Annotated in this window: 43 protein-coding genes (1 of these 43 running past the window's edge); 24 read left to right on the top strand and 19 right to left on the bottom strand. The window is 42.3% G+C overall.

Annotated features, from left to right (window positions below; genetic code table 11):
* The 4 genes from sprA to Q7J63_RS00440 all read left to right on the top strand — a co-directional run.
* Positions 1–6,662, top strand: a 6,662-nt coding sequence (gene sprA, locus Q7J63_RS00425) for a cell surface protein SprA (protein ID WP_304883516.1), incomplete at its 5' end; no start/stop codon positions are given.
* 54 nt (positions 6,663–6,716) lie between these two features.
* The gene (gcvH, locus tag Q7J63_RS00430) at positions 6,717–7,094 is read left to right on the top strand and encodes a glycine cleavage system protein GcvH (RefSeq protein WP_304883517.1); all 378 of its coding nucleotides are present in this window, start codon (positions 6,717–6,719) and stop codon (positions 7,092–7,094) included.
* Positions 7,095–7,145: 51 nt separating this feature from the next.
* Positions 7,146–7,481: a VanZ family protein gene (locus tag Q7J63_RS00435; RefSeq protein WP_304883559.1), complete on the top strand. Its 336-nt coding sequence runs from the start codon at positions 7,146–7,148 to the stop codon at positions 7,479–7,481.
* A gap of 71 nt (positions 7,482–7,552) precedes the next feature.
* Positions 7,553–8,227, top strand: a complete 675-nt coding sequence (locus Q7J63_RS00440) for an energy transducer TonB (RefSeq protein ID WP_304883518.1) — start codon at positions 7,553–7,555, stop codon at positions 8,225–8,227.
* Positions 8,228–8,464: 237 nt separating this feature from the next.
* On the opposite strand, the gene Q7J63_RS00445 is transcribed toward Q7J63_RS00440, so the two are convergent.
* Genes Q7J63_RS00445 through Q7J63_RS00455 form a run of 3 tightly spaced genes read right to left on the bottom strand, consistent with a single transcriptional unit; the run spans position 8,465 to position 13,808 of the window.
* Positions 8,465–9,343 carry a YicC/YloC family endoribonuclease gene (locus Q7J63_RS00445; protein WP_019597915.1) on the bottom strand — a complete coding sequence of 293 codons (879 nt, stop codon included), beginning with the start codon at positions 9,341–9,343 and terminating at the stop codon, positions 8,465–8,467.
* Positions 9,344–9,362: 19 nt separating this feature from the next.
* Complete coding sequence (locus Q7J63_RS00450; RefSeq protein ID WP_304883519.1) at positions 9,363–12,734, bottom strand: biopolymer transporter Tol; 3,372 nt, start codon at positions 12,732–12,734, stop codon at positions 9,363–9,365.
* Positions 12,735–12,755: 21 nt separating this feature from the next.
* The gene (locus Q7J63_RS00455; RefSeq protein WP_304883520.1) at positions 12,756–13,808 is read right to left on the bottom strand and encodes an FAD-binding oxidoreductase; all 1,053 of its coding nucleotides are present in this window, start codon (positions 13,806–13,808) and stop codon (positions 12,756–12,758) included.
* A 57-nt stretch (positions 13,809–13,865) separates the two neighbouring features.
* Here Q7J63_RS00455 and Q7J63_RS00460 point away from each other — a divergent pair, with 57 nt between their 5' ends.
* Genes Q7J63_RS00460 through Q7J63_RS00480 form a run of 5 tightly spaced genes read left to right on the top strand, consistent with a single transcriptional unit; the run spans position 13,866 to position 20,961 of the window.
* On the top strand, positions 13,866–14,519 hold the full coding sequence (locus Q7J63_RS00460) for an MBL fold metallo-hydrolase (RefSeq protein ID WP_304883521.1): 654 nt from the start codon (positions 13,866–13,868) through the stop codon (positions 14,517–14,519).
* Positions 14,516–15,211, top strand: a complete 696-nt coding sequence (gene pssA, locus Q7J63_RS00465) for a CDP-diacylglycerol--serine O-phosphatidyltransferase (protein ID WP_304883522.1) — start codon at positions 14,516–14,518, stop codon at positions 15,209–15,211. The genes Q7J63_RS00460 and pssA overlap by 4 nt, the downstream gene beginning before the upstream one ends.
* Complete coding sequence (gene porU, locus Q7J63_RS00470) at positions 15,204–18,473, top strand: type IX secretion system sortase PorU (protein ID WP_304883523.1); 3,270 nt, start codon at positions 15,204–15,206, stop codon at positions 18,471–18,473. Before pssA ends, porU begins: the two co-directional genes overlap by 8 nt.
* The gene (gene porV, locus Q7J63_RS00475; protein ID WP_304883524.1) at positions 18,470–19,693 is read left to right on the top strand and encodes a type IX secretion system outer membrane channel protein PorV; all 1,224 of its coding nucleotides are present in this window, start codon (positions 18,470–18,472) and stop codon (positions 19,691–19,693) included. Before porU ends, porV begins: the two co-directional genes overlap by 4 nt.
* On the top strand, positions 19,690–20,961 hold the full coding sequence (locus Q7J63_RS00480) for a pitrilysin family protein (RefSeq protein WP_304883525.1): 1,272 nt from the start codon (positions 19,690–19,692) through the stop codon (positions 20,959–20,961). Before porV ends, Q7J63_RS00480 begins: the two co-directional genes overlap by 4 nt.
* Here the strand turns inward: Q7J63_RS00480 and Q7J63_RS00485 are convergent.
* Genes Q7J63_RS00485 through Q7J63_RS00495 form a run of 3 tightly spaced genes read right to left on the bottom strand, consistent with a single transcriptional unit; the run spans position 20,958 to position 23,231 of the window.
* Positions 20,958–21,914, bottom strand: coding sequence for a glycosyltransferase family A protein (locus tag Q7J63_RS00485; protein WP_304883526.1), 957 nt, complete (start codon positions 21,912–21,914; stop codon positions 20,958–20,960). The genes Q7J63_RS00480 and Q7J63_RS00485 overlap by 4 nt on opposite strands.
* A gap of 2 nt (positions 21,915–21,916) precedes the next feature.
* Positions 21,917–22,846 carry a hypothetical protein gene (locus Q7J63_RS00490; RefSeq protein WP_304883527.1) on the bottom strand — a complete coding sequence of 310 codons (930 nt, stop codon included), beginning with the start codon at positions 22,844–22,846 and terminating at the stop codon, positions 21,917–21,919.
* Positions 22,809–23,231, bottom strand: coding sequence for an FdtA/QdtA family cupin domain-containing protein (locus Q7J63_RS00495; protein ID WP_304883528.1), 423 nt, complete (start codon positions 23,229–23,231; stop codon positions 22,809–22,811). Before Q7J63_RS00495 ends, Q7J63_RS00490 begins: the two co-directional genes overlap by 38 nt.
* Before the next feature lie 159 nt (positions 23,232–23,390).
* Between Q7J63_RS00495 and Q7J63_RS00500 the strand changes: the two genes are divergently transcribed.
* Entirely contained in the window at positions 23,391–23,990 is a 600-nt protein-coding gene (locus Q7J63_RS00500; RefSeq protein WP_304883530.1) for a YigZ family protein, read from the top strand.
* Here Q7J63_RS00500 and Q7J63_RS00505 read toward each other — a convergent pair.
* Genes Q7J63_RS00505 through Q7J63_RS00515 form a run of 3 tightly spaced genes read right to left on the bottom strand, consistent with a single transcriptional unit; the run spans position 23,980 to position 27,238 of the window.
* A complete protein-coding gene (locus tag Q7J63_RS00505) occupies positions 23,980–24,582 on the bottom strand; it encodes a 3'-5' exonuclease (RefSeq protein WP_019597927.1) in 603 nt (200 codons plus the stop codon). The two genes, Q7J63_RS00500 and Q7J63_RS00505, sit on opposite strands and share 11 nt — an antisense overlap.
* Positions 24,579–26,057 carry a Na+/H+ antiporter NhaC gene (nhaC, locus tag Q7J63_RS00510; RefSeq protein WP_019597928.1) on the bottom strand — a complete coding sequence of 493 codons (1,479 nt, stop codon included), beginning with the start codon at positions 26,055–26,057 and terminating at the stop codon, positions 24,579–24,581. The genes Q7J63_RS00505 and nhaC overlap by 4 nt, the downstream gene beginning before the upstream one ends.
* 53 nt (positions 26,058–26,110) lie before the next feature.
* Positions 26,111–27,238 carry an FAD-binding oxidoreductase gene (locus tag Q7J63_RS00515; RefSeq protein WP_304883533.1) on the bottom strand — a complete coding sequence of 376 codons (1,128 nt, stop codon included), beginning with the start codon at positions 27,236–27,238 and terminating at the stop codon, positions 26,111–26,113.
* 78 nt (positions 27,239–27,316) lie between these two features.
* Here Q7J63_RS00515 and Q7J63_RS00520 point away from each other — a divergent pair, with 78 nt between their 5' ends.
* Together Q7J63_RS00520 and Q7J63_RS00525 are read left to right on the top strand one after the other, a co-directional pair.
* Positions 27,317–27,796 carry a DUF962 domain-containing protein gene (locus Q7J63_RS00520; RefSeq protein ID WP_019597930.1) on the top strand — a complete coding sequence of 160 codons (480 nt, stop codon included), beginning with the start codon at positions 27,317–27,319 and terminating at the stop codon, positions 27,794–27,796.
* A gap of 181 nt (positions 27,797–27,977) precedes the next feature.
* Positions 27,978–29,993 carry a cation:proton antiporter gene (locus Q7J63_RS00525; RefSeq protein ID WP_019597931.1) on the top strand — a complete coding sequence of 672 codons (2,016 nt, stop codon included), beginning with the start codon at positions 27,978–27,980 and terminating at the stop codon, positions 29,991–29,993.
* 7 nt (positions 29,994–30,000) lie between these two features.
* Here Q7J63_RS00525 and Q7J63_RS00530 read toward each other — a convergent pair whose 3' ends face one another.
* Positions 30,001–32,292, bottom strand: coding sequence for a patatin-like phospholipase family protein (locus Q7J63_RS00530; protein WP_304883535.1), 2,292 nt, complete (start codon positions 32,290–32,292; stop codon positions 30,001–30,003).
* A gap of 181 nt (positions 32,293–32,473) precedes the next feature.
* Between Q7J63_RS00530 and Q7J63_RS00535 the strand changes: the two genes are divergently transcribed.
* Positions 32,474–33,094, top strand: a complete 621-nt coding sequence (locus Q7J63_RS00535) for a DUF4494 domain-containing protein (RefSeq protein WP_304883537.1) — start codon at positions 32,474–32,476, stop codon at positions 33,092–33,094.
* A gap of 82 nt (positions 33,095–33,176) precedes the next feature.
* Here Q7J63_RS00535 and Q7J63_RS00540 read toward each other — a convergent pair whose 3' ends face one another.
* Positions 33,177–33,776 (bottom strand): hydrolase, encoded by a 600-nt coding sequence (locus Q7J63_RS00540; RefSeq protein ID WP_304883538.1) that lies wholly within the window; start codon positions 33,774–33,776, stop codon positions 33,177–33,179.
* Between the two features lie 101 nt (positions 33,777–33,877).
* Between Q7J63_RS00540 and Q7J63_RS00545 the strand changes: the two genes are divergently transcribed.
* Positions 33,878–34,915: a PAS domain-containing protein gene (locus tag Q7J63_RS00545; RefSeq protein ID WP_304883539.1), complete on the top strand. Its 1,038-nt coding sequence runs from the start codon at positions 33,878–33,880 to the stop codon at positions 34,913–34,915.
* Here the strand turns inward: Q7J63_RS00545 and Q7J63_RS00550 are convergent.
* The 5 genes from Q7J63_RS00550 to Q7J63_RS00570 all read right to left on the bottom strand — a co-directional run bounded on the left by Q7J63_RS00550 (position 34,912) and on the right by Q7J63_RS00570 (position 43,899).
* Positions 34,912–36,654 (bottom strand): efflux RND transporter periplasmic adaptor subunit, encoded by a 1,743-nt coding sequence (locus tag Q7J63_RS00550; protein WP_304883541.1) that lies wholly within the window; start codon positions 36,652–36,654, stop codon positions 34,912–34,914. The genes Q7J63_RS00545 and Q7J63_RS00550 overlap by 4 nt on opposite strands.
* A gap of 29 nt (positions 36,655–36,683) precedes the next feature.
* Positions 36,684–38,156 (bottom strand): TolC family protein, encoded by a 1,473-nt coding sequence (locus tag Q7J63_RS00555; protein WP_304883542.1) that lies wholly within the window; start codon positions 38,154–38,156, stop codon positions 36,684–36,686.
* Positions 38,153–42,028, bottom strand: coding sequence for an efflux RND transporter permease subunit (locus tag Q7J63_RS00560; protein ID WP_304883543.1), 3,876 nt, complete (start codon positions 42,026–42,028; stop codon positions 38,153–38,155). Before Q7J63_RS00560 ends, Q7J63_RS00555 begins: the two co-directional genes overlap by 4 nt.
* Before the next feature lie 271 nt (positions 42,029–42,299).
* Complete coding sequence (locus Q7J63_RS00565) at positions 42,300–42,677, bottom strand: hypothetical protein (RefSeq protein ID WP_304883544.1); 378 nt, start codon at positions 42,675–42,677, stop codon at positions 42,300–42,302.
* 349 nt (positions 42,678–43,026) lie between these two features.
* The gene (locus Q7J63_RS00570; RefSeq protein ID WP_026333644.1) at positions 43,027–43,899 is read right to left on the bottom strand and encodes an SDR family oxidoreductase; all 873 of its coding nucleotides are present in this window, start codon (positions 43,897–43,899) and stop codon (positions 43,027–43,029) included.
* 142 nt (positions 43,900–44,041) lie between these two features.
* Here Q7J63_RS00570 and Q7J63_RS00575 point away from each other — a divergent pair, with 142 nt between their 5' ends.
* Positions 44,042–44,908, top strand: coding sequence for a hypothetical protein (locus Q7J63_RS00575; protein ID WP_304883547.1), 867 nt, complete (start codon positions 44,042–44,044; stop codon positions 44,906–44,908).
* A 231-nt stretch (positions 44,909–45,139) separates the two neighbouring features.
* Here Q7J63_RS00575 and ahcY read toward each other — a convergent pair whose 3' ends face one another.
* Positions 45,140–46,459, bottom strand: a complete 1,320-nt coding sequence (gene ahcY / locus Q7J63_RS00580; protein WP_304883549.1) for an adenosylhomocysteinase — start codon at positions 46,457–46,459, stop codon at positions 45,140–45,142.
* A 79-nt stretch (positions 46,460–46,538) separates the two neighbouring features.
* On the bottom strand, positions 46,539–47,294 hold the full coding sequence (locus Q7J63_RS00585; protein WP_019597945.1) for a biotin--[acetyl-CoA-carboxylase] ligase: 756 nt from the start codon (positions 47,292–47,294) through the stop codon (positions 46,539–46,541).
* An 83-nt stretch (positions 47,295–47,377) separates the two neighbouring features.
* Here Q7J63_RS00585 and rsfS point away from each other — a divergent pair, with 83 nt between their 5' ends.
* The 4 genes from rsfS (at position 47,378) to Q7J63_RS00605 (ending at position 51,528) form a co-directional block, all read left to right on the top strand.
* Positions 47,378–47,725 carry a ribosome silencing factor gene (gene rsfS, locus Q7J63_RS00590; RefSeq protein WP_022582133.1) on the top strand — a complete coding sequence of 116 codons (348 nt, stop codon included), beginning with the start codon at positions 47,378–47,380 and terminating at the stop codon, positions 47,723–47,725.
* 66 nt (positions 47,726–47,791) lie between these two features.
* Positions 47,792–49,846 (top strand): ATP-dependent zinc metalloprotease FtsH, encoded by a 2,055-nt coding sequence (ftsH, locus tag Q7J63_RS00595; protein WP_019597947.1) that lies wholly within the window; start codon positions 47,792–47,794, stop codon positions 49,844–49,846.
* 96 nt (positions 49,847–49,942) lie between these two features.
* Positions 49,943–50,701, top strand: a complete 759-nt coding sequence (locus Q7J63_RS00600; RefSeq protein WP_019597948.1) for a UDP-2,3-diacylglucosamine diphosphatase — start codon at positions 49,943–49,945, stop codon at positions 50,699–50,701.
* Positions 50,698–51,528: a hypothetical protein gene (locus tag Q7J63_RS00605; protein ID WP_304883551.1), complete on the top strand. Its 831-nt coding sequence runs from the start codon at positions 50,698–50,700 to the stop codon at positions 51,526–51,528. Before Q7J63_RS00600 ends, Q7J63_RS00605 begins: the two co-directional genes overlap by 4 nt.
* Positions 51,529–51,590: 62 nt before the next feature.
* On the opposite strand, the gene Q7J63_RS00610 is transcribed toward Q7J63_RS00605, so the two are convergent.
* Positions 51,591–52,019, bottom strand: coding sequence for a peptidylprolyl isomerase (locus Q7J63_RS00610; RefSeq protein WP_019597950.1), 429 nt, complete (start codon positions 52,017–52,019; stop codon positions 51,591–51,593).
* Between the two features lie 208 nt (positions 52,020–52,227).
* Between Q7J63_RS00610 and Q7J63_RS00615 the strand changes: the two genes are divergently transcribed.
* The 5 genes from Q7J63_RS00615 to Q7J63_RS00635 all read left to right on the top strand — a co-directional run.
* Complete coding sequence (locus Q7J63_RS00615; protein ID WP_019597951.1) at positions 52,228–53,610, top strand: sigma-54 dependent transcriptional regulator; 1,383 nt, start codon at positions 52,228–52,230, stop codon at positions 53,608–53,610.
* A complete protein-coding gene (locus Q7J63_RS00620; protein WP_019597952.1) occupies positions 53,600–54,943 on the top strand; it encodes a PAS domain-containing sensor histidine kinase in 1,344 nt (447 codons plus the stop codon). The genes Q7J63_RS00615 and Q7J63_RS00620 overlap by 11 nt, the downstream gene beginning before the upstream one ends.
* A gap of 214 nt (positions 54,944–55,157) precedes the next feature.
* Positions 55,158–56,009: a UDP-2,3-diacylglucosamine diphosphatase gene (locus Q7J63_RS00625; protein WP_019597953.1), complete on the top strand. Its 852-nt coding sequence runs from the start codon at positions 55,158–55,160 to the stop codon at positions 56,007–56,009.
* Position 56,010: 1 nt separating this feature from the next.
* Positions 56,011–57,150, top strand: coding sequence for a glycosyltransferase family protein (locus Q7J63_RS00630; RefSeq protein ID WP_304883552.1), 1,140 nt, complete (start codon positions 56,011–56,013; stop codon positions 57,148–57,150).
* Positions 57,151–57,371: 221 nt separating this feature from the next.
* Positions 57,372–57,671 carry the 5' portion of a glucosidase gene (locus Q7J63_RS00635; RefSeq protein WP_304883553.1) on the top strand. 2,385 nt of this gene lie beyond the right edge of the window, so the window shows 300 of its 2,685 coding nt (coding positions 1–300); it begins with the start codon at positions 57,372–57,374; its stop codon lies off the right edge, out of view.

Genomic DNA, 57,671 nt, shown 5'->3' on the forward strand with positions numbered 1-57,671 from the left:
TTATCCCCCCTATTACGGTAAGCCCTACTTTTGACCGGATTTTTGGGGGAAGTGAGATCAACATTACCCCCACCGGCTATGTCAACTTGGATCTAGGTGCAATCTTTCGAAGAATAGACAATCCCTCGATACCCATCCGACAACAACAGAATGGCGGGTTCAATTTCGACCAACAGATCCAAATGAGTGTGAATGGAACTTTGGGTCAAAAGATGAAGCTGGGCGCCAATTTTGACTCAAACAATTCTTTTGATTTTCAAAATCAACTCAAGGTAGAATACACAGGGTTTCAGGAAGACATCATCAAAAGCATCGAAATCGGAAATGTCAGCATGCCGATCCAAAACAGCTTGATTCAAGGTGCACAAAATCTTTTCGGTGTCAAAACACAGCTCCAATTCGGGAAATTGATGGTTACAGGCGTTGCTTCTACCCAAAGGGGAAGAAGGGATGAACTGGTCATCGAAGGAGGAGGTCAGGGGAGAAATTTTGAGATCCAAGGCTCCGATTATGATGAAAATCGGCATTTCTTTCTGGGACATTTTTTCAGGGAAAATTACGAAAGATGGTTGAGAGGTTTGCCTCAGATTCTTTCAGGGGTAAATGTCACCAGAGTGGAAGTTTACATCATGAACCGGGCAAACAACACCGAAACCCTCCGGAACTTTGCCGCATTTATAGATCTTGGAGAAGGCCAACGGGTTTTCAAGCCAGGAAACCCCAATGTTGGACCGGGATCTCCCGGAGCCCCTGCAGGAAACGCGGCCAACCTTCTCTATGCCAACCTCAACGGTAATCCCTCCTTCAGACCCTTTGATACTGGATCAAATGCAATAGAAAACGCTCTTGGACTAGTGAAAGGAGTTGATTTTGAGCAGATCAATGGTTCGAGAAAGTTGGCTCCCACCGAATTTATTTTCAATCGGGAACTTGGATATATTTCATTGTCTAGGAAGCTCCAAAATGATGAAGTACTTGCCGTTTCCTATGAATACACCTTCAATGGCAATGTTTTCAAGGTTGGTGAATTATCGGAAGACTATCAAAACAGGCCCGAAAATGAGATCATTTTCATGAAACTCCTAAGGCCCGCAAGGATCAATACCAGGATTCCAACTTGGGACCTGATGATGAAAAATATATACAACCTGAATGCAGCCCAAATAAAGCAAGACGGTTTCCAACTCCAGATCATCTATCGGGATGACCGGACGGGATTGGACAATCCCAGCTTGTTGGAAGGTGCGAATTTAAAAAATCAGCCCTTAATCCGATTGACAGGTTTGGATAACCTGAATCCCCAGAATGACCCTTCCCCTGACGGAAATTTCGATTTCATTCCGGGGGTCACTATTTTCCCAGACAGGGGTTATTTGGTTTTCCCTGTTTTGGAACCCTTCGGGAAAACCTTGGAAAAACTCTTTCTCCCCAATGAAGCGGTGCTGCAAGACAAATATGTCTATGATACCCTTTACCGAACCACCCAAGCGGATGCGGAATTGGTCACCAGACTCAACAAATTTTTCTTAAAAGGAAGGCTCAACGCCGGTTCCTCCTCTGAGATACTCCTCCCAGGTCTGAATATTTCTCCCGGATCCGTCATCGTCATGGCAGGAAACATCCCCCTTACCGAAGGGGTTGATTTCACCATCGATTACAACATCGGAAGGGTCAATATCATCAATGAAGGGATTTTACAATCTGGAAAAAGAATTTCCATCAGTTTTGAAAAGGCCGATTTGGTTTCTTTTCAGACCAGGAGTCTTTTGGGCACCAGAATCGATTATTTGCACAGTGACAAATTCAACGTGGGAGGCACTTTCCTTTTCCTCAACGAAAGACCCAATATCACCAGAATAGCGACAGGAAGCGAGACTTTGAGAAACAGTATGTGGGGCTTGGATGCCAATTTCAGCGACGAGTCAAGGTTTTTGACGAAATTTGCTGATGCATTGCCTTTCACCAACACCAAGGAAGAATCCCTGGTGCAAATCAGCGGTGAATTCGCACAACTCCTTCCGGGAACATCAAACAAGGTTAATGGAGAGGCTGCATCCTATATCGATGACTTTGAATCTGCCATTATCCCATCCAACTTGGGTGGTGCTGCTGCCCAGACTTGGAAGTTGGCGGCTACGCCCAAAACCGAGAATGATGCTTTTGATTTGAGCCTGATGACCGAAGACAAACTCGGAAACGCCTACAAAAGGGCTCGGGTCGCTTGGTACAATATCGACAACATCTTCTATAGGGAACAAGGCCAAGGTGTCCCTTCCAACATCAGCAGGGTAGACCGAAGCAATCATTATGTGAGGAGAGTTATCCCCCAAGAAATTTTCCCCAGAAGGGATCGTGATGTAATCGTGGTACCAGAGCCACTTTTCGAATTGGCCTATTTCCCTGCTGAAAGAGGAATGTACAATTACAATCCAGCACTTACGCCCGATGGACTTCTCCCAGATCCAAAAAGCAATTATGGTGGTGTCACCCGAGCCATTACAACGGAAGTGGATTTTGACAGGACAAATATTGAATACTTGGAATTTTGGTTGCTGGATCCATTCATCCAAGGAGAAAATGGCCGGGTGCTGGATGGGGTTTTTAATCAGAACAACACCACTGGAGGAAAGCTAAGATTCAACTTGGGGGATATTTCTGAAGACATTATCAAGGATGGAAGACACGGTTTTGAAAACGGTCTTCCCGTAGATGGAGATCCGAACCAGACGACAATGACCGAATGGGGTAGGATTACGAGACAACAATTTCTCATTCCTGCTTTCGACAACTCTCCTACGGCAAGGGCAAACCAGGATGTAGGTCTTGATGGTCTCAAAAGTGAAGATGAAGTTGCTTTTTTCAGGGACCGATTCCTCAATCGACTGAATGTCAACCCTCCTGCACTTGCCCGGATTTTAGAAGACGTATCTTCCGATAATTTTCAATATTATCTGGATGAAACATTTGACCGAAGTGACACCAAAATCTTGGAAAGATACAAGAAATTCAACGGGATGGAGGGAAACACCCCTATCACCTCCAATGTCAATTTGCCCTATATCCCTTCTGGCTCCAATCTTCCCGATAATGAAGATTTGAACAATGACAATACCATCAACGAACTTGAAAATTATTATGAGTATGAAATTGACCTAAAACCCAATGAATTGGAAGTAGGGAGCAATTACATTGTAGATAAGGTTACGAGCAATCAAAGCGGTGATGAAGTTTCTTGGTATTTGTTTAGAATCCCTGTAAGGACTCCGGATAGAACAGAAGGAGATATCAGCGGCTTTAAATCCATTCGGTTTATGAGAACTTATTTGACCGGATTTGAACAACCTGTTGTGCTCAGGATGGCGAATTTTCGACTGGTAGGTTCCCAATGGAGGGTATTCCAAGAATCGCTTTTTGAACGTGGCTTTTTTGAAGTTCCGGAACCTGACAATTCAAATTTGACTGTGGGTGTGGTGAACATTGAAGAAAACAGCCAGGGAAGCCCCACCCAGAGCCCCTACGTGCTGCCTCCGGGAATCACCCGAGACAGAGACAACCTGTCCACAGTGGAAAGACAGCTCAATGAGCAATCCCTCAAACTTTGTGTGGAAGATTTGCAGGCCCGAGATGCCCGAGCAGTGTTCAAAAACATGAATGGTCTGGACATGGTCCAATTCAAAAGATTGAAGATGTTTTTTCATGCAGACAGTGAGGATGCACGCGATGGCGAGCTTACAGCATTTTTGAGAATCGGCACAGATTACACGGACAATTACTACGAAATAGAAGTTCCATTATTGATCACTCCGAAAGGAACGAGGGATCCAAGTCAGATTTGGCCTCTTGAAAATGAAATCGATGTGGCGATCAGCGAAATCGTGGGGGTAAAAGTAGCAAGAGACAATCAACGGGTTCCTTTGAACCTCGCCTTTAGCCAAGACATTCGTCAATACAAGGTTACAGTCGTCGGTAGGCCAGAATTGAGTATGATTCAGGGCATGATGATTGGAATCAGAAATCCTGGGAACAGCGGAACCGCGGCAAGATCTGTTTGTCTTTGGGCAAATGAATTGCGCGTCACTGGATTCAACGAGTCCTCAGGCTGGGCAGCCAATGCCATATTGAATGCAAAAATTGCAGATGTAGCTGTCATTTCGACTTCCATCAGACACAACGCAATAGGTTTTGGAGGATTGGAAACCCGCTTGTCACAAAGGGCAAGACAGGCGAGCACCCAATATGATATTTCAGCCAACATCAATGTGGACAAATTGCTACCGGAAGCCCTGAACGTGAATATCCCCATGTATGTCAGCTTTGAAAATGCTTCCATCAGGCCAGAATTTGACCCCTTGAATCCAGATGTGCCTTTTGAAGTGGCCTTAGGGAAATTCAGCACCGACTCAGAAAGGGAATTTTATAGAAAACAGGTCGTAGATCAGGTAAAAAGAAAAAATATCGGTTTTACCAATGTCAGGAAAAACAAGAACCCTGAAAAGGAAAAAACACATGTTTATGATTTGAGCAATTTCTCCTTTTCGTATGCTTATGGCTCGGTAAAACAAAGCAACATCAATACCGAGAGCTACAATTATGAGACATACGTGGGAAATGTCAGCTATAATTACCAGCCCAAACCATTGGTTTTTGAGCCATTCAAGAATTCCGAAAAACTCAGTGGAAAACATCTAAAACTAATCAAAGATATAAATTTCAATTTCTCCCCCACCCTGTTCACTGCCCGACTGGACTTGGACCGGCGTTTTATGCGTACCCAGTACAGAAATGACCAATTGGGAATTGAGGGTGTGGATCCATTCTTCCAAAAAAGCTTCTTCCTGAATCGATCCTACAACCTGAATTGGGATCTTACCAAAAACCTCCGTGTGGATTTCATGAGCAGAGTCCTATCAGTGATCGATGAGCCTGAAGGAGACCTCGATTCGGAGGTGAAAAGGGATTCCCTAAGGACCAACATCAGAAACTTGGGAAGAACCACCAATTATACCCATCAATTGATGATGAACTACACCCTGCCTTTGGACAAGGTCCCAAGTCTGGATTGGATTAGGGCAGACATGCGATATTCGGCAAATTATTCATGGCTGACTGGTGCCATTGGACAAAAAGACACTTTGGGGAATGTGATCCAAAACACCAGGGACCGAGCCTTCAACGGCAAACTGGATTTTGTCAGGTTGTATAACAAAAGCGCCAAGCTAAAGGCCTTGAGTGCACCAAGGCGGCCAAGCATCCCCGGAAGAACCACTATCAATGCACAAGACACCATAGGCACTCCATTCACGAATAAACTTTTGAAATTGCTGACGATGGTCAAGGATATAAATTTTAGGTATTCCATCATTGAGGGCACATTCCTGCCCGGATATATGGAAAACACAAATTTGCTTGGATTGGACAGGAGCTTTATGAATCCAGGTCTAGGATTTATTACCGGAAGCCAAAATCCAAATATTCGGTTTGACTTGGCCAATCAAGGCCTAATGGCACCAAGTGCCGAAATGACCCAATTGTTCCGACAGAACCAATCCAAAAACCTTCAAATCAATGCTTTGGCAAGTCCTATTCGTGATTTCAACATTACCCTAGAGGCTAGAAAAAGGGAAAACGGGGAATACAGCGAAATTTTCAGAAATTCTGAACAAATTCCGGGAGAGTTCGGATCGCTCAGTCCAAATAGAATGGGCTCCTACAGCATTACCTATTCGATGATGCGCACTACATTTGCCAGAGATGACCAGAACAACAACTCTCCTTTATTCACGAATTTTGAAGGGTACAGATCTATCATCCAATCCAGACTCAATACCCAAAACCCTGGGGGAGAATATTCGATAAATGGTCAGGATGTGTTGGCCCTTTCCTTTCTTGCCGCTTATGGTGGCCGAGATCCCGAGTCATTGGAGCTAAACCCTTTCCCCAAAATCCCCTTGCCAAATTGGAGGCTGGATTATAAGGGACTTTCCCAAATCCCTGCCCTGCGTGAGTATTTTTCAAGTATCAATATTACACATGGGTATGCCTCAACGTTTGAAGTAAGTAATTTTTCAAACTCACTTCTATATCAGAAAGGTTTGGAATTGTACAACAATATCCAGAGCATCCCAGGGGCTTCCCTCACCAATGAATTCGGTCAATATATCCCCATTTTCATCCTCAATCAAGTGATCCTTACCGAGCGATTTGCACCACTGGTAGGTGTCAATTTCTTGACGAAAACGAGATTGAACATTTCGATGGAATACAATTCTGAAAGAAATATTGGATTGAATTTCTCCAATGCTCAGGTGACGGAACAAAAAAGCCGGGACTTTGGGTTTGATCTCGGATACACCAAAGCTGGGGTGAAGATCCCTTTCAAAATCCAAGGAAGACAAGAGGTCCTCAACAACGACCTTCAAATCAGAATCAACACCCGGGTAGTCGATACCCAACAAGTCCAAAGAAAAATAGGTGAAGAAAGTACCGTCACCAATGGCAACATCAACATTCAAATTCGTCCCACTATCGGTTATGTCATCAATCAAAATCTCAATATCCAATTGTATTTTGACAGAACCATCAACGATCCAAGGGTTACCACCGCCTTTAGGAGAAGTTCTACCGCTTTTGGTGGGCAATTAAGATTTAATTTATCGCAATAGGTTTTATCATTTGGTTAAACCTCGTATTTTTGAACTCCTTAATTAAAAACAAATATGGATTTTCCTGAAGAATTAAAGTACACAAAAGACCACGAGTGGGTAAGATTTGAAAATGGAATTGCTACGATTGGCATAACCGAATTTGCCCAGAAAGAATTGGGAGATATCGTTTATGTTGAGGTGGAAACTGTCGGCGAAAACATTGCTTCCGGTGAAGTGTTTGGAACAGTAGAAGCGGTTAAAACAGTCTCCGATCTTTTCATGCCCCTCTCTGGAGAAATCATTGAATTCAATGAAGAATTAGAATCATCCCCTGAATTGGTCAATGAATCCCCTTACTCCTCCGGCTGGATGATCAAAGTGAAGTTTGAAGGAGAAATCCCATCTGATCTTTTGTCTGTAGAAGAATACACCGAATTGATCGGCGCCTAATTGGTTTTGTTAAAATTCAGATTCATTCCTGCGGTATTGTGGCTGCTACTTATGTGCGTGGCTTTGTTTACCCCTGGTGACAACCTCCCCTCAACACCCTTGTTTCCACAAAAAGACAAAGTCGTCCACTTTCTGATATTTGGGATGTTGACATTTCTTTGGAGTAGGGTGGGGACTTTGGATGCAAGGAAAAAGTTAAAAAAACTGAATTTTTTTACTAATTACTTAGTCTTTGGAATAATTCTTGCTATCTTACTAGAGTATTTGCAAAAGTATGTACCCAACAGATCTTTTGATCTTTGGGACATTGCCGCCAACATCATTGGAGGAACCATTGGCGTAATTTGTTTTTATATTTTATACAAGAGGGATTCCAAACTTGTATAAATAAAAATAAATGGCTAAAATTGTTAACTTTAAATTGTAATCAGATAATAACCATTATAAAGCGTAAATCAATGGAAGCTAAAAAAACACCAGCGGCTGATTTGACCAAAAGAACAGGAATGTTCATGAATTTTGGTCTGGCCATAAGTGTCGGATTGGTTCTATTTGCTTTCGAATACAAATCCTATGACAGGGGTGATTTGAAAGACTTAGGACAAGTAGCCGATACTTTTGAAGAACTATTGGATATTCCTATTACAGAACAGCCACCACCACCTCCGCCACCAATTGAGCAGCCAATCATTCAAGAAATCCCCGATGAGGTAGAAATCGAAGAGAAAATTGAGGTTAATTTTGATTTGGATGTAAAAGAGGATATGGTTATCAAAGAGGTAATCATCGCAGATGCTCCAGTTGTGGAAAAAGCAGATGAGATCTTTGATGTTGTGGAAAACGCCCCAATGCCTCCAGGAGGTATGGAAGGTTGGAATCAATACCTTAGCAAAAACTTAAAATACCCAACCCAAGCGAGACGTATGGGGATTGAAGGCACCGTATATGTGGTATTCGTAGTCAATACGGATGGATCTATTCAAGATGCCGCAATACTTAGAGGTATCGGTGGGGGTTGTGATGAAGAAGCTCTTAGAGTAGTTGCCAACGCACCCAAATGGGAGCCTGGAAAGCAAAGAGGACGCCCGGTTAGAGTAAGGATGAGACTTCCTATTCGATTCAAACTAGGTTAATCATACCAACAGCACATAAAAAAAGGACCATAAGGGTCCTTTTTTTATGTGCTGTTTTTTTCGCTGTTTCTTCCCGAAATAGGCATTGGGTTTCCTGTTGGAGTTGAACTGGTAAATAATCAGACTATTGACAAAACAAAACGTCTTACCGATATGGTGAAGTCAATAACAGGAAACAACTGAATGATTATTAATCAATTTCATCCTCAAAAAGAATTGGCAATGCGTCACACGGTTTCAAAGGATATTCAAAGCTTGTTCCTTGATTTTTTCCAATTCATCTTTCATGACAATGACATGTTTTTGGATGCTTGCATCATTGGCTTTTGACCCGATGGTGTTGATTTCCCGCCCGATTTCCTGACTGATGAAACCAAGCTTTTTACCTTGATTGAATTCATCTTCCAGATTTTTCTCAAAGTAATCAAGATGTGTTCCGAGTCTGACAATTTCCTCGGTAATATCAACTTTTTCAAAATAGTAGATCAATTCCTGCTCGAACCTATTGGCGTCAAAACTATTTTCCTCCAACCATTCCTTAAAATTGTTTTTGATCCTGTCTCTGATTCTTGATTTTCGAATGGGGTCTTCAATAATGATCCGATCCAATCCCTGTCTTATCACACCTAGATTCTCCTTGAACTTGCGACCCAACACTTCACCCTCATCCTCTCTAAAGGCATTGCAATGCTCAAGTGCTTCGATCAATACGTTTTTCACTGCCTCCCATTCTTCTACTCCGGATGTCTTTTCCACTACATTGGAGATGACACTGGGAGATTGCAGGGCTAGTTTGAAAAGATCTGGCGAATCAGCGCCTACATGCAAGGCAAGCGACTGATATTTCTGATAAAATGAATGGAAAAGGTCTTCGTTGATACTTACGGGCAGTTCCGCTCCTTTCTTATTGGCAAAATCAATGGATATATTCACTTTTCCCCTTTCCAAGACCCCGCTTACAAGGTTACGGATATCAAATTCCTTTTCGGAAAATTGTCTTGGACTGCGAATGGAAAGGTCAAGGAATTTAGAGTTTAAGGTTTTTACCTCCACACTAACGATGAAATTATCATCTTCAAAACCTGCCAGACCATAGCCTGTCATGGATTTTATCATATTTAAAGAAAATTTGGGATTAGAAATTATACCCTAAGGTAACATAAAATTTAAGATCTTTATTTTGGTAGTTTCTTACGGGTCGGGCCAGATCAAATTTCACATAATAATTCAACAATACCGTCCTTAATCCAGCTCCATAACTTTGAAGCCAAGGATTGTTGAAATTGTTGAGTGTGATCACAAATGGGGAACCATTGGTATTGATGACTTCGGTGTTTTGGTCATTCACCTTTTCCCAAGGTGCGGCATCATCCCAGGATGATCCTGCATCATAAAAAGCCACCATTTGGAAATTTTTAATGAAGTTGGAGGTAATATTCCCCCGTGACAAATAGGAGAATAATGGGAATCTTAGCTCCGCTGTGAAGGTAACCATGTTCCTGCCCCGTATTTCATCATAATCATACCCTCTCAAATCAACGAATTCCGCAAAAAGTATATTGGAATTCTCAAACCCTCCTTCATTTCTAACTGGGGATTGTTCCGGTCGATTCGTGGGTGGTCTATAAAATTGATTGAACAACCAATTATTCATACCTCCCAAAAGATAGGATTGTGGGTTTTTGCCAAAAAAGGATCCTGCATAAAGCCGGGTGGCAAAGGTGATGTTTTTATGTATTTTTTGATAATTCCTGAAATCAAGATAAATATTGGAAAAGGACCTTTCCCCATTGTTCAATCCCTGGTAGTGGACAGCTCCAATCTTTCCTTTCATACCCTGCTGCATGTATAAACCCAATTGCTGTGTTTTGTCTATGACAAATTCAGCTTTTCCTCCAGCATAATTGACATTAAAATTGTTTTGATCGGGCTGGACGCCTCTCAGGATAGAGTCTGTATTAAGATTGAAATATTGTGTTTTGGCAACAAATGGCGATAGGCTAAACCTACTGTGAACAGTCAAGGGGTAAGAAACGACTATTTCTGTTTTGGTGAGCGCATATTTTTGGAAAGTAAGGTCTCCTTCCGAAATCTGAATGGTCTTCCTATCAAACCTTCCTCTAAAATCAATTCTATGTTTGAGGTATTCGTATTCAAAATAAATATCAGCTCCGGATCTAAAATCCAAGGTAGTCATCAAGCCACCCTGAAAAGAATGATTGTCTAGTAAATCCGTCATCTTTCCATTCAAACTGATGCCAAAACCCCGAAGGGGATCCACAACAAAAAACGTTTTGAGGCTACTGGTGATGAATTGTGGGGTCATATTTCTAGGTCCAACCACTTGTTTTTGCATTCCTTGTTTCCGGAAATTGTCAAGAAGGCTGCTGCGGGATGCTGAAATCATCGATTGCCGCTGCTGGTTCATCGTCAGGTCTGGGATCGTATCGAAAACATAATTTTCGGTATCTATTCCGCCCTTCCTTTGAAATTGCAACCTGTCAGTATTGATCCTTCCGGTAAGCTTTTCGGTAGTCGGAATTGTATCCGAAAGCACTGGCACAATATTGCTTCGAGAAAAACCCTCCACCCTTAAATCCTCAATATTTTGGTTAACAAGGGTATCCCGGATAAAGGCATCGCGAGTTCGGTCATTTTCCCCTCTAAAAGGGGCCGTTTTAATGGAATCAGGTTGTTCTGCCCTTCTCGCCGCGATTCTCTCATTCAGGCTTTTGGCTTGCGACAGTTGGATTCTTGGGGTACTGGGAGTGAATTGATCTGTATTGGAAAAGGCCTCCACCACCAATTTGCTCTGGTTTCCATCCCTGTAGGAATAGGCTACCCTATTAAGCTTGGAAGAATAGTCAAAACTTTCCAGACTTTTGTTGAAAGCAGATACTTGACTGGAAATCCCATTGGAAATACTCAAGCGCATCAGGTTCGTGATCCCACTTTGGTCACTTAAATGCAAAATATTGTTCCCATTCATCACCCTAGGGCGGGTATTCTGGTTGTTGACATTTGTCAACTTAGTGGTGACCAAGGTATCCCCAAGATCGATTTTGAAAATGTTGAAATAATCAGGCAATATTTTCACATCCGGCGATTTGGTCAAAACCGAATCTGGCAAATCAGTGAAATTGGACACATATATAATCGTAGAATCATTCAAAAAAATCGGTGAAAGATTGTCAAAAAAATCGTTGGTAATCCTTCTGCCCTGCCCTCTTACATTCAGTGAAAATATATCTGTTTTTCCATTGGAGATGGCGGAAAGAACCATATTTCTCCCTGTGGAATTGAAGTCCAAGCTCAGAATCTGGGTGATATTCCTAAGAAATATTTTGTCTTGGGAAGATCCATCAATGGCCCTTGACCTCAAGGTGGTTGTTCCTCTTTTGAAAGTTGCAATGGCTAAATTTAAGGTGTCCTTCCAGGCAATGACCGGAGTGGTAAGGTTTACAGGTTGATCGATGGACACCGACCCACCGGAGTAAATCGTCCTTTCCCTGCCTGTTGAAATTTCTCTTACCTGAACTTTGAATTTCCCACCACTATTGACCACATATGCTAGGTTTTTGGCGTCTGGGCTAAATTTAATATCATTGATTCCTCCAAGAACTGATGAGGAAGTGGATGCGATTTGGTTCGCCGTGGGAATGTCCTTAAAATTGGTCAAAACCTGTTGGTTACTCCCAACATAAAACTGACGCCACTGATCCATAAAGGCATTATAATTGACCCCTATGGTATTTGCAATACTGTTTTCTTCGTTTCTGTTTATCCTACTCAGATTAAGAACGCTCGAAATATATCTTCTGCCGTATTTCTCCACAATGAAATTCCAGACCGATTGACCGACTAAAACCGCCTCTTTTTCTTGAAGTCTATGGAGCCTCGCCTTCTTATCTTCTCTAAAATAATGACGTACATAATCATCCATCTCCCTGCTCCAACCGTGTGCAAGGTACATGGCAGCACCTTCGATATACCATTCAGGGAAACTGTTGATTAAATTGGACTGAAATGCATCGGCAATGGTAGAACCATAAAGCATTTCCTCAATGATCACTTTGGAAGTGCCATAGATCAAGTCTTTTTTGAAGGCTTCCCAATTACCTGGAAAAGCCACTTCTGCCAGCAATCTGCTAAAAAATGTCTGTCCATCTATAGTGTACTCGTCTTTGTTCAAATTCAGATTACTCTGGAGCAATTCCTCAGGGGAATTGTAGATGAAAATTTTGGGCTTGGTATATGCCACATAGCCGATCAATTGGGTGAGCCGGTCAAACTCTCCCTCCAGATAATCGATGGCCATCTTGGCATTGGCCATACCCCCTCCATAATAATAAACTTCAAAGTTATTTGAGCTGTACAGGTACCAATCCATTTCCTTGTGCTGGATCCTGTTCTTCCCAAACCTTTCCTTATCAAATTGCGCATGGAGCACATTTGACCCCAGGAGCATTCCCAGCGTAAAGACAATGAATAAAATGTTTTTCTTCATTCGATGACGTCAACTTAGATCTTAAATATAATTAAAAAAACGACTAATATCCACCTCTTTTTCAGGTCGATTGCCATGAATCAGCAATTCCACCATCATTTTACTGTAGTATGGTACCAAAGAAACACCCTTGGGCCCAAAACCGTTGAAAATATAAACGCTTTCATATTCAGGATGTTTACCCAAAATTGGTTTTCTATCTCGGGTAGTGGGCCGAATGCCAGTTTTATGATGAATTACCCTTTTTCCTTCCACCAAAATCAATTTGTCGGATTTTTCGAAAAGCTCGATTTTGGCGCCTTCAGTAGGCCCATAATCGGTATCGCTCCAGCTGTATGTCGACCCCAGCCTAATCGATCCATCAGGCAAAACCACCCGAAATACGCCCCTATTGATGATTTCCTGTGGCTTAAAATCCTGTTGAATATCCAAAATCTCCCCCTTTACCGGCACAAAGGGAAGAGTTTCGAAAAACTTGCTTTCCATTGCCCCTAAACCATTACAATAGACAATGGCTTTTGCTTTGATATTGCCATAGCGAATACATTCGGGATCGAGTTGCAATTGCTTCTCTTCAAAAACACCTTCAATCAGAGCCGCTTTGTTTTTCAGGTAGGTAGAATAGTGGTCCAACAAGGTATTGATGTCCAAGTAACCGGTCATCTTCAGCAAAATCCCTCCGTAGGGGTCATTCACTTCGGAATATAGCCCTTGGATTTGAATCCTTTCCAGATAGGGCTCGAATTCGACATCTCCGCTTTTGCCCATCCACTCGTTTTGTTCCTCGACACTTAAGAAAGGAATGTAAATTGGCTTTTCGTGTAACAAAACTGTACCCAATTCCTCTTCGAGGGAAGAATATAACGGCTCAATTTCAGGGAACAAAAGATCGGCATTCCAAGTTTTCACCAGTCTCCTTCCAGTTATTGGATTATAAAGTCCCGCTGCTACCCGACTACTTTTATTGCCTTCCGGCAGATCAATGACAAGGACGGATTTACCCTCTTTCAACAGCCGATACGACAAAACCGTACCCGCCAATCCCTGACCAATGAGTAAAAAATCTACTTCCATGTCCAAAAATAAATTCTTTATTCGTTATTTTGATGGAATAAAGAAAATGTTTCCAATATGATGCAACTAAGACACTTCACATTTAACCCTTTCCAAGAAAACACCTATGTACTCTATGACGAGACCAAGGAAGCAATCATCATCGATCCAGGTTGTTATGAAAAAGAAGAACAGGGATTGTTGAATGGCTTTATTGAGAAGGAGGGATTGAAGGTAAAGTATTTGATCAACACCCATTGCCACATTGATCATGTCTTGGGAAATGCTTTTGTGAAAAGAAAATATCAGGTCCCCCTTTGGATGCACAAAAACGAAGTCCAAGTTCTAAAAGCGGTTTCAGCCTACGCCTCCAATTATGGCTTCCCGGGGTATGAGGAAACTGAGGGGGATAAATTTATTGACGAAAAAGACAGCATCACTTTCGGAAACACAACATTGGAAATCTTTTTTGTCCCGGGACATGCGCCTGGCCATCTGATTTTTTACCATCCCGAGACATCCACCTGCATCGCCGGGGACACCCTTTTTCAAGGAAGTATCGGGAGAACCGACCTTCCGGGTGGGGATCATGCTACTTTATTGCGTGCGATCAAGGATCAAATGTTTGTTTTGCCCGATGAGGTAAAGGTTTACCCAGGCCATGGTCCGGCCACTACCATTGGTGATGAAAAAATCCACAATCCTTTTGTTGGTAAAAACGCAAGATTTTGAACATAAAAAAACACATTCCCAATGCCTTAACCTCCCTGAACCTTTTCAGTGGAATGGTTGGGATTTATTTTGTACTGGAGGGAAACATCACATACGGTGCTTATTTTATTTTGATCGCGGCGGTTTTTGACTTTCTGGATGGCTTTGTGGCCAGACTGCTTCATGTCCACAGTGAAATCGGCAAACAACTGGATTCTTTGGCGGACTTGGTGACCTTCGGTGTACTGCCTGCTTTTATCCTTTTTGAATGGATCAGGCAGATTTCCGACCTGCCATATTTGCCTTATATCGCATTGATTGTCGGAATATTTTCCGCTCTTCGTTTGGCAAAATTCAACGTTGATGAAAGGCAGTCGGATCGGTTTATCGGCGTCCCTACACCCGCAAATGCACTTTTCATCAGCGGACTGCCATTTTTGATCCAGAAATTCCCAGCATTGGAATCCTTTATTGTCACCCCCATCACTTTGGTTTTGATCAGCTTGGCAATGTCTTTCCTTTTGGTTGCGGAACTCCCTTTGATTGCCCTCAAATTCAAAAACTACCAGATCAAACCAAACATTTTCCGCTACATCACGCTTTTGATTGGATTGGTATGCATTGTTTTACTGGGTATCGCTGGAATTCCCTTAGTGATTATTTCCTATATTGTGCTTTCTGTTTTGGAAAATGTTTGGGTGAAAAATGAATGATTTGGAGTTGAAGTTCAGGTTATGGAAAATAGGAATATTGCTTTTGTTTCCATTGGCTTTCCCTCTAATTTCAAAATCCCAAACTGCTTACCTTAAATTCCCCATTACCAAAGAAGGAGTTTACAAAATATCCCTGAGCCAAGTATCCTCTCTGGGAGTCGGTGATTTGGAGGAAATTTCGTTATTTGGAAATCCCGGTATGATCCCCCAAAAGCTGGACAGCTTGTCACTTACGCTCAGGGAAATTCCCACCCAAAAAATTGGAGAATCGCTTTATTTTTTCACCGCAGGACCCCATCAAATTGGGATAGTGGAAGATGAAATCCAATACCAACATCATCACTATGCAGATACCCTGTATTATTTGATCGGGAAAAAAGTAAGCAGCAACAAGATCGCACTCCAATCCAATCCAATCCAAAATCCAAACAGCACCCGCCTTTATCAAATAAACTCCCGAAAATGGGAGGAAAACAATATTATATCTTCAGGAAGGAATTGGTATTCCAAACCCATTTTCAGGGGACAGTCAAAAGTCATTTCATTTCAAAAACCCATTGGGTCTGATTCAGATTTATTCCTAAAGATAAACTTGATGGGTCAATCCCTCAGTGAAAATGAATTCAAATTGACGGCAAATGGACAAGTGACCGAGACCATCACCCTGCCCTCCATTCCAAATTCAACGTATGGAATCAAGGGAAGGGAAGCCGTATTGAAAAGCGGGTTTTCTGTTGGTAATGCGAATAATATTTCCCTAAATATAGCTTATCAAACCACTGATTTGAATGGAAATGGATATTTGGATTATGCCCTTCTGGTTTCAGCGTTCAACACGGCAAATCTTTCTGCGGGGATTTATTACCATTTGGACGAGAACCCTGCCATCTTTTCCACCTCTGGGGACTTCAAGGTTTGGAATGTTTCAAATCCCTATCAAATCTGGGAAAGCCAAAAAAACCATGTCCTGAACAAGGGAGGGAAAATACTTATTTTTGACCCAACCCAAATCGTCGATATTTCCCGACCGGAACCCGTAAATATGACAATTAGGGAGAACGCGATCAGGGAACCCTTCATTATAATCACTTCAGACCATTTGATTTCACAGGCCAACAGACTGGCTTCCCATAAAAATGGATTGGGAATTCAGACCAAGGTGGTTCGCCTGAAGGAAATTTATGATGGCTTTGGGTACGGGACCAAAGATGTCTCTGCCATCAGGAATTTTCTGGCATTTCATTTCCACAAAGAAAAACAATTAAAAAATGTCCTGTTTTTCGGGAAAGGAACTTTTGATTACAAAACCCTTGTCGGAGGAAGGCCCAATTTGGTCCCTACATACAGTTCCAGGAATAGCCTCAATCCTTTGACCACTTACAGTTCGGATGATTTTTTCGGTTTTCTGGATTGGGGACAGGGCGAATGGGAGGAATCAACCTCGGGTGACGAAAGATTACAGATTGGGGTAGGACGGATTCCCGCCACCAACTTTGCTGAAGCGACCGTAATGGTGGACAAGCTTATTGCCTATGAAAACAGGGTAAATACCGCTGGGGATTGGAAGCGGAAAATAGCCTTCTTTGCCGACGATGCCGACAACAATATCCATCTCAATGATGCCGAAAGCCATGCTGCCTACCTGTCTGAAAACCACCCTGAATTCCAAATAGAAAAACTCTATTTGGACAAATTCGAACAATTAAGGACCTCTACGCGTCAATTTTCACCTGTCGCCAAGGCTGCATTGTCCAAAACAATTGAAGAGGGCGTTCTTTTTTTGAATTATATCGGTCATGGCAACGAAACAACTTTGACAGCCGAACAGGTATTTACAGTGAGTGACCTTGCCAATTGGCCCGACAATCCATTGCTTCCCTTGTTCGTCACCGCTACATGTGAATTTGGACGACATGACAGTCCATTCGTAAGATCCGGAGCCGAGGAATTGTTATTTGCGAGAAAAAAGGGCGCAATTGGTTTGCTCACCACGGGAAGACCAGTATTCAGCAGTCTCAATTTTGCACTAAACAAAGCTTTTATCGAGGCGGTTTTCAATCAGGAAAACGGGGAATACCTGGATTTGGGAGCTATTTACAGACTGACCAAAAACAACAGCCTGAACGGTGCTTTTAACAGAAATTTCTCCTTACTTGGCGATCCCTCCATGAAACTGGCCCTCCCGGAATTAAAAACCAAAATCGAAAACGTGTTCGACATCCTGTTGGACGTTCCTGCCGACACCCTAAAGGCAAGTCAAATCCTTAAAATCGAAGGGGAAATCATAGATCCACTATCCGGTGGTTTTTTGGCCAATGCAAACGGGATTTTCGAATTGCTCATCACGGACAAACCATCAAAAAGCCGAACACTCGGTGATGAAAGTAGCCCCGCTGATTTTTTTGAGGACACCAGTATCCTTTTCAAAGGTTCGGGGAACATCACAGGAGGAACTTTTGCGGCAGAGATTTTTATCCCAAAAAACATTGATTATAGTTTTGGAAAAGGGAAAATAAGGGTATTCGCAAAGTTGGACCGTGGCACCCAAGAAGCTATGGGAGCAGAAACAATCGTCATCGGCGGAACTTCAGGCAACAGTACTGAAGATAAGGAAGGCCCAAAAATTCAACTTTTTTTCGGAGACAGCACAACAAATGCCAATACCTTCAACACCACTACCCTACCCCTTTTGGTGCATTTGGAAGACATCAGCGGCATTAATATTTCACCCAACAATATCGGGCAGGATCTCAGCCTGATCGTCAATGGAGGCACACCAATAGTATTGAACTACCATTACCTTGCCCTTAATGGTGGATATAAAAACGGCAAGGTAGAAACGCTTTTGGAGGGCTTGAGAGAAGGTGGAAACATAATCACCATTGAGGCATGGGACAATGTCGGGAATGGCTCGACCCTAACCCGAGAGATAACCATAAAAGGAAGTTTGGAGATCAAGATTATCAAACACCTAACCTATCCCAATCCCGCGACGGAAAAAAGCCGCTTTTCGATTGAGCACAATCGGCCCAATGAAAACATCTTGCTCAACTTGAATGTTTTCACCACTGGCGGTCAGAAAATATATACCGCACAAAAACGTTATGTGAAAGCTGCGTCAATTTTGGAAGATTTGGAATGGATTTTTTTGCGCGACAAAACAAAATATCCGGCAAAAGGAACTTATATTTACGAGATACAGCTCTTGTCAGAATTGGATGGCAGTTCGGACAGCATGGGTGGAAAAATAATTATTCAATGAAGAAATCATTCAATCATTCGTCAAGAAAATCATTTTTTTTGATTTTGGTAAGTTTATTATCCTTTAATGCTGTTGCCCAAAACTCCACCATTATCTCGGGACAAGACCCCAACAGGAGGGTCATCACTACCGCACTCCCTTTTTTGAATTTCGCCCCAGACAGCAGGCATTCCGGTATGGGAGATGTGGGAGTTGCCACTTCTCCGGACGGAAATTCAGCGCATTGGAATGCTGGAAAATTGGTTTTTGTGGAGAACGAAATGGGATTTTCACTATCCTATTCTCCTTGGCTGGGGAAATTGGTAAACGACATGTCCCTCAGTTACCTGACTTTCTACAAAAAAATAGATGACGTTTCTGCTTTTGGCGTCGATTTGCGGTATTTCAATATGGGAGACATCCAACTTACGGATGGACGGGGAAACGAATTGGGAGAATTCACTCCACGTGACATTGCGATTGGAGGTACTTATTCAAGAAAACTCTCTGAGAATTTAGGGCTTGGTATTTCTGCAAGATTCATACACTCCAACCTTTCAGGAAGTATCTCTTCGGTCAGTGGGAGTGAAAGTAGGCCTGGTATGACTGTCGGAACCGATGTTGGCCTATACTATAAAAAAGAGGTTTTTCCAGGGAACAGGCAAGGCTTGTGGTCTTGGGGAGTTTCGATTACCAACATTGGACCCAAGATCACCTACAACAGTGCCGATGATCTTGATTACATCCCAACCAATTTCAGAATCGGTACAGCCTATTCCGTCAATTTGGACGAATTCAATAAAATTACCTTTGCTTTGGATCTAAACAAATTGATGGTGCCCACCCCGCCCATTTACCAAACCAATGAAGATGGTAGTTTGGCTAGAGATGACAATGGAAACCTGATCATTGCTCCAAATGGAGGAAAAGACCCGAACAGACCCTTGATATCTGGAATGTTTGGTTCATTTGCTGATGCACCTGGAGGTTTCAGTGAAGAGATCAAGGAACTCATGATTTCAGCTGGAATCGAATATACGTACAACAATGCCTTTTCCTTAAGAACAGGGTACTTCTATGAAAACCCCAACAAGGGCGGAAGAAGATATTTCACCATGGGCGTTGGATTCAATTACAAACAATTGGGTTTTGACTTTTCCTATCTCGTCCCGCAGACTCAAAATCATCCTTTAGCAGAAACCTTGCGTTTTTCATTGGCCTATAATATCTCCAGTAAATGACATTGAACAGATCTCTCGCCCCTGAATTTAAAATTCCAGAGGACATTTCTTTACCAAAACCAACAAAAAGGACTCTCAAAAATGGAGTCCCTTTGTTTTTCATTCCCACCACAGCGGTCGATGCAGTAAAACTGGAAATCAATACCGATACCCAATCCATGGTCGGGGATTTGGAAAAAAAATTGGTTGCCTATTTCACCCTGCACCTTACATTGGAAGGAACCAAAACGAAAAATTCAGAGGTATTGGATGACTTTTTTGACACCTATGCCAGTGAGGTGGATGTGATCTCCAATTTTGAGCACAATGGTCTTTCCCTTTTGACAACCACGAAACATTTCGCCAAGGTGCTGCCGGTTTTTAGATCGCTTTTCACCGAAGCAATATTTCCGGAGAAGGAATTGGTCAAAAGAAAATCCCAAAAATCCCTAAGCATCACCATACAAAGAGAAAAAAACAGCGTCCAAGCCAGCCAACTCTTTCGCAACCAATTGTTTGATCAAGGTCATTCCTATGGACAGATTGTCACAGAAGAAGATGTTGATGCGATTGTAAGGGAAGACCTCCTTGCTTTTTATAAGGACTCACTTTGGATCAATCCGGAAATATTCGTGACTGGGAATCTGAATGAAACAGCTTTGGATTTGATTGCCCAAACCTTTGAATCCTTGCCCGTGACCTTCAAAGAAATTGAGTCCCCAGTATTCAGCAACAAGGCAAAAGCAAGAATTTATGAAAACAGGGAGAAATCCCTTCAGTCCAGTTTGAGGATCGGTTGTCATCTGATACCCAAAAACCATCCCGACTATTTTGCGCTTTACGTTTTCAATACATTCCTCGGTGGTTATTTCGGATCCCGATTGATCAAAAACATCCGAGAAGAAAAAGGACATACTTATGGCATCTACAGCAGCATTGGCAGCCTAAAAGATGCGGATTATTGGGTGGTCATGGCCGATGTTCAAAAACAATTTTTGGAGGAGGTCATTGGAGAAATCTACAAAGAGCTGGACTTGCTTCAAACCGAGTTGATTTCCGATCAGGAATTGGAAGTGGTGAGAAACTATATGATCGGAAATTTCCTTTCCAATTTTAGTTCCGCCTTTGACTTGATAGACCGATTCAAATCCATCCATCAGGCGGGGCTTGATTTTGGGTTTTTTCAGCGTCAACTTGACTTTATCCGCAGCTTCAATCCTGAAGAGATCCGGTCTGTCGGAAAGAAATATTTGAAAAAGGAAAATATGGTCGAGGTGATCGTTGGTTAGTCTTTCGTCATTCTGAGATAAAACCACGAGAAATCCAATCTCCACTTGGCCCAAAGCCGGAAAATTTGATGGAGAGGTCCCTTTTCACCGAGTTCTCTGGCCAAATTCAAAAATCCTTTGGCCACCTCAAAATTTGAAGAGGCCAAAGCATGCTTTGATTCAAAATTCACCCTGTTCAACAAGGCTTGGTTTTCTGCTTTGGTTTGGTTCATGGCTTGTATTTTCCGACAAACAATCAAAGTCGAATTCAGCATACTTGTGCTTTTTGGAAAATATTGCTTGGCCGAAAAGGAGTCCGGTAAGATTTTTTTCTTGACCCCGATATGATTGGAAAAGACAACTGGGAATTTTCTGGACAACCTCACCATTATGTCAAAATCCTCGTAAGACAAGCTTTCATCATACCCCCCCTCGTCTCTGAATTTTTGCGCATCGATTACCAAAGAAACAGACATCAAGCAATGTCTCGATACCAAATCGCAGTACCGATCACCTTCTCTTACACTTTCAAGCAATCGCCCTGTATCATCCCTTTTGAAAAATGTTTTGCTCGGGCTTCCCTCCTTTTCCAACCAAACATCCGAAAAACAAAAACCCGCATTTCCGGAATGGGAAAGTCTTTGCACACTTTGCGAAACATGTTCGGGAAGCAAAGCATCATCTCCGGAAAGGTCAATCAAATATTTTCCCTGACTTTGCAAAAAGGCAACATTGAAGGAGGTACAATAAGGCAGGGATTGTTTTCTGAAAATGGATATGATTGTCGCACTCCCTTTTTGCCGATGTAGCCAATTATGGATTTTATGAGCCGTCTCGTCATCGCTCCCGTTATCAATGACAATCAGTTCAATATTTAAATATGACTGCAACAGGACACTTTCCAGAGCCTCTTCTATAAATTCCTCGTGGTTGTAAGCGGTGCAAATGACTGAAACTAGCGGAAAATCCTGCATCCTCAAATTGTTTTGTGCCAGAAGATTTTATTCTCAGAAGCGTTGGAAAACTTGGATTTGAAAAACATAAGGGAGTGGTTCGGCTGCCCTTCCAGATCCGAAGAACCCAAATCCAAAAAGGAAACTTTCTGTTCTGCTGCCAATTTGAGTAAGTGAACCATGATCAATTCTCCCGCAATTTTGGATTGCGATTTTGGATCGATGGCAGAAAGGTAATAATAAAGACTGTCGGACGTCAATTTAACGGCCAATGCATGCGCAATTGCTTTTCCTTCCTCCCAAATGGTGATTACGAAATAGCGCTCGGGAAAACTTGAAACCTGCTGTACCAACCGACTTTCCGAAATATTGGATACATATCCCCGGTATTGATTCCAAGACCTTATTTCCTTTAGAAACCCAAAATTCTGGATATTTCCGACCATCACTTGAAGACCTAGTGATTTTGTCTTTTTTTGGTACTTCAGCACCAATTCAAGTGAGAACTTTTTCAGTTTCTTTTTCCCTTCAAAAAACTGATGGTTTAATATTCTTTTGGCTTCAAACCCTGCCGAGTGCAACAAATAACCCACCAAGTCCGAATGGTGACAATACATAAGCGGGGCTTGGATCGCCGTGATACTGGTTACATTTCTTTGCTTTAGGGAAATAATAAGTGTTTCAATAAAAAAGGAAATAGATTCGGAGGAAGTAGATTCATGGATCCAAAAACCGCCAAACGGAGCATTGGGAATTGAAATCGCTTCATGGGCATCATTGACGGAAAGGAATATTTCAGCTTTTAACTGGCCCTTTTTGACCAAAGTTGCACGGAGATATTGGACGGCATTTTCCGGATGAAAATTCATCAAAAAGTAATCATGATCTGGTAGGTCAGATTCCTCCAATGAAAATTTAAAGTCTGACTTTGTATTCTTGCTGAAGTCTTTCAAAATCTTGTTTTTTTCTGATGTAATCCTTTTCAGAGAAGAATTTATTGGACAAAACCAATAGGATGGCCGCATCATGGAAAGTCACCTCTGACCACACCAAGGCCGGCAAAACCAAGGCCTGATTGGGTTCTGTCAACTCAAATTGAAACTTTCCCCCTCCCAAATCTTCCAAAAAAACCTTCAAACGCCCCTGAAGACAAACCAGTACCTGGTTTTCTTCCAAGTGTGCATGAACACCCCTCACCCCTCCTTCAGGCACTCTGCTGATCCAAAAAGTTCTCTTGATCTGAATGGGGAAATCTTCCGGTTTGTCCATGAAGGTCAGCAAACCCGATGCACTTTGGATCCCATCCAAGAGGATGATTTCAGGCCTTATTTTTTTCATAATTTGCATTTCCTCCATGTTTCTTTGCCTAAAAATAAAACTAATTTAAGGATTATCACCTGCTCCAAAATCCTATTTCGCTATTTTTGGAAGAACGAAGGGAATTGGCTGTTGTTCATCTGCGTTTACGCCCGTCCCAAAACAAAAAAATCAATTTAGATGGAGGATACATTTTTGACCTTAAAACATGATTCCGAAGGGTTATTCAAAGAAAAAGGGAGTAAATTTTTCGCCTTTGCTTATCCGGTTGCAGATGAAGAGGAGGTTAAAATAAAATTGGATTTTTTAAGAAAAAAATATTTCGACGCCAGACACCACTGTTACGGATATATGCTGGGGAAAGAGCAAGAGAATTTCCGGGCCAATGACGATGGGGAGCCCAATCATTCGGCGGGTGATCCCATACTTGGACAAATACGATCCCACCAATTGACGAATGTTTTGATTGTCGTGGTGCGCTATTTTGGGGGGACCAAATTGGGCGTCGGCGGATTGATTCAAGCTTACAAAGCAGCAGCCTCAGAGGCAATCCTCAACAATGAAATCATTATTGCCATTGTGAAAAAGAGACTTTTACTCAAGTTTGATTATATCGCGATGAACGACGTGATGAAAATGATCAAGGATTATGATTTAGAGATATTGGACCAGACTTTTGACAACATTTGCCAAATCCATTTACGCGTAAGGGAAGCCCTTTTTTCTGAATTGACCGATAAAATCGGAGGTTTGGAACAAGTTGAAATACTCAACGGTTGAAAATCTCATCGAGGTAACCTTGGTATTCCAGCTTCTTGAAAATTTCGAGGCAAGCCCAAGCATCCGTGGCAGCATAGATCATTTGTTTTTTGGTCAATGTGGGAGCTTCCCAATTGGACACTTGCTCGGTTTTGGATATGCGCATGTTCAAGACCATGGCGGATAGATTCCTGACGCCTACATTGTGAAAGCCTACCTTTTTGAGTTCGTCATTCAGGTCAAAAAAACCTCCCGGATTGAATCCGACACTTACTTTTCGAAGCGCTCTCAAATCGTCCAAAACTGCAGCACCTATCTTGATCGTCCCGGGATCTTCCAATATTTCTCTAATGCTTCCGGGAAGCCCAATATGATTGAGCCTGATCAGATAAGCGACCTCGTCCGTAGACAACTGAAGTAGGGAGACATAGTGCTGCGTCCCCTTGGAAAAAGAAGGCTTCGTTTCCGTGTCAAACCCAATCAGTTTGTGTTTGGAAAGTTCATTTCGGGCTTCTCTGATTTGATCCAAGTTATCGACAAGGATGATTTCACCTTCAAATTGTCCCAAAGGCAATTCATTGATTTCTGTTTTTGTTATTCTTTTGAGAATCATGCTACCAATTCTTTTTTAATTTCTCTCATCTCCTCTTTGGAGTAAAAATTGATACCCAATTTAAGGTATCCGAACAAAATCGTCATTATCGGACTGATGATGTTAAAAAAACAATAAGGTGCGTAAGTAAGTGTCGCCACCCCGAGTACAGACGCCTGTGTTGCGCCACAGGTATTCCAAGGAATCAAAACGGAAGTAACCGTAGCACTGTCTTCCAAGGTCCGGCTGAGATTTTCGGGTTTTAAGCCCCTTTTTCTGTAAATATCAGCATACATTCTTCCTGGAACCAAAATTGCCAAATATTGATCCGAAGCGGTAACGTTGAAAAACATACAGGTCGCGGCCGTCGAGGCGATCAATGAACCTACCGTATGTACTTTTCTGATGACCGCTTCTGCAATTACGCGAAGCATTCCGCTTTCTTCCATGATCCCCCCAAATATCATCGCACAGATGATCAGCCAAATAGTATTCAGCATTCCTGACATTCCTCTTGTAATCAGCAATTCGTTGACCACTTCATTGGATGTGACAATGCTGATCTCACCGTACAAAGACATCATTACCGCTTTGAATGCATTTAGGGCAAATCCCCCTTCCTGATTTGCGACCAGTTGGATAATCTGGGGTTGAAAGATGATGGCGAAAACACCCCCAAGCAAAGCGCCAGCCAGCAATGCCGGCACCGCGGACACTTTTTTGACGATCATCACCAGCACCAACACCGGCACGATAAACAACCAGCCATTGATATTGAATTTTTCCAAAATCACTGTAGATATTTCCTTCACCTGTTCCACTGACCCTTCAACACTATTGGTGAAGCCAATAATTCCAAAAATAATCATTGTAATCAAAATTGAAGGAATCGTAGTTTTTGCCATGTGCCTGATATGGGTAAACAAATCCGTTCCCGCCATGGCTGGCGCAAGGTTGGTCGTATCGGAAAGTGGGGACATTTTATCGCCAAAATAGGCACCTGAGAGGATTGCTCCAGCAATAATCCCCTCACTAAAACCCAATGCCTTGCCAATCCCCAAAAGCGCCACACCCACGGTGGCAACCGTTGTCCAGCTGCTTCCGGTGGCAACAGAAACGATGCCGCTGATCACACAGGCTGCCAACAGGAAGATGGTGGGATTGAGAAGTTGAAGACCATAATAAATCATGGCTGGGACGATTCCGCTAAGCATCCAAGTTCCGGCAAGTGATCCGATCAGTAACAGGATCAATATGCTGGACATGGCCGAGCTGATGCTTTTGACAATCCCGTCCTGAAGGATTTCCCACTGGAAATCCAACCTGAAAACAGCCACCAAACCCGCAACAGCAGCCGATAAGATCAAAACGATCTGATTGGAGCCTAAGAGACCATCGGTTCCAAAAACCCATATATTGACAACCAGTAAAACGATTAGAAAAAAAATGGGAAACAGAGCTTCGAAGAGAGCCGGTTCTTTGTGGTGTTTAATCATTAAATATTTCTTTGAAAACTTTTGAAGACTGAAATTAATAAAATTCTTGAACTTTACACTTCATTAAAATAGCAAACAAGCTCTCCTGCGGTTTGCCAACCAATGGCTACTCCCATTCCTCCCAATCTCACTGCAATGCCTACTCCGGGAAAAGGCATAGAGACAATCGGGGTTTTATTGGGCCCAAAACCCATTATCCCACTCCATTCCATTTCTATTTCAGGGACTTGACCGGGAAACAGAAATTCCTCCACAATTCCTTTCAAATAATTTTTGATATTTTCATTTGTCCCAAAGGAAGTGGTGTTTTCAATATCGAAAGCCATATTTCTCCCTCCACCGATCAATAATCTGTTGTCAACATTTCTGAAATAAACATACCCTTTGTCAAAATGAAATGCTCCTTTCCAGGGAATTGCCATGGAAAAGGGTTTTGTAACCAAAATGAGTCCCCTTCCCGGTTGGATATCGAGTTCCGGGAACAATGTTTTTGAAAAAGCATTGGTACAAAGTGCCAAATGCCGCGCTTCAAACGTGATGGATGTATCCATCACTGAATGGCGGACAATCACCAATTTTTCCTCCACAATCACTTCTCCCACTTCCGATCCCGTCAAAATTTTGACCCCCAATTCCCCACATTTACGCCAAAGGGAATCAATGAATTTGCCACTGTCTAATTCTCCTTCAAATTTATTCTCAATTACTGCCAAAACCTTTTTGCCAAAACCGAAATCCCCCACTTTCCCCACTGTCTCAAAAACCTTTTGTTTGAAGATGGGCATTAGCAGCTCGTTGATTCGAGAAAGGTGCTCCAATGCAGGAAGCTCCCTTTCGGTAATCAATTCATAACCATGATTCGACACATAATCAAGAGCTTTGTCTCCGAAGACCTTTCTGATGGCCAGCAAACCCTTGTATCGGCGTTCCACCAAATCCAAAACATCCTCCGAACTCAACTGTTCAAGATCGTCCAGTATTTCCGTAACACTCCCAAAACAGGCAAATCCTGCGTTCCTCGTGCTTGCCCCGCTTGGAAAAACTCCTCTCTCCAAAACCAATACCGTGCTTTCCGGAAATTTCCATTTATATTGAATAGCTGTAGAAAGCCCAACGATTCCTCCGCCAATGACAATCAAATCATATTTTAGAAAATTTTTCTTTTCCCAATAGCTCAACATTTTTCCTGCCTGTTCAATAAATATGAAGACTATTTATTAAATTAAAGCTGGGAATCCAATTAAACACCCAAAAGAACAATGAGAAAAATTGACGCCTTGCTTTACGAATATGGCTTAAGCCACCAGAATGAAACCAACAAGGCCATTCATTGGATATGTGTCCCTGCGATTTTTTTTAGCATTGTTGGTCTTATCTTTAGCATCCCTGCAGGAATCCTTGATTCGCTTTCTCCATTTTTGCACAACTTTGCAAATTGGGCGACCGTTGTGTTGGTATTGGTCTTGATTTATTATGCCACGCTATCTCCTCCATTGGCATTGGGTATGTTGCTGTTTTCTGCCGTTTGTCTGGCAATGGCCAATTTGATTGACCTGATTTCACCCATTCCGTTATGGACTGTAAGCTTATCAATTTTTGCAGTCGCATGGATTTTTCAATTTTATGGTCATAAGATTGAAGGAAAAAAACCTTCCTTTTTAAAAGATATCCAATTTTTACTGATCGGTCCAGCTTGGCTCATGCATTTCATTTACAAAAGATTTGGGTTTGCATATTGAAAAAAATGAATTGAACAAAACAATACCAAAACCAATTGAATTCAGGCACTTACACTGTATCTAAGCGATCGTTTCCTTTCCAAAAATCCATTTCCCAGAACAGTTCTATAAATAAAACCAAATGAATAGCGCCTAATATTGTATTTTTAGGATTGTTTCATCATTGGTATCAAGCAGATTTATGCATTTCTATTCCCTTGCTTCGGTTGAATTTCCTTTACTTTCCGATATTGTAGTCATTTTTGGGCTGGCCACTTTGGTGATTCTTTTGTTTATGCGAATGAAGATTCCCACCATCATCGGCTTTCTGTTTACCGGGGCTTTGGCAGGCCCATATGGGCTTTCATTTGTGAAGGCCTCCACGGCGGTGGATGTGCTATCGGAAATCGGTGTGATTCTCTTGTTGTTTGTCATCGGGATGGAATTCTCGTTGAAAAGCTTGATGGCAATCAAAAAAGCCGTTTTTATTGGGGGAAGTCTTCAGGTCTTTCTCACCATTATAGTTACTTCCCTGCTTGCCAATTTATTGGGTTTTGATTGGAATATTGCCGTTTTTATGGGCTTTTTGTTTGCCTTGAGCAGCACAGCAATCGTCCTTAAACTCCTTCAGGAAGCCGGGCAAGTGAATACCATTTCGGGAAGGACAACGCTTGCGATCCTGATATTTCAGGATGTGATCATCGTACCCTTGATGCTCTTCACCCCAATGCTTGCTGGGCAATCCGACAATATTGCACTTTCCTTGTTATTCATGGCGCTGAAGGCTGGATTGGTCATTTTGATTACCATCGTAAGCGCAAAATACCTGATTCCCACTTTGCTCTATCGGGTGGCTAAAACCAAGAGTGAGGAATTGTTCCTATTGAGCATCATTGTCACTTGTTTTGCGGTCGCCTATCTTACCTCCTTACTGGGGCTTTCCTTGGGGCTCGGTGCTTTCCTGGCCGGTTTGATCATCAGCGAATCGGATTACAGCCACCACGCCACCGGCAAAATACTCCCCTTCCGAGAGATTTTCCTCAGCTTCTTTTTTGTATCCGTCGGAATGCTCTTCGATATCGGCTTTCTTTTTTCCAATATCTTGGTCATCCTTTCCCTTACTGCCTTGACGATCTTTGTGAAATTTATTTTGGTTGCCATTTCGGTCAGAGCCATAGGTCAGGGATTTAAAGAAGCATTTATTGTAAGTTTTTCAATTTTTCAAGTCGGGGAATTTTCGCTTTTGTTGGCCAAAGAGGGATTGAAATTTGAGCTGTTGGATGCTGACACCTATCAGTATTTTTTGGCGATTTCGATTCTGACGATGGCCATTACCCCTTTTGTGTTGAAGAAACGGGAAACACTTGCCTGTGGCATCCTGAACCTCCCTATCCCCAGTAAATTGAATAAAAAGTACGGGAATGAAAATGTCCCTGAAATCACTTTAGAAAAGGAAGGATTGAAAGATCATTTGGTCATCATTGGCTATGGGCTCAACGGTAGAAATCTTGCCAAAGCCGCGAAATCAGCAAAAATCCCCTATGCGATCATCGAGATGAATCCCGAAACTGTGCGAACAGAATCCGCCAAAGGGGAACCCATTATTTTTGGAGATGCATCCATCGATGCCATTCTGGAACATGTGAACATTCACAAGGCAAGGGTGGCCGTGATTGCCATTTCCAATGCGGACGCGACGAAAAGGATCATTTCAAACATCAACAGGATCACCCAAAACCCCTTTGTAATCGTCAGGACCCGGTATGTGAATGAGATGGAAGAACACTTCAAATTGGGCGCGGATGAGGTGATCCCTGAAGAATTTGAAACTTCCATAGAAATATTCACCAGGGTTTTGACCAAGTATTTGGTCCCAAAACTTGACATCGAAGCCTTTACCGAAGAGGTCAGATCGAGAAACTATGAGATGTTCAGGAGTACTTCCACGGAAGAAGAATCCAAACTCAAATTTGATCTGCCCGAAATCAATTTTATCAGCCTGAAAATTGAAAAAGACTCTGGAAGATTCATCAATAAAGCCATCAAAGACGTACGTTTAAGAGAACTGGCAGGAATTAACTTAGTCGCCATAAAAAGGGATGATACTACGATTACGGAGATCAATGGCGACCACAAGTTGAAGCTGGGTGATTTGATTTACGTAGTTGGAAAACCGGATGCCTTGGAATCCTTTCGTGACGAAATGGGATTTGAATAGCAAGTTGTTATTCCTTTGCCACCAGCCATTTTATTTCCTTTATTTTCTGAAGGGAAATTGTGTTTTTGGAGCTGTTTATGTTGTCAAGGATGGTTTTCTTTTCCTTGGCCGTCAAGCGCCAGTTGAGTGATGCTCTTTGGGATTCATAATCCTTCAGGCTAACATCAGTGGATGATTCGACAGGCTTACTTTGTTTCAGAAAAGGAATGGTAGAATATTCAAACTCAACTCTATTCAATTCAAAATCAAGTGTTTCACGAAGGTAATTGTACAAGGTTTCATTGTTGATGGTCTGTACTTTGTCCCAGTTGATGTAAATATTTTTTAGGGGTGTGAAAATTTTCTGGATAATGGTCGGGTTCAATTTGGGGTCGATTTCCTTGGCTTTTTCAGAATCCCTAATGGAAATCATGGTGACACCAGACGTGTTTTCCTTGATCCAATCCTCAAAAACGTACATAAAACGCAATGCATCCTGAATCCCAAAATTGTCCGACAATCCTGCGTCCATGGTTTCCATGGTCGGAATGGAAGGCAGCTGAATATTAGGCGTGAAGAAAGGGAAAGTCGCACCCATCCGAAGGGCGCTGATAAACCTTAGGTTTAGGGCGTCTTGATCATAAAAAAAGCGCTGAAAATCTATCGATTGGCTTTTTTCACTACCCTCTCTTTCTGGCAGGTGAGATACACCCATATAGCTCATGGATTGGGGAGATATGATCAATTTCCTCCCATCATTGATAATCAGAGGAGTGATCAGCATCATGGGAATCTGGCTTTTGTATTCTGGTTCTAAATAAGCAGAAATGGGTTTTTCCAAAATCCCCTTGGTATTGATGTTCAATTGGTTCTCAAAGGCATAACCTCGGTCTTTCAAATATCTCCTGCCATTGTATTCAAAATATTGATTTCTTATCAAAAGGTCATTGACCAAAAGAGTGAATATAATGGGGTTCAAATTATCGGAAGACATTTGATCCAGGTAGATTGGATCGAGGATATCGATGGAATCGTCTTCCTTTGACAAGAGGTAAAGTTCCCTGAAAAACGCGGCGCCTATAATCCCTCCTGAAGCACCTGTGATAAGCTGGGTATGGTTAAACAATTCCCCATTGGTCGTTTCCTCGAGTTTTTGAAGCACTTTAAGTGTCCACAGTGCGGCCCTTTGCCCCCCTCCGCTGGTGGTCAGCATGACCATTTTTGGCTTTTTGTTTTCAGGAAACTTTTTCCGCCAATTGTCCAAAATTTGAATGGTATATTCTCTATCCTTTTTCACCGTGTCTGGGTGAAGAAGTTCATTGAGATGGTTGAGGTTATAAGTTGTTGGAATCGTATCGTAATTTAAACCAAAAGCGGTGTGGGGCCTATTGAACAAATCGGAATTTGACAGGAAATTAATAACCAAAGCACCTAAAATCACGACGGGAATCGACCATTCCCGAAGCCAAAAGACCAGTGCACCTACCAACATGGTCATTACCGAAAAAAGCAAGATTCCGCTTGCCGCAGCGGGGATTTGTAAAAATGTATTTTCTCTGAAGAAACCCAAAAACAAGATTACCCCGATCAAAGTAGTTTGAATAATGAACAAATTCAGATGGTTTTGGTCAAAAACCCGCAACAATTGTTGTCCTTGAAACCTTGAAAGATCCTTCCGAACCTCCCTGACAGTAAAGTCATAACACAGATAGTTCTCCACTTTGTCTTGGATTTTCTTACTGTCTTTTATTTGCCGCAACATGTGCGCCCTTGGAATCTTGGCCTTGCGAAGTTGCTTTTCAAGTGAATCGGCAAAAAGCACAAAGATGTTTTTATTGGTAATGCCGAAATAAAGAAAGATCAAGGAAAAAGTAAGCAGCGTGCCTCCTGCAAATCCAAGAAAATACTGGAAGACATGCCAGTTGCTCTCCGGCGCATTGTCCAGCTGAAAATCTATAAAACAATAGATGTACAGAACATAAAACACAAGCGGGATAATGAAATTATTGATCGTGTATTGGATAAAAGGTCTCGGCACTACGGCCAGAAACTTGAATTTGGCTCCATGGAGGATATAAGTGGTCATATGAAAGGACATGGTAAAAATACCCAAACCGATTCCTACCAAAAAAAAGCCCTTCCAGGAAACGCTGTTTAAGTATTCCGGATCCAACATCAAGTACGGAATACCCAGAACGGTCCCGAATTTTTGGATGACAATCAATGTCAGCAATGCCCAAGGAAGAATTAGGAGCAAATCCTTTCTTAAATGAAGGAGGAGCAATTGCACTGGAAAAGAATAAAAGATCTTAAACCACATCTGTAAATATTTCTTGGATAATATACAAGATTTTCAGAAACTAAAAAGATTCTTGCTCCAATTTTGCCAAGTCGGAAGTCAAAGGCTATGATTGCGAACAATTTCCTTAAATAATAAAATGCATTGGCACTTTTGCCAATAGTCGTTACCTTCGCAAGGATAAATTTAAATAAAGACAATAATGAGAACCTGGTTTTTGTGTAAGGTAAAATATGCCAAAGAAAATGAGCAAGGCCTGCTCAAAAATGTTTCCGAGCAATATCTTGTAGATGCCGTATCCTTCACGGAAGCAGAAGCAAGAATATACGACATGCTGGGATCGGTCATTCGCGGAGACTTCCAAGTGACCAATATCAGCAAAAGCAATATTGTGGACGTTTTCTATTATGAAGATATCGATGTTTGGCACAAATGCAAAATCACCTATTTGGTGACAGATGCTGACAGCGGCAAAGAGAAAAAAGTAACACAATTTATGTTGGTCACTGCCCATGATGTAAAAGAAGCCCAAGAAAGGATTTTTGAGAGCTTGAACAATATGTTGGTGACTTTCCGTGTGCCGGAAATCGCTGAAAGCCCAATTGTGGAAATTTTCCCTTATGAGAAGGAGGACGAAGAATTATTGCCACCTCCAGGCGCCAATCTCCGTCCAGTGAGTGAGGTTAAAGCTGAGCAAGAGAGAAGAGACCAAAACAGGGCTGAATTGGAAAATGCCAGACTCCAAAAAGAATCGGAAGCAGAAGATGAGGATGATTTGGAAGTCGCCCAAAGATCTGAAGAAGACGAAGAAGGCGAGTTTTAGACAGAAGGAGGGTTTGGATTACCAAGCCCTCCTTTTCTTTCCCATTCAATTTAAGAAAGGAAAATGTTTTTGGGAGGACAAGCTACTTTCTCAACTGGTTTTTGACCACAAATTCTATCAGTTCGTCGACCGAAATCCCGGCCCTTTCGCTTGCATCGGCAATATCTTCCCGGCTTACCTGGGCGGCAAAAGCCTTATCCTTCAGCCTTTTTTTAACTCCCTTTACTTCCATTTCCTCATACCCCTGAGGGCGCATGATAGAATAAGCATGGACAAATCCTGACAATTCGTCAAAGGCATACAACATCTTGTCCATTTCCGTAGTGGGATCAACACCAAAATATCGCGGACCATGACTTGCGATCGCCTTGATGATCCGGGGATCAATTTTCCGTGCCTCCAATTCCTCAATGATTTTTCGACAATGATGATCCGGCCATTGATCCCAATCGGCATCATGCAGCAATCCGGACAAATACCACATGTGTTGCGTCTCAGCATCGTATCCCTTGAATATTGCATAGGCCTTCATGAGATGCCCAACTTGCTTCATGTGAAAAACCAACTTCTCATTTTTCACCCAATCGGTCAGTAATGACATGCTTTCTACATCATTCAATACATTTCCGAGATTTTCTTCCGAACCGAATTTCTTTCGGTTCAATGCATGGCTAAATTCCATATTTGACAAGGTGTTTTTATTTTAAACCCATTTTTATGTATTACAAATTATTTAATACGCTTTTTATGTAAATTTTGCAAAATAATTTATAATTTTGCTTCGTGGAGAACGATTCAACTCTTTTGGCTTCAAACCTAAAACCCTTGATGGGTTCTGATTATTTTTACTTTGTCCAATTGAATGGAGAAGATAAAATAATTTTATCCAATGACAAATGGAGAAATCAATTATCCTTCCTCACTGATTCATTTGAAGGGCATTGCATTTCAGAATTCATTTTTCATAAGGATTTTTCAAACTTTCAGTTGCTGCTGAATGAAGCCAAAGAAAATAACAAAACCAGTTTTAACCTTGATTTAAGGAAAATCAATTCCGAGGGGATTGATTTTCACTGGACCCATTGGGAATTTTCTATTTCTAAAAATGAGTTAGGCACCTTTGAAGTAATGGGAATTGGGCACGATATTCAAAAAACGAACGAAAAAAATATAGATTTCCCGAATTTCATTCATGAGCATCAGGTCAAAAATGAAATTATGGAAGGTTTGTTCGAAGACAACCTGATGGGTTTTTGGATTTGGAACTTAAAGGATTCCCAAGATCACCTCAGTTATTCCCTCAAATCCATGCTGGGATATGAACAAGGAACGGATAGCCTTAGTGACATCAAATGGCAAAAACATATCCATCCATCTGATAAAAGAAAGGTCAGAGAACGGCTTAAGGTGCATTTCGAAAGTTTTGGCAAAACCCCCTTTCATTGTGAATTTCGGGTCCGATCATTGGAATTGAAAGATTTCTGGGTGATAGGTTATGGAAAAGTCATCAAATGGAGTCTTGATGGAAAGCCACTCACCATGATTGGATGCTTTCTGGATACCTCCGAGAAGAAAAAATCCGAAGAGCTATTGGAAAAGCAAAGCAAATTCCTAAAGGACCTCACCTTCAACCAGTCACACATGATGCGCTCCAAACTTGCCAATATTATGGGGATTTTGGAAGTGATGGACCCCAAAATGCAAAACGATGAAAATTCTGGATACCTTCACCTCATCCAAGAAGAAGCGAAAAAACTGGATGAGGTACTTAAAAAAAGTATCTACAGCTCCAGTTCTTTCAATAGGGATGAAATAATTTAATGTAGATGAATTGGCGCCACATTTTTGGGTTTTGCCCAATCCATTTCCGCCTTATACTCCCCCTTCACTTCCCCACAGGTCAGCATTGCCGCGCCAAAATATGGGTTTTTGATTTCTTTTTCCAAACTCAACCAATAAGCACCTTTGTCATTGTCTGCCATCGGACAATATTGCTTGTAGACTGAAGCCTCAGTTACCCCGAAATAATCGACGGATTCAATCATGCCATCCGATATTTTTTGAAAAAAAATTCTTTGGGTTGCCAAATCATCACTTTTTTTCAAATTTTCCAAATTGGTTTTCAACCCACCAAAAAGCGGCATCCAAACATCATGCGCATTTTTTTCCAACAAGGACATCTCCACTTTGAGCAAATTTGTCAAAAACTTGTCCGCTTGGGTCTGCGTTGCTCTTGGATCCGATTGGATCAAGACATCCTTTAAAAGAATATAAGTTTTCAAAACCTCCCCCAATTGATTTTTGAAAGCCTCAGGAACCTGAATTGTTTTAGAAACAGGCTTGCCCATCATGCTGTAATTCCCTCCCAATTGCGCTGCCGCATCAATGGAAAAAACACCATTGGTCACTACCTCCTCGCCTTCTTCCAATCCCGCAGCAATCAGATAACTTTCTCCAGCCCTCGGTCCCAAAGTCACTTCCCTCATTTCAAAAGCGGGCGCTTCTTTGTTTCCTTTTTGGATATACACCACCGACCGCTTCCCTGTCCAGAGGATCGCTGATTTGGGCACTATCAATCCGCCCATTGTTTCCACGCCAGAAGTTTTGATCAATCCATTGACAAACATTTCGGGTTTAAGCAACATCCCCGTGTTTTTTGCTTCTGCCCTGATGGACAACGTTCGGGTGTTGGGATTCAACATGGGATCAATGTAGGTAACCTTGGCTGGAAATTCCCTTCCCGGAATTGCCTGTAATGTGAAGATCACATTGTCTCCCACCTTGATCGCCGCCAAATCCGATTCATAAGCATCCAGCAAAACCCAAACACTGCTCAAATCCACAATCTCAAACAAAACTGTCCCTCTATTGACAAAATCGCCCATGGAGATATTTCTGGAAACAACCACTCCGGAAGCCTCAGAAAAAATATCGAATTGGGTCTGAACCTCGTTTTTTTGCTCCATCGCTGATATCTGTGCATCAGACATTTTCCATAATCTCAATTTCTCTTTCGCCGCTTCATAAAGCAGCGGATTGGAAGCTTTCATTTTGGCGGTTTCCAGTAGTTCTTTCTGGGCATTCACCAAGTCAGGGGAATAGATTGTGGCCAGTTTCTGCCCCTTCTTGATTTCCTGACCGGTAAAATTCACATACAATTGATCGATGCGTCCGGAATAGTTTGCGGCGAGATTATAGATGCGCTGTTCATCCGCTTTGATTTTACCGGTCAAACGAATTTGATTTTCCGCATTCCCCGATTTTACCCGAGTAGTCATCACGTTGGAGAGGGCCGCTGCTTCAGCTGTCATTTCAAAAATGTAAGGATCTCCTCCTGATGCTCCTTGACTTAAAGGTGTAAGCGCCATTCCACAAATCGGGCATTGTCCGGGTTCATTCTGGCGGATCTGTGGATGCATCGAACAAGTATATACTGTTCCATCTTCTGCGATATGCTCGTGGGTCTCGGCCCCATCATTTCCCCGGATCATCCAGCCAATAACTCCGCCAAAAAAAAGGCAGCCCAGGACAATCACTATAATATTTTTTTGATTTACCATGATTTCGGTTTTTAACAATATTTATTCAATCAATAGCCCAATAATTGTTCGATTTCTGCATAGCCCATATACTGTTCGATGATCGTATTGGCGAGGCTCAACCGATAATCCAGCAGTTCCCTCTGGACCGTAAGAATTTCCTCAAAGGAACTGCTTTCGGTCGCATAGGCGGTGATCATGATTTCCAGTGTTTGTTGGGTCAATGCTATCTGCTCCCTTAGCAATTCCACCCTCAGTTCCGTATTCCGAATATCCTTGGTGATTTCTTCCACCTGTACCGTCAAGGTATTTTCGATATCTTCCTTTTGAAGCGCATTGGATTCCCTCCAAATAATAGCTTCCTTTTCCATTGCCTTGAATTTTTTCCTATAGATGGGAAGACTTAAGGTAACCATTGGCATGACCATGTTTTGGCCCATTCCACTGGGCATATATCCCATTCCATCCATCCCCCCTATTGTTCCCGATTCGGGTCGGGGTGTAAAAACCATATAATTGACCCCTAAACCAAACATTGGCTTTCCCTCCAATTTAGCCATTTCCGCTTGCTTGCGATAAGCCAGACCTTCGGCCTCAAGCATTTTCACCATCGGATTATTCACCAAGACACTATCCAGAAAGGCTTCCGCATCGAGAGACAAAACCTTGGCTAACATCTCGCTTTCCAGCTCAACTACCGTCTTGGGCGCCTGATTGAGGAGAGAATTGAACCTGGAGATCAAAGGAGGGCGATTGGCTTCCAACTGTCTCAACTCACTTTCCAATGCCTTGATCTGGATCTGCAGCCGAAGGACATCCGTCAACTTCCCCGAACCACTGCTCTCCCCCATGCTTGTCATTCCCGTAGAGGAGGATGAGCTAGAGGCAGGGGCATTTGCCGCACCACCACCCATCCCCATTCCAGATCCGGAAGTGCTGCCCACGCTGGAATCTGCTTTCTTGACCGCCCCAGAAACCGATGCGGCGGCTTGTCCCACATTCCCTCCTTGATATTTGATGATGGCCAAGCGCTCCATGGTTTGAAGGATTTCCAAATTGTCCCTATTGGCCTTCATTTCAAATTCCAATTGGTGAATTTGGTAATACGTAGCTTTCACCTGGTAAACCAGCAAATTTCTTCCGGTTCTAAATTCCTCGTATTTGGCCTGCGCCATCAGCGTAGCTTCATCTTTTTGGGTCCTCAGCATTCCAAACCAGGGAAACATCTGCATCAATGAAATTTCCGTCCTCTGATTTCCCATCAAAGTTTCCATAGGCTTTAAAAAAACTCCCATGGTCAGTTCCGGGTTTGACAAGCTTCCTACCTGATTCACTTTTTCCAAAGCCGCCTGATATTGGGTAAAAGAAGCTTTCACTGCAGGATTTTGGTCGGACGCCAACTGGATATAAGTATCCAGTTTGGTTTGACCAACGACGGGTATGTTAAAGCCGAAAAGGAAAATGACCCATGCAAGTCCAAAGTAACCGAAGGATTTCATTGCGTTTGGTTTTATTCGTCTCATAACTCTTCTTTTTTTAATTTGAACTCCATGTACTTTCCAAAAAGCACTGGGACAATGAATAGTGAAACCAAGGCAATTGACATCCCGCCAAATGCAGGGATCGCCATTGGGATCATGATATCAGAACCCCTTCCAGTACTCGTCAAGATAGGCAAGAGGGCAAGAATAGTCGTTGCGGTGGTCATCAAACAGGGTCTTACTCTTTTTAAACCTGCGGCAATGACCGCCTTTTTGATTTCTGATTTATTCTCCGGTTGTCTTTTGTCGAAACTCTGTTTCAAATAGGTCCCCATCACCACTCCATCATCGGTCGCAATCCCAAAAAGGGCTATAAACCCTACCCAAACGGCCACGCTTAGGTTGTAGGATTTCATTTGAAAAAGCTCCCGCATGTTGGTCCCTAAAATATTGAAGTCAAAGAACCAACCTTGTCCATAAAGCCAAAGCATCAAAAACCCTCCAGAAAATGCCATGGCGATGGCCGTGAAAATCATCAGCGCCAATGCAGTTGATTTGAACTGGAAATACAAGATCAGGAAGATGATAATCAAGCAAAGGGGAACGACCACAGCCAATCGCTTCTCTGCGCGCACCTGATTTTCGTAACTTCCGGAAAACACATAACTGACTCCTGCCGGAACTTCCAATCCACCATTTTCAATTTCATACTTGATCATTCTTTGGGCATCTTCCACCACGGTAACTTCAGCAAAACCATCCCTTTTGTCAAATAGCACGTAGCCAAGCAGGAAAGTATTTTCTCCCCGGATCATCATCGGACCGGGCCTGTAGGTGATTTCGGCGATTTGGCCAAGAGGAATCTGGGATCCCATAGGGGTATTGACCAAAATCTGTTTCAGTGTTTCGGGATCATCCCGGAATTCCCTTGCATATCGCGCCCTGATCACGTAGCGTTCCCTTCCTTCCACAGTAGTACTCAAGGCCATACCGCCAACAGCTACTTCGATAAATTCTTGAACATCGGCCACATTGAGACCATACCTTCCCAAGGCATCCCTGTCCAATTCAATTTCCAGATAAGGCTTGCCTAGAGAACGGTCCGCAAATACCGCCTCAGCCTTGACCGAAGGCACCTCTTTCAAAATATTTTCCAGTTTCAAACTGAATTGCTCAATGGTTTCCAAATCGGGACCATAGACCTTCATCCCCATGGGTGCACGCATACCTGTTTGCAACATGACCAGCCTGGTCTCTATGGGCTGAAGCTTCGGAGCGGAAGTCACTCCCGGAAGATTGGAAGTCTTGGCTTGAATTTCATCCCAGATGTCGTTGGGAGATTGAATTTGATCCCTCCATTGCCTAAAATACTGACCTTTTTTGGGGTCGGGTAAAAGATGGTTTTCTATTTTTCTCAGAATAGATTTGGTCGTTGATTCAGCCATCGGTGCATTTTCGGCATCCATGATGACACCATTTTTTCGATCATAAAACCATTCCTCTCCTTCCAGATTCAAATGATAGTACCCCTCTCGGTTGACTTTGAACCGGAGTTTTCGCGCTTCCGTATCCTGGATGTATTCGGTCTTGTAATTGATGATATTTTCATACATGGACATCGGGGCCGGATCCAAGGGGCTTTCTGCACGTCCGGCTTTGCCGACGACCATCTCCACTTCCGGGATCGCCTGCACCAACATGTCCAATTGCTTCAAGGTCTGCATGTTGGCCTCCACACCGGAATGGGGCATCGTCGTGGGCATCAGTAAAAAGGAACCCTCATTTAAGGCCGGCATGAATTCTTTCCCCATTCCGGGAAAAGAATGGGATAAATTCGACCATCCCGATGTAGTTCTAATATTCGTTCCAACTTGGTCAAAACCAGTGGCTACAAATCCAAATATTTTTCCAAATCCCAGCCAAATGTTCAAGCCTATAAAAATGATCAATACAGGAATGGCAAGGAATATTTTGGTATTGTCCAGGCACCATGCTAGAATATTTTCATAAAATCGGATAAAAAGACTAAATATTCCGAGGACCAAACCAATGACAAGACCAATGAAAACAAAATTGGTGAATGCAGATTGACTCAATCCCAAAGGCCTCCATTCATAGGCCAGCAGAAACGCAACCGCCACAACCGAAATCGCTACGGCCACCCAAGCTTTGTATCTGCCATTATAGGTTTTTTCTGGAAAATAAGCATGGATCAAATAGTTCAGACCAAAGGCGATCAAGACCAATCCAGCCCAAGGAAAAAAGAACAAAAGAATACCTCCCGCCAAAACCATGAGGCCATTCAAACTGCCTTTGAGCTTGTCGGATTTGATCCGAGAAGAAAACAACCAGTGGGCAAAAGCCGGCATAATCACCAAAGTAAAAATCAAGGCAGCGACCAAGGCAAAGGTTTTTGTGAAGGCCAAAGGCCCAAATAGCTTCCCCTCGGCAGCTTGAAGGGTGAATACCGGGAGAAAACTAACAATAGTAGTCATCACAGCCGTGACAATGGCGGAGGCAACTTCGGTGGTGGCCTCGTAAATGACTTCCATCTTGGATTTGCCAGGATAGGCTTCTTCCAGATGGCGCAGAATATTTTCACTGAGGATAATTCCCAGATCCACCATCGTCCCAATGGCGATCGCAATACCGGAAAGCGCCACAATATTGGCATCCACACCAACATATTTCATCATGATGAAACACATCAAAACCGCCAAGGGAAGCAATGCCGAAATCAATAACGAAGCACGAAGGTTAAAGACCATCACCATGATGACGATGATCGTGATGAGAATTTGAAGGCTGATCGCCTCACTTAAGGTATTCAATGTTTCCTTAATCAATCCCGATCGATCATAAAAAGGCACGATCGTAACCTTGGAAATGGTCCCATCTTCCAAAATTTTGCTTGGAAGACCGGGAGAAATTTCCTCGATTTTGGATTTGATCGCCTCGATGACTTCCAATGGATTGTCCCCATAGCGGGCGACAACCACGCCCCCCACGGTTTCTGCTCCCCCTTTGTCCAAAATTGCCCGCTCTGCCCTACTTGCAGGGCCAATATTCACTTTGGCGATGTCCCTGATTTTGAGCGGAACGTTTTCGGTGACCTTGACCACAGCGGATTCAATGTCCTCTAATGACTTCACATAACCCAAGCCACGCACAATGTATTCGACCTGATTGATTTCCATGGTGTTGGCACCGACATCCAAGTTGGATTGGCGAATGGCATTCATGACCTCCATCATCGTTACATTATTGGCCTTCATGGCGCTGGGATCCAGATCGACTTGGTATTCCTTTACCTGACCACCGATACTGGCCACTTCTGCTACGCCTTTGGTTCCGGCAAGTCCATAGCGGACATAAAAATCCTGAATGCTTCGAAGTTCATGTAAATCCCAGCCTCCTGCGGGATTTCCTTTTTCATCCCGGCCTTCCAGGGTATAGAAATAAACTTGCCCCAACCCTGTAGCATCTGGCCCCAATTTGGGCTGGACACCGTCAGGCAGCAAGCCAGAAGGAAGTGAGTTTAGCTTTTCTAAAATCCTCGACCGACTCCAGTAAAACTCAATATCCTCCTCGAAAATGAGATAAATGGAACTGAACCCGAACATGGAGGTGCTTCTGATGGATTTGACACCAGGCATTCCCAAAAGGGCGGTGGTCATTGGATAGGTAATCTGATCCTCCACATCTTGGGGGGAACGCCCCATCCATTCAGTGAAGACAATCTGTTGGTTTTCTCCGATATCCGGGATCGCATCCACAGGAACAGGGTCATTGGGAAGGAAGCCTGTATCCCATTTAAATGGCGCAACAACGATTCCCCAAAGCACAATGAGTACCAAGAGGATCACTGTCACCAGCTTGTTTACGAGGAAAAATTTGATAATGGCGTTTAGCATATGCTTTTAACAACAAGGATAAAATAAGAGAGCAATTCCAAGGGATTTCTTTGAACTTTGGAAATGTAAGAAGAAATCGTAACCATAAGCAGATTGGGTATTTATCCTCAAAGCCATGATGGTTTATCGTTATGCTGTAAATTCATTTGGAATCTCGCCTCCCCTGGTTTTTTCGGTTGTGAAAACCGATGGGCTTGGACTAGGGAATAAACGATGTTGGAAAATCTCAATCCATTGAATTAAGAGATATCCTTAAGAGAAAAAGAAAAAATCAGATCAAAAAAACTTGAATGGAAATATAAATCGGTGTTTTGTGAAGATATGGTGGAGAGGAGTTAGAAAAACCCAATACTTTCTCCTTTATGGATGTAGGCATTTGAAATTCAAAAAACTCCGGGACGATACTAGGAATGGGCAAAGTCTGGAAATCCAGTAAATCGATTTGTTGCTGATCTGTATTGGGGAGATCTAAATTGGAAACATCATCACAACAACCTGGCATTGGTTTCTCACTTGGGCAACAGGTCTTGCTTTCTCCATAAAGATTGATAAGCTGAAAATCCTCCCCACAATAATGCATAGAATAACTCAGTCCTGCGTTGAAAAACACAAAAAGAAGGAGAAGCGCTATTTTTATAAATTGTTTCAATGGATGTATTTACGAAACAAAGGTAATGATGTTCGTGATGATAAATGTATAGAATTTTTGTTGAAAATTATAATCGCCTCATTTTCCGCAAAATGAATCTCTTATGGAAATTTGTTTTTTTATCCAATTCAAGTCCATTTGCATAAATATTGAATTCATTCAACAACCTAAAAGCGACAAAAAAAAAATCAGTGAAACCCGACAGCATTCCTGAAGGCGGCATGAAACAAACACCAAGCCATCGCCTTACCCAGCAAAAACTAGGCGACCGATGACTTGGATCAATGGAAGGACTACAAATTCCTGATCTTCCATTTCGATTTCAAATATCCCCAAACGACCTTGGGGCTCATGGCTTTTTTCCCCTGGAAGCCTCCATCATATCCCACATTTCCTGAGGTATTGCATCCAGATTATTAAATTCACCAGCGCCTTGAAGCCATTCACCACCATCAATGGTTATGACTTCACCGTTGACATAAGCCGAAAAATCAGACAGGAGATAGGCTGCCAAATTGGCCAATTCCTGATGTTCCCCTACCCGTCCCACAGGTACTTTTTTGGCAGGGTCAAATTTCTTTACCAAATCACCTGGAAGCAATCGGCTCCAAGCACCCTCCGTCGGAAATGGGCCTGGCGCGATGGCATTCGATCGGATTTTATACTTGGCCCACTCAACCGCCAGAGACCTGGTCATTGCCAAAACCCCTGCCTTGGCCGCAGCACTGGGCACGACATAACCGGAACCCGTCCAAGCATAAGTGGTTACGATATTCAAGAAGGTCCCGGATTGTTTTTCCTTGATCCAATGTTTTCCGGCAGTCAAGGTCACCTGGGAAGTTCCTTTCAGAACAATGTCCAATACGGTATTGAATGCATTGGTGGAAAGTCTTTCTGTGGGACTGATAAAATTTCCCGCAGCATTGTTCAAGACGGCATGAACCTGACCAAAATGAGCATTTGCGTCTGCCCACATCTTCTCCACCTGATCGATTTCACGGACATCGCAGGCCAAGGCCAAAACCTTCCCCCCAGATTCGGCTTCCATTTCCTTTGCTGTTGCTTGCAACACATCCAGTTTCCTACTGGTGATTACCAGATTCGCCCCTAATTTCAAGAAGTACGAGCCCATGGATTTTCCCAAACCGGTTCCTCCCCCTGTGACCAGGATCGTCTTGCCCTTCAAAGCGCCTTCTTTTAACATTCCTTCAGTATATAGCATCTTGTCAATTCAAATTATTTTGGATTTATAAAAAGGTAAGATAGTTAATCCAATGGGTAAAAAAAACTATGGTGTCTGGTAAGACAGCTTCATTTTTTTTATAATTCAAAGGAATTAACTTTGGCATTTGAACTGAGCCAATATGTTAAAATACATTCTCTTTCTCTTACTTCTCGTTTCGGCGACCGCCTGTTCGAATGACATCGACCGAAACATCACCACCGATCTCCAGGTAGAAGGAAAGGAGATTTTCAATGTTTCGCTGGCACTTGAGGAGCCTTTATATTATGCGTTCCTGACTTTGGACCAATACAGGACTGCGATGAACGACACATTAAAATCAAATGATTCGCTGCCAAAAGCCTCTATCGTCCCTGGATGCCCGCTTATCGGTATAGATGAAACCCTCAAATTGGTTACATTGACTTTCTCGAAACAAGTGGATTGTTCAAGTCAAAAACTGAAACGAGTCGGAAAGATCACACTTCAATTTCTATCACCCAATGTTTTGGAAAGCAATGTGCTGATGGTATATGATCAATACAGCATCGGAACTACAAAAATAGAAGGAACCCGGATTTTTAAGCAAACGCGTGGAGTCTTCCCTCAGAGTAAAAGGACTGAGCTTTTTGAGGACATGTTGATCATTGATGAATTTGGCTCCTCCACAAAAATATCTGGTAGTTTTGGCCATCAGTTATCTTTTCAAAACGGCACTCTATTGGAATATAAAACATCGGGAAATCTGGAAGGAAGGAATTTGACTGGAAGAAAAATCAAGATGACCCAAACCTTTCCCCGTATTTACAAAACAAATTGCGTGAAACAGGGAATTGTTCTTGCCTCTGAAGGACTTGAAAACTGGGAAATATTCAGAACCCCAACCCAATCCTTACGACACAATCTTGAATATCAACAAGAAGGCGCCTGTGAACCAAAAGCTGTCATTGCCTTGTCCGATGGGCGGACTTTGGTATTTAGGCAAGAGGGAACAGAATTAGGAAAGTGATTATTGGTGGCAACAGAAATAATTCCCGGGGAGATTCCCCTTCCATTTAACCCCACAATTCGCCCTGTTTTTGGACGGGATTTTGAATACCGAAAATAACAGTCTATTATTTTATATTGATCAGGCACACCATTTTATTTGGAATTGATTGGCAGAGGCATGAACACAAAAAAGCCTTTGAAATCTTTTAGACTTCAAAGGCTTTTTACTTATAGTGATTTACACTGAATCTTAGTATCTGTAATATTCTGGCTTGAATGGTCCTTCTGGAGTCACGCCGATGTACTCGGCTTGATCTGCGGAAAGCAAATCCAATTCAACACCCAATTTTGAAAGGTGCAAAGCAGCAACCTTCTCATCAAGATGCTTTGGCAATACATAAACGCCTGGCTCATATTGATCCGTATTGGTCCACAACTCAAGTTGGGCCAAAGTCTGATTCGTGAAGGAATTGGACATCACAAAAGAAGGATGTCCCGTACCGCAACCCAAGTTCACCAATCTGCCTTCGGCAAGAACAATGATTTCTTTTCCATCAATCGTATAAAGATCTACCTGTGGTTTGATGACATCCTTGGTTTGTCCGTAGTTTTTGTTCAACCAAGCCATATCGATTTCATTGTCGAAATGTCCGATATTACAAAGAATGGCCTTGTCTTTCATGGCGCGAAAATGCACTTCAGAAATAATATTCATATTCCCTGTTGCAGTCACCACAATATCCGCTTCACTGATGGCATTGACCATCTTTTTCACGGCAAATCCGTCCATGGCCGCCTGAAGGGCACAAATTGGGTCTATTTCAGTAACAATCACCCTTGCACCTGCTCCTTTGAGAGAAGCCGCAGATCCTTTCCCTACATCACCATAACCTGCGACTACAGCAACTTTACCTGCCATCATCACGTCTGTCGCTCTTCTGATGGCATCCACCAAAGATTCCTTACAGCCATATTTGTTGTCAAATTTGGATTTCGTCACAGAATCATTCACGTTGATCGCAGGCATTGGCAAAGTGCCATTTTTCATCCTTTCATACAATCTATGAACACCTGTGGTGGTTTCTTCCGAAAGTCCTTTGATTCCAGATACCAATTCCGGAAAATGATCCAACACCATATTGGTCAAATCACCACCATCATCCAAAATCATGTTCAATGGATTTCTATCCTCGCCAAAGAAGATAGTTTGCTCAATGCACCAATCAAATTCTTCGGCAGTCATGCCTTTCCAAGCATAAACTGAAATTCCGGCGGCTGCAATGGCTGCAGCTGCATGATCCTGTGTTGAAAAAATATTGCAGGAGGACCAAGTTACCTCTGCACCTAAGGCAGCAAGGGTTTCTATCAAAACTGCTGTTTGGATTGTCATGTGGAGACAACCAGCGATTCTGGCACCTTTCAAAGGTTGTGTCGGCCCAAATTCTTCCCTAAGTGACATTAATCCTGGCATTTCTGCCTCGGCAAGCCTGATTTCTTTTCTTCCCCACTCAGCCAGTGAAATGTCTTTCACTTTGAAGTTGATGAATTTATCTGATTTTATTTCGGACATATTTAAGATTTTAAAGAGTTTATTTCAAGAATTAAAATTCAAATTTACAGCATTTTGACACAAAAAGAAAACCTGGTTTTCACAAAAAGGTAACTTCTTTAAAGCCATAATGGTTCTTGGTTCCGTTTTCTTTTTCGATGATTAGCTTTCCTTCCTGAGTGATTCCGGTAATTCTACCCAGGAATTTCTCACCATCCTCATAGCTTTTCAATTCCCCAAATTGATACAGGTTTTGGATATAAGAAGCACGGAGGAATTCCCTTCCCCCTTTTTTGAGCATCATGTATTTTTTTTCCAAAGCCTGAATGAGCAGTTTAAAAACCTCCCACCTGTCAAATTCCAAACCTGACAGGTTGTACAGGGAACTGGCACCTGAAATCGCGAAATCTTTTTGATTGATGTTCAAACCAATGCCAATCACAGAAAAATCAATTCCTCTGCTTCCAATACTGTTTTCGATCAGGATACCACCGATTTTCCCTTCGGATTCATGATAAAGATCATTGGGCCATTTGACCTTCAAACCATTGGCATAATCATTCAAAACTTCCCAAATCGCAAGGGATACGGCTATATTCATGTCAAACTGTTCAGTGGGATCGAGGAAATCAGGCCTCAGTATTATGGAAAAAGTCAAATTTTTACCCGCCTCGCTTTGCCATTGGTTCCCTCTTTGTCCCCTACCTTTGGTTTGTTTTTCAGAAATGATGATACTTCCTTCGGCAGCCACCTTTGCCTTGACTCTTTCCATGGCAAGGTCATTGGTCGAATGACACTCTGTCAGAGAAATAATATCTTTCCCCAAAAAAATCGTATTGGCAAGGAATTTATACATTGTAATTAGTTAATTTGTCTTTCAATTTGGATATTTAAATTCTGTAAAGCGGAATCCGAAATATACGTTAAATAAAAAAATATATGACAGCAGAAGCGCTGAGTAAAGTAATTGTAAAAGGAATGGAAGAAAGAAAAGCTTCCGACATTGTCGTAATGGACCTGAGAGGCTTGAAAAATTCATTCACTGATTTTTTTGTGATTTGTTCAGGAAATTCTGACACCCAGATTGAAGCCATTTCCGAATCCGTAGAAGCAGAGGTTCAAAAAACCAATAAGGAAAAGCCTTGGAGAAGTGAAGGGAAGAATAACAAAGAATGGATCCTAATGGACTATGTGAATGTTGTAGTTCATATTTTCCTGAAGGACAAAAGACAGTTCTATGGACTCGAAGAATTGTGGGGCGATGCCGAAGTGAAGCATATTGATTGAAAATCGATTTGAACTTTCACTTTCCAAATTCGTTTTACTACAAGTTAAAAGAATAACAAGCAAGCAATGAGCGAGAAGACTAAAAATAAAAGTTTCTTACCAAAAACACCTCAAAAGCCGAATTTTCAGCTCTGGTTGATCATCACCGCGGTCATCGTCTTGATAGGCGTCACGTGGTTCAATCAGCGGAGTGCTGTGATTGACGTCACGCTAAAAAAGTTTGAGGACATGTATCTGGCGAACGATGTGTCAAAAGTGGTGGTCATCTACAATCAAAACTCCGTAGAAGTCACACTTAGACCAGAGTCTCTACAGAACAACAAATACAAAGATGAACTGGAAGCCAATAGCCCGTTTTTCAATCCAACAGGCCCGCATTATCAGGTCAGAATCGCATCCGTAGATAAGTTCATTGAATATTTCGATGCCTTGGAGGCGGATATGCCGATTGATTCCAGGATTGGATATACCGCAAAAACCCAAGAAAGCTGGACCAATTGGTTCTCAAGCTTCGGCTTCCTCATACTTTTGTTCCTACTGTTTTGGATCATGATGCGAAGAATGTCCGGACCAAGCGGACCAGGTGGCCAAATATTCAATGTGGGTAAATCCAAAGCGCAATTATTTGATGCAGATACCAAAATCAAAATTACTTTTGATAACGTGGCTGGATTGGATGAGGCCAAGGAAGAAGTTCAAGAAATCGTTGAATTTCTGAAGACCCCTGCAAAATTCACCAAATTGGGAGGTAAAATTCCTAAGGGTGCATTGTTGGTAGGACCTCCAGGGACAGGTAAAACTCTTTTGGCGAAAGCTGTTGCAGGCGAAGCTGGCGTTCCATTCTTTACTTTGTCAGGTTCTGATTTCGTAGAGATGTTTGTCGGAGTTGGTGCTGCACGTGTAAGGGATCTGTTCAAACAAGCCAAGGAAAAAGCCCCTTGTATTATATTCATCGATGAAATTGATGCCATTGGTAGGTCTCGGGGCAAAGGTCAAATGCCTGGTTCAAACGATGAGCGTGAAAACACATTGAATTCCCTTTTGGTGGAAATGGATGGTTTTGGCACAGATTCAGGTGTTATCGTCTTGGCTGCGACCAACAGACCTGACGTATTGGACAGCGCTTTGTTGAGAGCTGGACGATTTGACAGACAAATCAGCATTGACAAACCGGATATCGTGGGAAGGGAAGCCATCTTCAAGGTGCATTTGGCGCCTATAAAAGTGGCAGATGACATTGACCCGAAGAAACTGGCGGCCCAAACCCCGGGTTTTGCGGGAGCAGAAATTGCCAACGTGTGCAACGAAGCCGCGTTGATCGCCGCAAGGAGAAACAAATCTGCGGTGGACATGCAGGATTTCCAAGATGCCGTTGACCGTGTCATTGGTGGATTGGAAAAGAAAACCAAAATCATTTCTCCTGAAGAAAAGAGAATTGTGGCTTACCATGAGGCAGGTCATGCAGTGGCGGGTTGGTTCCTTGAGCATGCGGATCCATTGGTGAAAGTAAGTATCGTTCCTAGGGGGATCGCAGCCTTGGGCTATGCGCAGTATCTTCCAAAAGAACAGTTCCTTTATCAAACCGAACAACTTTTGGATGAAATCTGTATGACATTGGGAGGAAGAGCTGCAGAAGAGATTATCTTTGGCAAGATCTCCACCGGAGCCTTGAGTGATTTGGAAAGAGTAACCAAAGTTGCCTATTCCATGGTCACTGTTTATGGTATGAATGACAAGATCGGAAACGTTTCTTTCTACGAAAGCAAAGGAAACGACTACAAGATGACAAAGCCCTATTCCGAAACCACTGCTGAAACCATCGATGAGGAAGTCCGAAAACTTATCTCTCAGGCATATGAAAGGACGAAAGCTTTATTGAACAGCAAAAAGGCTGAGGTAGAAACTTTGGCCCAAGAACTTCTCGAGAAAGAAATCATATTCCAATCTGATTTGGAAAGGTTGATTGGAAAGAGACCCTTTGCCAAGGAGACCACTTATGAGGCCTATACCAAAAAAGTACCTGTTAAAGTTGAGGTTTCAGAAAAAGAAGTCGCTAAAGACGAAAAACCTGAAGATCCTGCTGAAGCGGAAGTTCAAAACATCAGTGAAAACAAAGATTGATATTATCAGTAAAAGCATAAAAGCCTCCCACAATCGGGAGGCTTTTTCATTTCTGTTACCTGTATTTTTTTATCTTTGAAAAATCATTCCCAAAACATGAACATTCAACTTCATCAAAAGAAAGTTTTTTTCGCCTCGGATTTCCATTTGGGGGCACCTGATGAAAAAAGCAGCAAGATTCGCGAAGATAAAATCATTCAATGGCTGAATTCAATCGAAGACGAAGCCGCTGCCATCTTTTTGGTTGGGGACATATTTGATTTTTGGTTTGAATATGAAAAAGTCGTTCCAAAAGGATTTATTCGGTTTCTAGGTAAAATCGCGCAACTAAGGGATAAAAATATCCCAATTTGTTTTTTCACGGGAAACCATGACCTGTGGATGAAAAATTATTTTACCGATGAACTTGGGATACCCGTACATCAAAACCCAATAGAACTTCAGATCGAAAACAAAAAGTTTTTGATTGGACATGGTGATGGATTGGGACCTGGGGACAACAGGTATAAAATCCTGAAAAAAATCTTCACCAACAGTGCATGCCAATGGCTTTTCAAATGGGTACATCCAGATCTTGGGATAAAGTTTGCCCAAAAATGGTCAGGCAGCAGCCGCATCACCAATGACCTGAAAAACGAAAACGAATTCAAAGGTGAAGATGAATGGCTATGGCAGTATTGCAAAACCATTCAAGAACACCGCCATTTTGATTATTATATATTTGGCCACCGCCATCTCCCACTGGATCTTCCCGTTGGCAAATCATCGCGATATTTCAATTTGGGAGAATGGGTAAATCACTTTACCTATGGTGAATTTGACGGCAAGGAATTTAAAATCAAAACCTTTCAATGATGACAAGGATGTTCCTGGTTTTGACTTCCATGCTCCTCACATTTGGAGGATTTGCACAGACATCAACATGGAATCAACATGCCAATATCCCGTTGGAAAGAATCCATCTGGTTTCTATGGATAACCAAGGGTTTATCTTCGTTGCCAATCTAGAGGGGAATATTTCCCAATTCGACAGAGATGGGAACTTCCAAAATATTTTCTCTCCAAGCAGGCAAGGCAGATTGTCTCAATTAGAGGCTTCTTGGACAGTTAACATCTTTACTTTTTCTACTGATCTTCAGGAATATCGAATTCTAGATCGCTTTCTCAATCCCATCACCGAAAACAAAATCCAACAGGATAATATTTTTTTAGCCAAGGCTGCCACATTGGGCAATAACAATATCATTTGGGTCTTTGACGAGTCTGATTTTTCTCTGAAACAATTGGATTACCGACGCAACCTGGTCATCCAACAGCAACCTTTAAACCTTGTTCTGAAAAATTCGGACCTTGAAATCATCGAAATCAAAGAATACCAAAACATGGTTTTCTTGAATATCAAAAACGAAGGAGTATATATTTTTGATAATCAAGCAAATTTTATTCGGTCCCTTCCGATTGTGTTGGATCTAAAATTATCTTTTTGGAAAAACAATCTGGTATTTATTTCAAAAGGAGAAATAATCCTCATGAATTTCCAATCGGGGATACAAGAAAAAATTCCTCTTCCGGCAAACTCAAACTCTAAAAATATTTTGGTCAACCCAAATTCGGTGCTGCTATTCGACCCAGGCCAAATATCCATCTACAAAAAAGAAGATACGCCACTTCGCGACAAATGAAAAATACCCGGAAAAGCTGAAAAACAGTTTCCCGGGTATTTTTTGAATATCATTGAGATTGATTATATAATTTCAACCAGTTTGATGTCAAATATCAAGTCCTGACCTGCCAAAGGATGGTTTGCATCCAATGTTATTTTTTCGGCATCCACGTTCACCACCTTTACAGGCATCGGTTGACCGTTTTGGCCCTGAAGACTTAACTCCATTCCAACTTCTGGCTTGATATGCTCAGGAACCTCTGTCAAAGGTATCTCCACCATCATATCTTCTCTCTTTTCACCATAGGCCTCTACAGAAGGAATCGTGATGCTCTTGTCGTCACCGATTGCCATGCCGTAAACAGCTGCATCAAATCCTTTGATCATATTTCCATCACCAAGGGTAAATTGAAGCGGCTCCCTATTCTCGGATGAGTCGAAAACCGTTCCGTCGGTTAACTTTCCTGTGTAGTGAACTTTTACTGAATTTCCTTTGCTTGCTACTGACATAATATTTTTTTAGATTTTGTAAGGACACAAAGTTAATAATTTTTGAAAGGGATAAAAACCATTGCAGAAGTAGTTTGGAAAAGTGTGCGATTTTGCGATAATTGTGTTCGATTATGAACAAAAAAATCAATAAATTTGTCTAACCAATGGGTATTTAGGCATTTATGGAAATGGCACCATTTTGACTGGTATTTAAAAAAAGAATATTATGGAAAACCAAACACTCGGAAAAATCCTGATCATTGATGACAATGAAGACTTATTGTTTGCCGCTAAAATGCTGTTGAAAAAACATGCAAAGGAAGTAAGCATCGAAAAAGATCCACGGAGAATCCCCTTTTTGGTCAACAACAACAGTTATGATGTGATCCTTTTGGACATGAACTTTACGGAAGACACCACCTCCGGCAAAGAGGGTTTCCATTGGTTAAAACAAATCAAAGAAATAGATCCTAAAGCTGTCGTCATCTTGATCACAGCATTTGGAGATGTGGAAATGGCCGTTCGGGCATTGAAAGAAGGAGCATCTGACTTTATCCTTAAACCTTGGCAAAATGAGAAACTCTTGGCCACATTGACTTCCGCTTCTCGGCTTAAAGAGAGTTATGACACAGTGGACAAACTCTCCAAAAAGCAGAAACAGCTTCAATCGGATCTAAAGAAACCTTATACAGACATTATCGGCCACAGTGCCTCCATGAAAAACATTTTTTCCATCATCGACAAAGTAGCCAAGACGGATGCGAATATTTTGATTTTGGGAGAAAACGGAACTGGAAAAGAATTGATTGCCAGAGCAATCCATGACAGATCCCTTCGTAAGGATGAAATATTTGTGGGAGTAGACATGGGTTCGATCACGGAATCCCTATTTGAGAGCGAATTGTTTGGTCACAAAAGAGGTGCATTCACAGACGCAAAAGAAGACCGGGCAGGAAGGTTTGAGATTGCTGATCAGGGAACGCTTTTTTTGGACGAAATTGGCAACCTCAGCATGCCTCTTCAATCCAAACTACTCACCGTTCTTCAGAAAAGGGAGGTTACCCGCATTGGCACCAACAAGGCCATTCCCGTGGACATTCGACTCATCTGTGCCACCAACATGCATGTGCATGAGATGGTAATGGAAAATGGCTTCCGACAGGATTTACTCTATCGGATCAATACTGTGGAAATTTTTCTTCCACCCTTAAGGGAAAGGCAGGATGACATCCCTGTTTTGGCAGAACATTTCCTGAAAATCTATTCACAAAAGTACAGGAAGGAATTCCGTGGCTTCAAACCTGCGGCAATGCAACTCCTCCAGCGGTACAATTGGCCGGGAAACATACGGGAACTGCAACATGCGATAGAAAGGGCCATCATCATGGCAGAAAGCGATGAGCTGGACAGTCGTGATTTTTTCTTTTTGTCAGCCAAACCAACGAATGAAAAAGTCTCCGCCCCTGCAAGCTTCAATTTGGATGAGGTCGAAAAGAATGTCATCCAAAAAGCCATTGACAAAAATGGGGGAAATATTTCTAAAGCAGCCAAAGAACTCGGGCTAACCCGAGCATCTTTGTATAGAAGATTAGAAAAATATGGATTATAAAGTTGGTTTGTTGGGAAGGATTATCCTTCTCGCCATTTCTCTATTTCTACTCGCCTACACCATTTTCAGCGGTACGGGAGTCTTTGCGATTTCCCTTTTTGTCATTCTGGTGTCGGCGCAGATCATTTTTTTATTGGGCTATGCCGAAAGCTCCTTTAAAAAAGTGCGTCAGTTTCTCAACAATATCAAACAAGACAATTATACCACGCTTTATCCGGTCAAATTTGATGGGACAGAAACTGATGATCTCCACATCGAATTCAATGCCATCCTGGCCAAGCTCCAGGAAGATCAGGCGGAGAAAGAGGCGAACTACCAGTACTTCCGCTCAGTTTTCCAACACTTGAGCATTGGTTTGATCACCTTCGACGAAGAAGGAAAAGTCCAAATCATCAACACCGCCGCAAAAAGGATGTTGGACATCGGTCAGTTAATCAACATCAATGAAGTCGATAAAATCAACAAAGAGCTCTACCAAGCCATTCATAGTCTGCGTACTGGAGGAAGCGAACTGATCAAAATCGCCCATCCGGACGGAATCATGCAGCTTTCGGTGTACGTGATTGAGTTGGTCATGAGGGACGTGAAATTCAAATTGGTCTCGCTTCAAAATATCCAAAGTGAATTGGAGGAAAAAGAAATGGAGGCTTGGCAAAACCTGGTCAAGGTGCTCACCCATGAAATCATGAATTCCATTGCCCCCATATCATCACTTGCCGCGACGATCAAAGGTGAATTGGAGTCCAAAATCGAGGACAACATTCCCGTGCCACCCCAAGACCTGGAGGATTACCTTATGGCAATCAGCACGATAGAAAAGCGGAGTGAGGGGATGATCAATTTTGTGAGCGATTTTAGAAGCCTCGCCCATATCCCTACTCCAAAATTCCGAGCGATTTCAATCCAAAATCTATTTGATCAAATGGAGACCCTACTTCAAAACCAGTTTGAAAGAAATCAAATCCTTCTAAAAAAACATATCAACCCAGAAGACCTCATTCTTTTTGGGGACCAAAATTTAATCGAACAAGTCCTGATTAATCTGATCCAGAATGCCATCCATGCCGTTGAGGATTCCCCTTTCCGGATCATTACCTTGGAAGCCTTCATCGACGAGGCAGGCAAAATCATCTTGGAAGTCAAAGACTCCGGGAAAGGCATAGAAGAAGAAGCATTGTCGAAAATCTTCATCCCTTTTTTCACCACCAAAAAGACCGGCTCCGGCATCGGACTCAGTCTTTCCAAGCAGATCATGAGGAGACACAAAGGAAACATCCAAGTCCGGTCAACACTCGGTGAGGGGACAACTTTCAAGTTGATATTCAACGGATAAAATAGGGATTCCCCAATCAACTGGTAAGCGGTGCAATTCCCGGAATAAGGCCGTTGACTCTCCCCTACATTCATGATTCTTTTTTTTATTTGCTTTCCCTTAACTTTCTCTTGACAATGCCCAACTCAAATTCTAAAAGGATATTGTTTTCATAACAATCACGTCATGACCAGTTCAAACTGCTGTTGTAGCTTGCAAGCAAAACAGATAGCATTTGAAAACTCATTTCAAAACCATCGTGATCTCAGATGTCCACTTGGGCACCAAGGGATCAAAAGCAAAGGAGGTAAGCAGGTTTCTCAAGACTTACCGATGTGAAAATCTGATCCTGAACGGGGATATCATCGATGGATGGCAACTCAAAAAATCCGGCTCCTGGAAAAGAAAACACACCCGGTTTTTCAATAGAATGCTCAAAATGATGGAGCAGGACAATACCAAGGTTTTTTACCTTCGGGGCAATCATGATGATTTCTTAGATCAGATTTTACCCCTAAAGATCGGAAATCTGTCTATCCAAACAGACATGGTTTATGAAAGCCACGGAAAAAAATATTTCATTACCCACGGAGATATTTTTGACAGCATCACAACCAATCTTCGTTGGATTGCATATTTGGGCGATATTGGCTACACTTTTTTACTTTGGATCAACAGGATGGTCAATTTTCAGAGAAGAAAAAGAGGTCTCCCCTATTTTTCCCTCAGCCAGTATGTAAAAGGCAAGGTAAAATCAGCTGTTTCCTACATTGACCAATATGAGGAAGAACTTTCCAAAATGGCCAAAGCCAAAGGATGCGACGGAATAATTTGTGGGCATATTCACCATCCCGAAAACAGAATGATCGACGGAATTCACTATTTAAATTCCGGCGATTGGGTGGAAACAATGAGCGCATTGGCCGAAGACCACGACGGGAATTGGCAATTGATCTATTACAACGAGATTGATTTCAAGCAAAAACCTGAAAATGAGATCGCTCCATTGGAGATCCACAGGGAATTGAAAACGGTAGCGTTCCAAGGATTACTGAACTCAGAGATTATCCACCCCTTTCAGTTCTGACATGAAATTCGTGTTTATTGTCCAGGGAGAAGGAAGGGGACACATGACCCAGGCCATCTCACTTTTTGAAATGCTTGATGAAATGGGACATGAAGTTGCGGCAGTCTGCATTGGGACCAGCCAGAGAAGGGAAATCCCGGATTTTGTGAAGGAGAAATTGACTTGCCCACTTCTTCTGGTAGAAAGTCCAAATTTCGTCACTGACAAAAATCACAAGGGAGTATTGTTGGGAAAAACAATTCGGAAAAACCTTCGGAATTTACCAACATTCCAAAGGAGCTTGCGGAAAATCCACGAATTGGTTTCCAAGCATCAACCCGACATTCTCCTGAATTTTTATGATTTGCTTGGTGGTCTTTACAATGCAAGATACAGACCCTCCTGTAGATTATGGGTCATTGGCCATCAATACCTCAGCTTACATCCTGATTTCCCTTTCCCCAGTGGGAATATCCTCCCAAAAATACTTTTCCAGCTGAACACCCACATCACCGCCTTGGGGGCAGACGAATTTTTCGCACTTTCTTTTCGAAATCTCCCAAAAAGCAAAAGAAGTAATTTACATGTTCTGCCCCCATTGTTAAGAAAATCAATTTTTGATTTACAACCGGAAAAAGGAGATTATATACTCACTTACATGGTGAATTCTGGATACAGCGAAGAAGTGCTCCACTATGCCAAAAACAATCCCGAGCTAAAAATTGAAGCTTTTTGGGACAAAATGGGAATGCCGGAACGATACTGTCCACTTCCAAACGTGGTCTTCCACCAGGTAAATGACCGATTGTTTTTAACAAAAATGGCAAAATGCAGGGGTTTTGTCAGCACTGCTGGATTTGAATCCATCTGTGAAGCGATGTACCTCGGAAAACCTGTGATGATGGTTCCTGTCAAAAAGCATTTTGAACAAACTTGCAATGCGCTGGATGCCTCTCTGGCGGGAGTTGGGACCATTGCAAAATCCTTCGATTTTGGCGTGTTTGACAAGCATCTTCGATCAGACCTTTCGGAAGCCGAAAACCACGCATCTTGGGTTTCCCAATTTAAGTCAATATTTAAAGGAGTTTTGTCCAATAAGACATCTACTTCTGGCGAAACCAACCTAGGTCCGAACCCCATAAATAAGGCCATGTTCGGGTAATCTACCATTCCTGATTTTTTATTTTGCCCAAAAAAAGTTTTGATAATCCAAATCTAGGTAATAATTCCCTCTTTTATTTTTTTTCATAAATGCCCATTTGAGAGATTTCAATCGGTTGCGGAATATTAATTTTAAAAAAAATCACCCCCCAAAAGTGCATTCGCATCATCCTTAATCCAAAATTCGATAAATTCGTGATTGTTTATTTGCGAATTACATCAATGAATATAGAAAAAATAAGGCTGGAAGAGGACCGCGATAGGAAGAAGCATTGGAAAAAATGGGGACCTTATCTTACGGAAAGACAATGGGGAACGGTACGCGAAGATTACAGTCTTGATGGCTCGGCTTGGGAAAACGTGACCCATGAAGAAGCGCGGAGCAAGGCTTACCGTTGGGGGGAAGAAGGAATTGGTGGCGTTTGTGATTACAAGCAAAAGCTTTGCATTGCGTGGGCATTTTGGAACGGAAAAGATCCCTTGATCAAGGAAAGGCTCTTTGGACTTACCGGAAATCAGGGA

Origin of the sequence: Rhodonellum sp. (assembly GCF_030656585.1) — a bacterium.
Classification (GTDB): Bacteria; Bacteroidota; Bacteroidia; order Cytophagales; family Cyclobacteriaceae; genus Rhodonellum; species Rhodonellum psychrophilum.

Excerpts from the sequence above, each read along its gene's own strand:
- Q7J63_RS00550 (WP_304883541.1), bottom strand. The coding sequence starts at position 36,654 with ATGGTAAATCAAAAAAATATTATAGTGATTGTCCTGGGCTGCCTTTTT.
- Q7J63_RS00585 (WP_019597945.1), bottom strand. The coding sequence starts at position 47,294 with ATGTATAAATTCCTTGCCAATACGATTTTTTTGGGGAAAGATATTATT.
- Q7J63_RS00525 (WP_019597931.1), top strand. The coding sequence starts at position 27,978 with ATGCATTTCTATTCCCTTGCTTCGGTTGAATTTCCTTTACTTTCCGAT.
- Q7J63_RS00480 (WP_304883525.1), top strand. The coding sequence starts at position 19,690 with ATGACATTGAACAGATCTCTCGCCCCTGAATTTAAAATTCCAGAGGAC.
- Q7J63_RS00520 (WP_019597930.1), top strand. The coding sequence starts at position 27,317 with ATGAGAAAAATTGACGCCTTGCTTTACGAATATGGCTTAAGCCACCAG.
- Q7J63_RS00445 (WP_019597915.1), bottom strand. The coding sequence starts at position 9,343 with ATGATAAAATCCATGACAGGCTATGGTCTGGCAGGTTTTGAAGATGAT.
- ftsH (WP_019597947.1), top strand. The coding sequence starts at position 47,792 with ATGAGCGAGAAGACTAAAAATAAAAGTTTCTTACCAAAAACACCTCAA.
- Q7J63_RS00440 (WP_304883518.1), top strand. The coding sequence starts at position 7,553 with ATGGAAGCTAAAAAAACACCAGCGGCTGATTTGACCAAAAGAACAGGA.
- Q7J63_RS00515 (WP_304883533.1), bottom strand. The coding sequence starts at position 27,238 with ATGTTGAGCTATTGGGAAAAGAAAAATTTTCTAAAATATGATTTGATT.
- Q7J63_RS00435 (WP_304883559.1), top strand. The coding sequence starts at position 7,146 with ATGTGCGTGGCTTTGTTTACCCCTGGTGACAACCTCCCCTCAACACCC.
- nhaC (WP_019597928.1), bottom strand. The coding sequence starts at position 26,057 with ATGATTAAACACCACAAAGAACCGGCTCTCTTCGAAGCTCTGTTTCCC.
- porV (WP_304883524.1), top strand. The coding sequence starts at position 18,470 with ATGAAGAAATCATTCAATCATTCGTCAAGAAAATCATTTTTTTTGATT.
- Q7J63_RS00505 (WP_019597927.1), bottom strand. The coding sequence starts at position 24,582 with ATGATTCTCAAAAGAATAACAAAAACAGAAATCAATGAATTGCCTTTG.
- Q7J63_RS00555 (WP_304883542.1), bottom strand. The coding sequence starts at position 38,156 with ATGAGACGAATAAAACCAAACGCAATGAAATCCTTCGGTTACTTTGGA.
- porU (WP_304883523.1), top strand. The coding sequence starts at position 15,204 with ATGAATGATTTGGAGTTGAAGTTCAGGTTATGGAAAATAGGAATATTG.
- Q7J63_RS00460 (WP_304883521.1), top strand. The coding sequence starts at position 13,866 with ATGATGCAACTAAGACACTTCACATTTAACCCTTTCCAAGAAAACACC.
- rsfS (WP_022582133.1), top strand. The coding sequence starts at position 47,378 with ATGACAGCAGAAGCGCTGAGTAAAGTAATTGTAAAAGGAATGGAAGAA.
- Q7J63_RS00630 (WP_304883552.1), top strand. The coding sequence starts at position 56,011 with ATGAAATTCGTGTTTATTGTCCAGGGAGAAGGAAGGGGACACATGACC.
- Q7J63_RS00610 (WP_019597950.1), bottom strand. The coding sequence starts at position 52,019 with ATGTCAGTAGCAAGCAAAGGAAATTCAGTAAAAGTTCACTACACAGGA.
- Q7J63_RS00605 (WP_304883551.1), top strand. The coding sequence starts at position 50,698 with ATGATGACAAGGATGTTCCTGGTTTTGACTTCCATGCTCCTCACATTT.
- ahcY (WP_304883549.1), bottom strand. The coding sequence starts at position 46,459 with ATGTCCGAAATAAAATCAGATAAATTCATCAACTTCAAAGTGAAAGAC.
- Q7J63_RS00530 (WP_304883535.1), bottom strand. The coding sequence starts at position 32,292 with ATGTGGTTTAAGATCTTTTATTCTTTTCCAGTGCAATTGCTCCTCCTT.
- Q7J63_RS00535 (WP_304883537.1), top strand. The coding sequence starts at position 32,474 with ATGAGAACCTGGTTTTTGTGTAAGGTAAAATATGCCAAAGAAAATGAG.
- Q7J63_RS00575 (WP_304883547.1), top strand. The coding sequence starts at position 44,042 with ATGTTAAAATACATTCTCTTTCTCTTACTTCTCGTTTCGGCGACCGCC.
- Q7J63_RS00600 (WP_019597948.1), top strand. The coding sequence starts at position 49,943 with ATGAACATTCAACTTCATCAAAAGAAAGTTTTTTTCGCCTCGGATTTC.
- Q7J63_RS00495 (WP_304883528.1), bottom strand. The coding sequence starts at position 23,231 with ATGAAAAAAATAAGGCCTGAAATCATCCTCTTGGATGGGATCCAAAGT.
- Q7J63_RS00500 (WP_304883530.1), top strand. The coding sequence starts at position 23,391 with ATGGAGGATACATTTTTGACCTTAAAACATGATTCCGAAGGGTTATTC.
- Q7J63_RS00560 (WP_304883543.1), bottom strand. The coding sequence starts at position 42,028 with ATGCTAAACGCCATTATCAAATTTTTCCTCGTAAACAAGCTGGTGACA.
- gcvH (WP_304883517.1), top strand. The coding sequence starts at position 6,717 with ATGGATTTTCCTGAAGAATTAAAGTACACAAAAGACCACGAGTGGGTA.
- Q7J63_RS00540 (WP_304883538.1), bottom strand. The coding sequence starts at position 33,776 with ATGGAATTTAGCCATGCATTGAACCGAAAGAAATTCGGTTCGGAAGAA.
- Q7J63_RS00615 (WP_019597951.1), top strand. The coding sequence starts at position 52,228 with ATGGAAAACCAAACACTCGGAAAAATCCTGATCATTGATGACAATGAA.
- Q7J63_RS00450 (WP_304883519.1), bottom strand. The coding sequence starts at position 12,734 with ATGAAGAAAAACATTTTATTCATTGTCTTTACGCTGGGAATGCTCCTG.
- Q7J63_RS00485 (WP_304883526.1), bottom strand. The coding sequence starts at position 21,914 with ATGCAGGATTTTCCGCTAGTTTCAGTCATTTGCACCGCTTACAACCAC.
- Q7J63_RS00620 (WP_019597952.1), top strand. The coding sequence starts at position 53,600 with ATGGATTATAAAGTTGGTTTGTTGGGAAGGATTATCCTTCTCGCCATT.
- Q7J63_RS00455 (WP_304883520.1), bottom strand. The coding sequence starts at position 13,808 with ATGGAAGTAGATTTTTTACTCATTGGTCAGGGATTGGCGGGTACGGTT.
- Q7J63_RS00570 (WP_026333644.1), bottom strand. The coding sequence starts at position 43,899 with ATGCTATATACTGAAGGAATGTTAAAAGAAGGCGCTTTGAAGGGCAAG.